Below are 57,671 nucleotides of genomic sequence, written 5' to 3' on the forward strand. Positions count from 1 at the left end.
ATCCCATTTACCTTCTACACTGCGTCCCGTGCTGAGAATAAGACGCAGACTGTAGGCATGAGGATAACCTTCAACTTCCATCCACATGAGATCGCTTTCGGCTTCACAAGCAATCTTTTCCTCATCCATTAATTCAGTCGCAATTTGCTGCATACTGTCTGCTAGCTGAGCGAGTAACCGACAAAAATCATTCAACTCAGCTTCAGTTAATTCAATCGCCCAGTCATCTGTACCAACTAAGCCTTTAAATTCGGGTGCGGTTGGATTCCAGCCAATACGCCAACCCAGTCCACTTTTCAGAACGCGTTGCATCTTTGCTAATGGCTAATGGTTAATGGCTAATGCAATACTGCAAGGGATAAGGAAATTGTAGGTTGGGTTTCGTTCCTCAACCCAACCTACGTGTTTTCGTATTTTTCGGCTTAACTATTTCAGTAGTTGGGCATCGCCTGGTTGGGGCGATCGCGAACGGGTTGGTGCTGATTCTCCTGACTGTGATGAATTATCTGGGGCAGCAGTTGGTGTACTTTGGGTATTTGGACTGAAAATATTTACCAAAGCTTGTACCAAAGTATCCCGTTGACGGCGGCTAAGACGTGCGATCGCAGCCTTATCGCCGTCTATGGGATTTTGCCGCAAAGTGTCATTCCCCGGATATGTTCCTTCATACATCACCTCATTAGCTCCCAAGTAGTCTGCCAAAGTCAGCTTCCAATCCAAGCGAAAATTCGCCGCACGTGTCTTAACATAAAGGTGATACGCTATGAGGCGGCTAACGAGGGTATTATTTTCCGCTTTTTTTCCAGTCTCTTTACTCGTGTACTGGTTTTCCCGTGGAAAGTCGGGCAATTGTTGGTAAACTAACCGCCAAGCATCACCAGCGTTAACTCTTTGAGCAGACACTGGTTGCAAACCCAAGCTTAAACTCAGAAGAATGGCACTCACTAGTGCGATGATCCCAAACCTTTGACGAATCCCAACTGACATCATGTTACACTTCGCCGATAATTTCTGGTTGAGTCAGTTCATCAGACATCTCAATAATTGCCCGAAGTACTGGTTTCATCATGGCATCATCCGCACTGTCAAAGTCCTCATACCGCCGACGCTTAGCGCGATTTGCCACTTGAACTGTAATGCGGTAGCGATTTGAGGCTGCACTGATTAGCTCCTCAGCACGGTACATAATCTGAGATTGAGTTGTCTCAAATTTGGAACGCTTTAGCATAATTACTGTTTTTTTGGAAGTCATTGTCTAAGTCTAGCAGTCGCAATTGAAGTTATTAGCGAAACAATGATAGCTGATTTTTTCGCAACCTCCCCCCCCTTGATAGAGGTTGAGACATTTTTACCGCTCTATAAATAATTTGTAACATAACGCTAATAAATTTAAGTTAACGCGTCTTATGGCTAACCTTGTTGAAACTGCTATTAAAGCTGGAAATTTCAGCACATTGGTAAAAGCTGTTGAAGCGGCTGGACTAGTTGATATTCTTTCTAGTCCCGGACCCTTTACAGTATTTGCGCCTACTGATGAGGCATTTGCCAAGTTACCACAAGGAACTTTGGATTCATTGCTCCAAAATACCCAAAAGCTTAAGAGAATTTTAACTTATCATGTCGCCTCAGGCGACGTAAGGTCTGACGACTTGATTCAAATTGACCATGCAGAAACCTTAGAAGGGTCAATTGTGGGAATCCAGTCTGCTGGTGGTAAAGTCACAGTGAATGACGCCAATGTCGTTAAAACTGACATTCTTACTGAAAATGGAGTGATTCACGTTGTTGATACAGTATTGATTCCTGCATTGGTTGCAAGCGAATTATAAGAAATTCCCAATCTATAAATTATCCATCTTGTGGGACGGGCATCTTGCCCGTTCTTAGTTTATGGACGGGCAAGATGCCCGTTCCACAAGAGATTTTTGGCTATTTTTTTATTTGGAAGTTCCTAAGTAATTCACAATTGAGTTCTTAATTACGAATTACCAAGAATGCAACCGGAACGTGCTGGAAGATTTAAGATAAGCTGCTTGGTTTCGCTTTCTACATTCCACTCAAACTCACCAGTACCATAAACAAGCTTGTTTGGTTGAGTGCTTAAACTGCTGGTATCTACATCGCCTTTTGTTGGCGCAGTACCCGCATTAACCGCAACAATCAATTCCTCAGTTCCTAAAATCCGCGCAAAGATGTAAAGTTCTCCTCGAGCATAAAGAACTCTGTATTCACCAGTACGCAAGCTGGGATAAGAGTGACGTAGTGCTATCAGTTCCCGATGCGTTTGGAGAATTTCTCTGTCCCAATTTGCTTCTAAAGGAAAACCACGGCGAGAGTCTGGATCTATAGCCCCTGGTAAACCAACTTCGTCACCGTAGTAAATACTGGGCGCACCAGGAAAGGTGAGTAAGAGTAAAGTTGCTAATTCAATGCTTGGTTTATCTCCTCCCGCAATGGTTAGCAATCGTGCTGTATCGTGACTGGCTAGTAAATTCAATTGAGTGAGTTCAATTTCCCAAGGGTAAAGTTGCAGGAGGTGCTGCATTTTTTCAGCATACTCTTTGGCAAACAAAGGTGGATGGGGATCGTAAGAACGCCCTTGCACTTGTTCCAACACTACGCGATCGCCTGCCGTAAATGCAATTGTTGGCCCTGCAAACAAATAATTCATCACTCCATCAAATTGAGTCCCATCCAACCATTCACGGGCATCATGCCAGACTTCACCGACAATATAAGCATCGGGATTAATTGTTTTGACGCGATCGCGGAATTCTTGCCAAAAGCCAGGAGTTTTTACCTCAAATGGCACATCTAACCGCCAGCCATCCATACCAAATTTTATCCAATATTCGGCAATTTCCATAATATATTCCCGCACTTCTGGGTTATCATGGTTAAATACTGGCAATGCTCGGTTATCAGCCCAACCCTCATAGTTAGCAGGATATTCGCCATTGTAGGGAGACACGGGCCAATCATGTATTTTGAACCAATCAACCCAAGGGGAATGAGGGCCATTTTCCAAAACATCGTGGAAAAAGAAAAATCCCCGACTGGAGTGATTGAACACCCCATCCAACACAACTTTAATATTGCGCTGATGGGCGGCGTCTAACAATTCCTTAAACGCAGGATTACCTCCCAACATGGGATCTACCTGATAATAATCGTGAGTGTGGTAGCGGTGATTGCTTGCAGATTGAAAGATAGGGGTAAAGTAAATGGCATTAATTCCCAGATCTTGTAAGTAGTCTAACTGTTCCATCACGCCCCATAAATCTCCTCCCTTGTAACCTTGGAGTGTTGGCATAGCTTCCCAATCTTCCCAACTAGCACTCCGTAACAATCGTTTGCGGAGTTGTTTGCTTTTTGCAAAGCGATCTGGAAAGATTTGGTAGAAAACAGCGTGTTTAACCCAATCTGGTGTTTGAATCTGCATAGTTACTCTGTATTCCTTCAACGCAATCGTTACAGATCCCCGGTACTTGTGACTCACACTTTTGATAGAAAATGTTAGTGGTCACTGGTCACTGGTCACTGGTCACTGGTCACTGGTCACTGGTTAGTAATCAAAACGGCTGATACCGTAGAGAAAAGTAAAGCCCCTGATCTTGCAGTGAGTCTCCTTGGTTATCAATATCTATTAAAGGGACTCCATAGTCTAAACGTAAATATAAACTCCGAGTAGGTTGCCAAATTAACCCTAAACCCAAACTAGCAATTGTCTGTGGATCGGGATTCTCTCCTCGATTGTTCCAAGTTGTACCAATATCGAAAAAGGGTGCTAACTGCAATGCAGTGTAGCTAGATATTGGGGGAAAACGAACTTCTAGTGAACCTGTTACACCGTTGTCCGCAACAAGTTGATTCTGACGATATCCTCTCACTGTATCGAATCCACCAATACTTAATTTTTCTAGAGAGAGTAATGAGTCTCCAGTCAATTGTGCGTTCAGCCGTGCTAGTAATAAAGCTCTCGGCGACAGCCTTTGTACCCACTGAAACTGTCCCAACCAGGAAAAGAATTGCCCATCAGTACCCGTATCGTTATTTGTTGCATCAAAAGCGCCTATACCTAGGCTAAACTGAGAACGAGCGGCTAACACTCTCTTGGCGTTACGATTTACCCAATCTTGAGAAAAGCGAATGACTGTTACTTTTGATTTACCATTTTCTGGCCCTTCTGAAAAGGAATAGGGAAAATCATCAAGTATAAAAGTTTGGTTTCGACGCAAGTCTAAGGATAGACCAAGAGCAAATTCGGAGGTTGGAGATCTGTATAAAGGTTGACGAACATTCAGAGAATAGGTCTGTGTCTCACTTTTAATATCTAGTTCTTCAAATGGATCTTCAATAATGCGGCTGTCAGTATTGCTATATCGAAATCCAATAGTACCATTTAGGGAATTAATCGGGATAGTATAGTTAATATCGTATAGATTCAGACCTTCGGTTTTACCATATTCAGCATTGAAGCGATCGCCAAAACCGAGTACATTATCATGGGCAATAAAAACGCCACCTTGTAGGGAACCAATACTGGGGGATTGAGTGTTATCTATAAAGACTCCAGCGTGAAAGGCTGCTGCTTCTTGTATTTGCACTTGTAAGATATTCTTACCGGGGGTGCTACCTGCTGTTAGCTCTGCATTCACCCGACTGATGAGAGGATCGAGTTGTAGAAGTTGTAGTGCTTCTTCCAAACGCTTCTGGTTTAATGGCTTTGAGGTTGCTCTTCGCAAGCGCGATCGCACATACCCTGTTTTTAACCTGTTTAATCCACTTAGTTCAATATTTTCTAACTCTCCCTCAACAACTTGAATTGTTATCACTCCACGGCTAATATCTTGATTGTTTGGCAAAAACGCACCACTTGTAATATATCCTTTGTCTATATAAACTTGAGTAATTGCAGCACGGAGTTGGAGTAATTCTTCAAAAGTTGCTTCTCCCTTCTTTTCCAAAGGTTCGATTAATTCTTGAATGTGGTCTTGCAAAACTGTACTTCCCAGTACCTCTATTTTCTTAATTGGAATGCGAGTCCCTTGCGGAAATGTGACATCAGGTGATTCTTGAGTGGGAGGAGTTTCAAGACTGGGTTTTGGTGGTTGTGCTGGGGGTTCTTGAGGAAGAGGACTCGGTGATTCATTTGGTTGAGGAGTTATGCGCTCAATCGTATCAGGTGTGTCTGGAGGAATCGTCACTCCTGGTGGCGGTGCAGATTGAGCAAATGCAGTGGAAGATAAGCAAACAAAAGTAGAAAGAATTACGGTAACGGATGTTGCCAAACTTATATATTTGCAACAGCCAGTGCTCACAATGTGCTGTTTTCGTCTTTGCATCAGGTGTATAACAATATTATCCAACTGTAGGCTCTCCTGTATTACTAACAACACTCCCTAGCAAAAATAGCTATGCTAAAAGACTAGCGATCGATAACTTGCAAGTTTGCAAGTTTTCTTAAAATGATAATAAATTCCATTGTTTTCAGTATTTAGCATATTTGGAAACTAGTATTTTTACTGATATTTGAAATGCAAAGTATCACATTAGGTTTTCCTTTGCAAGAAATTATGTAACACTTACATAAATGTTTATTTTTAATCAGTATTGTTTTAACTGCTCGTCTCATTATTTAGGATAAGCAAAGCAACTAGATCCTACATTCACTATTTCTGCTAGAGCGATCGCAACTTTAAGAAGAGTTGATTGCAGGAAACTGCAAAGTAAATTTGGTTCCGGATGATAAGGTGTGACGGCTACAGAAGTTTAAAAACATTCCCGACTCAAAACAAGTCGTCCTGAAGGTAATTGGTAGACGCCTTGCGGTTCTACAATTGGATCGCCTTTTTGCCAAGAGCGTGATGAATTATTATCTTGTACTTTACGTACATCACCTGTAGGATAGGAAGAAACTGAAACATCGCCAGGACGGTTGGGCAAACCGCCAGAACCTGTGATGGTGAAGGTACCTTCTTGCTTATTACTACGAGCAATACAACTGTTGGCAATCAGCGCATTGGTGTCAATTGGAGTTTGCGGTAATTCTGTTAAGCTGTTTTGCAGAAAGCTAAAATCAGGCACAGTTATAGTGCCACTCACACCCAACGCGGATGAAGCTGAAATATCTACACGACCATTGCCACGAAATAAATTTAAGCGATCGGGAGTGCGAAAGATATCAGCTAGAAAAACAGGTGAGTCAATTGTGATGTTGCCACCATTACGAAATCCAGCATTAGCGAGGATGTCGCTATCTTCAAGGGCAATGAAGATGTTTGAGTCAATTTTGATATTACCACCACCTCCTAGAGAGCTGGTAATAATGGGGCTATTCTCACGCAAGCGAATATCTTCAGCGCTGATAGTAATATTGCCACCTTGAGCAAGTGGGCTAGTATCAAGAGAAGCAGTGAAAATCCCACTGTTGCCTTGTAAAAAGAGGTTTCTGGCATTAATTCCAATATTGCCACCTATACCATAAGAGATAGTACTAAAATTGCTGTTGTTTAAAAGCTTAATATCTCTAGCATTAATGTTAATGTCACCACTCTCAGCTTGTGTAAAAGCGCTGGTAGCAACTGTAGTCTCGCTAAACTGAATATTACCAGCATTGATATTAATGTCACCACCTCCAGTTTGCTGAGAACCAGTGGCAATTAAGACATTGTTATTTGCCTGTAAAGTATCACGGACATTTATGAAGATGTTTCCTGCCTTACTGTTACTATTACTTTCACTGCTAAGAAGTGCGCCATCAGACAGAGAAAATGAGTTGGTTTGAATAAAAATATTGCTTGCGTTTCCATCGCCATTACTTTGGCTATTTAGAGATGCGAAATCTCGGATTACTAATTTGTCTGTTTCAATTCTCAAATCTTGAGCAGAACCAGCACCGAAGGTTTCAACAAACAAACCACTGCGATATTGGCGATCGCCTGTTGTTCCACTCAGTTCCATAGAGTCGGAGGCGGTTACAGTCAATTTGCCTCCTTGACCCTCGTCAAAAGTACCAGATGATACAAAGGCTCCATCCCGAACACTTAATCGCTCGGTGGCAATAATTAAATCTCCAGCCGCTCCACTTCCAAAAGCATTAGTAATCAATTGGCTGCGTAATTGACTATCTGCTGAAGCTCCAACAATCTCTACAGATTGCGGTGCAGTTACAACCAAATTTCCTCCCCGTCCTTTGCCAGACGTAGAAGTTGATATTCGTGCCCCATGCTGAACAATTAATCTAGGGGTTTCAATACTCAAGTTGCCGGCAGAACCAGCTCCTACAGTCTGAGTCGTCAACCCGGTAGGGAACTGACCATCTGCAGTTGTTCCACTCAGTTCTACAAAGTTGGTTGCCCTCACTGCTAAATTACCACCTTTACCCTGGCTATTACGACCAGTTCCGGCTGTTACCTGTCCCCCATCTCGAATAATTAATCGCCCAGTATCAATCTTTAAGTCTCCTGCATCTCCAGAACCTAAGGTGGTTGTAGATAAGCTACTAGGAGATTGACCGTCAACTGAAGTGCCAATGAGTTCTATAGACTGGGGCGCTTTCACGTCTAAACTTCCACCCTGTCCCCCACCACGAGTAAGTGCTGTTATCTGTGCTCCATTCCGAACAATTAACTTGTCAGTTTCAATCTTAATATCTCCTGCACCTCCATCACCCAGACTAAGAGCTATCAAATTACCTCCAGTCAATTCCACGAAATCAGAAGCTTTCACTGTTAAAGTGCCACCTGATGCTTCGCCAAACAAACTCAGGTTGCCAGTTGATACACTAGCCCGATCTTGGACAATCAATTTGCTGGTTGTTACTGTTAGGTCTCCGCCCGGTTTAGCTCCCAGAGTATCAGCAGATAAGAAACTGCCATTCTTTAACTCCACGGAGTCAGTTGCATTCACTGACAAAGTTCCTCCCATACCCAGGAAATTAGAAACTGAAACTCCTGCTCTATCCCGAATAATCAAACGTTTCGTGTTAATGGTCAATTTGCCCGCATCTCCAGTATCCAGAGAACCAGCAACCAATCCCGTGCTATCAGATCCACCAACTTCTACAAGCTCAGAGGCATTCACAGTCAAATTTCCACCTCGTCCCTCGCCTCCACTGGAAGTTGTCACTTCTGTACCATCCAAAACAGTTAACTTTCCAGTTGTTATTGTTAAGTTACCTGAATTTCCAGGACCTTCACTGCGGCTACTCAAGCTACTTCCAGTCAATTCCACTGACTCTGGAGCATTGATAGTCGCATCCCCGCCTTGACCCGCACCACGAGTTGCGGTTGATAGTTGTGCTCCATTGCTGAGAATCAACCTTTGAGTGGTAATAGTCAAATTTCCAGCATTTCCTGCATTGCGGTTATCCGTAGATTTACTTTCAGCAAACAAGCCACTGGAGTTTTCCCCATCAGTTGTAGTACCAGTTGCCTTAACAAATTCAGTAGCACGAACTGTTAAAGTTCCAGCATTTCCCAGACTACTCGTGTCACTCAACAATTGCCCACCATTACTGAGAGTTAATTGCTTGGTATCAATAGTCAAATCCCCAGCATTGCTCTTACCCACGGTTCTAGTTGAAATTGCCCCAAAATCACCACTGACACTTAATTTCTCTGTTTCGACAGTTATATTACCACCTCTCCCCGTTGCTTGAAATTCAACACCAGCAACAATCAAGGAGTTATTTAGAGTTATGGCATCAGGCGATCGCACCACAACATTCCCGCCATTTTTGGCACCCAGCGTATTCGCAAAAATCAACGAGTCCTGCATATTTAGCTGAGAGGTTTGTACTTGAACTTCTCCACTACCTTCACCACTGGTATTTACAATTGCAAACTGGGAGAGTTGGATCTTCGCAAAGTTTTGTACACCCTCATATTCTAAGTTCCAACTATTGTCTGTCTGTTTTAGGTTAACCAAACCTCCGCCAGCAACACTACCCAGATCGATTCGTCCCCCAGGTGCAGTCAGTACGCCACCCTCCAGTACGACATCTCCACCTACCAATGCTAAATTTTGACCATCAAGAACCTGAAGCCCGTTGATAGAGCGAAATGGAAAACCGTTGAGAGTAGAGCCTATTACTGTAGTGTTGGCAGTAGAGCGGTTGATGATTGCTGGACTGGTAAGAGCGTTGAAAAAGAGGGCAGAGGGACTAACTGTGAGTAGATTGCTCGTTGGTTGAGAGGCACTAAACAGTCCCGTATCTCCCAAACGAATTGCATTGGCAGTTGTTGCCATAAATGAACCACCAACATCTAGACTGGCATTTTTTCCAAAGATAATTCCATTGGGATTAATGAGAAACAAGTTCGGCTGAGATCCGCCAAAAGTGCCAAGAGTACCTAAAATCTCTGAGGGATTGCGACCTGTAACTCGTGCCAGGATATTCTGAATATTAGCGCTAGGGCTTAAAAAATAGGCTCCTCTACCTTGACTGACATTAAATTCTTGGAAACTATGAAATAGATTGGTATCTCGAATTGCTCCACCATCAATGACATCAATAGGAAAGCCAACGCTATCGAAAGGAACAACAAGAGACTTTTCATCATTACCCAACGTACCATCTGGTATGATGTTACTGCTTTGAGCAAAGGCAAATTGTTCTGAGCAGGCGATCGCACTTACAAATCCCAGCCAACCCGCTAGCTTTAGATACCAATATCCATCAAACCAGCTTTTATTAATCACGGTACTTGCTCAAACAATTCAGTAGTTTCTACTACATTTTTTGCCAGTCACGCAGAAAATATAGGTAAGTATTAGAATAAACATAATGTTGTACTCACAACTTAAATCATTAATAATTATTTATCTATATCAATTCTAAAAAATCATTGGTGAAAAGTTAGATGCCAGACTTCTCAAAGAAATCGGGTATCTGGACACCGCAAACACGCGATACGGCTTTAGCGTTGAAATTATTTTGAAATTGTATTGCCATTAAACTATCAAAAATTTGAAGTGGTATACCTAAGCTACCTCCACTGGAGAACATATTAATTTTCAAGATAGGGAAAGCTGCGGAGTAAGACATTCACTGTTTCTGCTTAGTTAAGAGCAATTTTAAGAAGAATCGATTGCCGAAAACTGCACCTTACTCCCTTTCCGCCACAAGATTACCGATCTTCTTCTCTTTCTTCGCGTACTGTGCCTCCAACGTCTGCACGCTATGCGATGCCGTTCGGCGCTGGAGGCGATCGCACTCTGCATTGTCAAGGACAGTAGCCGCCTGATTCAGAAAATAGTTATAATTTATAATGTCATTTTGTGGTTACATAGGATGCAAGTATGGAACGAGAAGCTGTAACTATCCGCATTCCTGCCGATCTACTCGAGCAAGCAAAGCAGTTTCGAGAAGGCAGTGAGTCTTTTAACGAGATGGTTGTCGAAGCGCTCGCCTGCGAGGTGCGACGACGGCGAGCGCTGGCAGCACATCAGCGCATTGTGGCTCGTAGTGCCGAAGTAGAAGCCAAAACAGGAATTCAATCAAGTTCTGTGGACTTGATTCGTCAGCTTAGAGCTGGTGAGGGACGGCGTGACTAAGTGTATTGACACTAGCGTTTGGATTCCTTATCTGGTACCTGAGACACTGCAACCCCAAGCCAGAAACTTGATCGTTCCCTTGCTGACATCGAATGAGCGTTTGGTTGCTCCAGCATTTGCATGGGCTGAAGTTGGCTCAGTATTGCGAAAAAAAGTAAGGTTGGGGGCAATTACCGTAGCACAGGCAGAGGGGTTTTATGATGACTTCTGCCAAATGCCGATTGACTACCTGGATAACAATGCTATCCGTGCAAAAACATGGGCGATCGCCCAACAGTTCTCCTTGGCAACTTTGTATGATGCAGCTTTTCTTGCAGTTGCCTCTCTAGAATCTGCCCAATTCTGGACAGCAGATGAATCTTTGCTCAATACGCTTACACCTTGTCCAGGATATGTCCAAAAACTGGAAGCTTAAATCTTCAAACTGAAGTACGTGAGACTGAGCTAGAGCGCTAGTTAAAACCTGTCCAAACTTAAGCATTAATGTACTTAAGGGGAGGAAAACCAAGAGCGCAGGGTTTTTGACGGATATGAGGAGTCATTAAGACTTGCACGATACCGTATCTTCGCGAAGGAGAGATACTTGTTTGCCGTAGCGAGCCCGTGCATCCGACCGTTAGTCGGAACCTTTTTGTTTGAACCACAAAAGTAAAACTTGTTGCGATTAAAACCGCCAACAGTGTTACTTTTTTTGGCTACCTTTGCCCAAGCGCCCGACCTTAGCATATCCTCTGGCTTTCTAAAGTAGGAACGAACAGACGAGGGTACTTTCTCAGCTCTGCCTTGAGAGCGACGTGCTATGACCAATGCTGCTGCACATCCAGAACTCAAGGCATACATTTTCAGATACTTTGTCACCCCAATAATTGACGTATAGGCGGGGTCAACCAAAATCAACTCCACACCAAATCTCGAGCATCGAGTCTCAATCATTTGATGGAATTGACTGTAAGCCATATTCGAAAGCATCCGTGCATACTTCACACCCAATTCCTTCATGGATGCTTTCTTTTTAGTAAAATCCAAATTTTCAATGACGACTGGAACACCGTGGTGAGATGCAATTCTCACTATCTCGGCGACAGCTTTTCCGATTACGTCCTTCGTCTGTTTAGACCTTTTATCCTGTACATTGATTTTAATGGAACCGTGCCGTTTTAAATTCCCATGTCTGTCGATGACCGTCCAGTCAATGCTACCTGGGTTAAAGTCTACTCCGAAAGCGCCGTTGGCAAGAGAAGACTCTATCTTAGCTGGTTGAACATTAACTGTGGCATTGATATATAAGCTACCATCTTTATCGACTATCTCGTAAGTTACTGGCTGTTCACTTCCATTCCTAGCAATTTCAAACTTTTCCCCATCTTTTCCCTTACGAGTTGACTTGATAACCGTTGGTTTGATGGCATCCGTTAGCCATTGACCCTCTCGGTGAAACTTGATTTCATGTAGGGTAACGCGATCGCCGTACTTGCTTTGTAGACTTGGTGAAACAGTGATGGTTAGTGTCCCCAATTCGGGGTTATATCGTGCTAACTGATTCCCGAAGTGGAAGTTTTTAGAGCCAACGAAAAATGACCGACTACTACGAGATTTCTGCCAATCTTCTAACCAATCTTCATGAGAGCTATATCCGTTGGCTTCCAGATTATACTGAGCTTTGAATAGCTTACTGCTACCAAAGGTCACGGTAAACTTGCCGGAGTCCTTGGATTCTTTAAGTCGTTCTATTTTGGCGAGTAGCTTATTAATATGCTGCTCTTTGAAGTGAATCTGTTTCGTCAGATACTTGGCAGTGAGAGAGTGTCTGATTTCTACAGCTTTTTTAAGTTTCCCTCTCAGCTTACCTATCGACTTTCTAATTCCTTTTATTCGGGCATAATTATCATCAATGTACCTGTCTACTAATTCAGCCTGAGAACTGTACACAGCCGAGGCTTTGTTGTAGGCATTCTTCGCTTCAGAGTTCGACAGTCCGAACTCTGTTTCTAATTCTTTACAAATCAGCTTCTCTAACGAAGATTCCTTTTTTGTGGTCTTACCAATTTGGTTTCTTAATGAAAATCCCTTCCGTATAGCTTGCCCAAATATGGTATGATATTCATCTAAGTATTGGAGTCCTTTGGTATTAACTTCTATTTTGGGAATTGTCGTTTGTATTGTTACTTTAGGCAAGCTTATCACCTCCTCTTCTTAAAATTATCGTAACCTGATTATACATGAAATCATGTACAGTTTCCGCAAACTTTCTCAACCTCTGATTGAATTTTTAGAAAGGAGTGAATAGTGCTTTCACCCAAACTTGTCGAATAGTTATGGGCAAGTTTAGTAGACTTTAGCAAGCTTTGGTAAATTTTGGAAAGCTTTGAACAAGAAAACTGCTACTTAGTAATAGCCGATCGCAGAAGTAGTATGGACAACATAGATGTTGGGTTTCATAAAGTCAACCCAAGCTACAAGATCGGCGATCTCATTAGGGACAATTCATGAATTTCATGAATTGTCCCTACAGGGAATTATTCTTTGCAATTATTTAGTGGGGCTGGTTTAGGGAGACAAATTCAAGCTACACCTTGTGCTAGTGCCAATGCTCGTCTGACCGCCGCATCAGCATTGACAAATCCGCTACCGTATTCCGTATCGTATCCAGATGCGCCCAGATCGTAAGCTGTTTGTGAAAGAATTTGTTTGACTTGAGTTCCACTAAGATTGGGATTGGCGCTCCAGACTAAGGAAGCAACACCTGTGATATTTGGAGTGGCTGCAGAGGTTCCACTAAAGCGATCGCCACTACCAATGTAATAGTCAAACTGCACTGCACCTGTTGAATAGAAAATACCTCTGGTGGTGACAACTTCTGATGGTCCCATCTCGGTAATCTCATGGCGGGAAGGAAGTAATAGTACGCAATGCCTTATTTACCGTCCCAAAAATATTCAGTTAACCGTACTTACAATTGTCATAATTTTCCAGACGGTAATCATCAATTATTGGGTGATTAAAACCGAAGACCCGTAGATTTTATGAGCCATATTATAGGAATTGAAAGTAAACAAGACTGAATCACATAAATCACTTGTCCTAACTATGGCACTAATTCGTTACAATCCTTGGCAAGAACTAAACGACCTACAACGTCAAATGAATCGTTTGTTTGAGGAGACCAGAGTACCATCTACAGCCTTTGAAAGAGACTTTGTCAAAGTTCCTGCTGCTGAAATCACCCAAACAGATGATGCGATTCACTTAAAATTGGAAGTTCCAGGAGTAGAAGCGAAAGATTTGGATATACAAGTCACAGAAAATACTGTTTCTATCAGTGGCGATCGCAAGTCTGAAAATAAGACTGAAGAAAAAGGTATGACTCGGACTGAATTCCACTATGGTAAGTTTCAACGCGTCATTCCTTTACCAGCTAAGATTGAAAACACTAACGTTGTGGCAGAATACAAGGATGGTATCCTGAACCTAACGCTTCCTAAGACTTTACAGGAGAAAAACAAAGTCGTCAAAGTTAATCTAGAGCAGGCTAGTACATAATTTAGCCCAGACCATAAACGCAATCGAGTTGTAATCACCTAACTGTTGGAAAGCCCAGTCTCGATCAATTGTGACTGGGCTTTGCCATACAAGCGAATGAAGGGATTCGTTAACTTAACGGTGAAAAAGATTATTAAAATTTTTGAATTTTGTCCCGAAGGCAGTAAATAACCGTGGTTATACGTAACATAGCAATCCTAAATCATTTGTAAAATTGTCTTTTCTCTCTTGTCTTGGCGCTCTTGGCGTCTTGGCAGTTGATAATTTTTACCGATTAAATAGGGCGGCTATACCCATTTTAATTAAATTTTATCAGAATACAAATTTACACGGGCTGCTATGAACAAGTTTTTGCCAATTCAATTGAGATTTAAGACCTATATCTTGTTAAGTTTAATAACGCTAGCACTGCTACCGCTTCTTCTTGGAGTTTCTACTCAGGCAAATGCTGAATCTGTGACAGAAGAAGTTGAAGTTCTATCGATTCCACCACAAGAAGCATATTATATAGAAGATAATATGCAAGAAACTTTTAGTAGCGATAAGCCTACTCCATATCCGGAGGAAAACTTGGATGATACCAATACGCCAACATATACGCCCGATGATTCAGAAAATATGGATAATTCTTTTGTAAATACCGATGAATTCAATTGAGCGAGTTTGACTGGAAAATATAACGTTGTTTTTAGCTTGGAAAGATCTCATTAGTCGCTTTTGGTTCCTTATTGGTCGATGTTCGTACCTGGTGAGAGGACTTCCACAATCAGTTCTGGCGCTCCTGTTAAATGTCCGGCATCGTCAAGTAAGATAGAGAGGCGTTCCTTGCTCACCCAGACTACATCAGGAATGACATTATCTGCATCAGTAAAAATGAGTCCTGGAGTGGGTACAGCCTCGCCCAAACCCGTTGACAACTACCAGACTACGCTGACTGGACTTAACCTTGGGGAGATTCAAGCGTTGTTTTTGCCCAAGCCTGCTCACTTATTAGCCGATTTAGGCTGGACTCAGGCGTTTGAGGCAGCCTTGCTCAAGCTTTTAGCTGCTCTACCCTCTGCCAATCGTCAGCAGGCGGAAGCAGTCAGTCAACGCATCCATCTCGATCCAACGGGCTGGCATCGGTGGGAAGAGGAAATGTCAGCGTTTCCAATTCTTCAAACAGCAATTTGGCAGGAGCGGCAACTATACCTTAGCTATGAGCGCAGCGATGGCAAACTATTAGAGCGGTTGGTCAATCCGTTGGGGTTAGTTGCTAAGGGCAGTGTCTGGTATTTAGTAGCTGCTGTGGAAGAGGACGTGCGTCAATATCGAATCTCACGGGTGCGCCATGCTGCGATCGCGTCTCACCCTTGTATTCGTCCGGCTAAGTTCAATTTAGCCGAGTATTGGCAACACTCGATGGCTGAGTTCCAAGCTAATCTACCCCAATATAAAGTTAAGGTACGTGTTGACCCAGAAGTCATGCCTCGATTGCGGTATGCTGGGTACTTTGCACGCATAGAGCAGATCGAGCCACTCGATGCTGATGGCTGGATTCCCGTCTCGATTCGCTTTGACTTGGAAGCAGAGGCTTGCGCCTATGTGTTGGGGTTTGGCACGCAAATGGAAGTGATTGAACCACCCCAATTGCGCGTTCGGATCTTGGAACTTGCATATGCTGCGATCGCCTTCCACACTGAATGCTTAGAAAAAATTAAGTAACATAGGAATATAATGTACACAGGAAATAAGAATATGCAAATTACAATCGAACTCCCCGACGAACTTGCCAATCAGCTCGAAGCCAGCCTCGGCGATCTGAATCGCCGTGCGCTAGAATCGTTCATTGTCGAAGCATATCGTCTCAAAATTCTTAGTGCTGCTGAAGTTCAACGTATTCTAAAGCTCCCCTCCCACCTAGCTACCGATGCTTTTCTCAAACAACATGGCGCATATCTTCACTATACTGAAGCTGACTTAGTACAAGACTTAGACAACCTCGAACGTGTGCTTAGCGAACGATGATTGTCATTTGCGACACCTCTCCTCTGTGCTACTTGTTATTAATTGGACAAGTTGGTATCTTACCGCAACTTTTTGGACGCATCATCATCCCTAATGCTGTTCGGGAAGAACTTTTAAATGAAAATGCTGATGCGATCGTCCAAAACTGGATTGCTCAACCTCCGAATTGGTTGGAAATTCACAAAGTTGAACATTTACTCTCAGATTTACCAAGCAAACTTGGTTCTGGCGAGTGCGAAGCCATTTCGTTAGCAGTCGCGTTAAAAGCAAATCTTCTCATCATGGATGATTGGGAAGCACGACAAGCAGCGAGTAATCGTGGATTCACAGTCACTGGACTGTTAGGTATCCTCTATCGTGCGGGAATGAGCGATCTACTTGATTTTCCCAATGCCATCTTTCAACTTCAATCTACAACTTTTCGAGCTTCGCCTTCTTTAATTGAGAGTTTCTTGAGCCGCTACAGACAGGAAAAACGTTAGTAGAAATTTTAGTGGAATATAAGCTTATATGAAAACTAACAATTTCCCGCATATGTTACCTAGACTTTCTGATCCCTGGCAGATAAGTAGTTATACACAGCGTCGCCATAAAATTCAAACACTAAATTACGGTTACAATGAGATTCAAGAAGCTCTCAATGCTTTAGAGCAATGCTTAGAAACTATTTCACTACTTACGCTTCCCCCTATAGAATCTATTCCAGAATCTATAAGGGAGTCTTGGGATTTTTCAACTGAAGAATTAGCAGAAAGGATGCCAACATTAGATGACTTCAAATTTAATCAAGTCACAGAATTTTTAAAAGAAGAAGCAGCTGAATCTATTTCTAGACAAATGATTGAGGATGTCGCATCATGGTGGATTTGGTCAGTAATACAAGATATTATTCAAGTAATTTTAAGATGGCTAGAAGACTCTTTGAGGAAGATAAATAATGATGTTTTAGTTTCACGTTTTATTAAGATTGCTCAACATTATTGGCTGCGTATTGAACCACGTTTAGCAGAATCTCTCTTAAGCCGTAGTGCTATCATAGGTGGGGAAAAAGCTTTACCTCTTCTTGAATCTGTAGAAACTAACACGCAAGCTTTGTCAAAAGTAAAAGCTACAGCACAAGATTATAAAGAATTGATATTAGGAGTTGGTCATAAAAATTCAAGTTGTGGTTAGGTAGGAACAGACCTACTTATCCGCGTAACAGATTGTAATCGGGAAGGTCAATTGTCAATGCAACAATGATACTATCTTTGTCCAAGAGTAGTTTGAACAGAGTGATCTATTTAAACACAATCGGCTGTAAGAGGTTAGCAATCAACTGCCGATCTGATTTTGAGGAGACTTTTATGGCTCAGTGTTGGCAGCGACAGAACTGGAAATTATTACTAGCAAGTACTCTTGTGCTTTTTGGAGTCAGTCCCAACTCTAGAAATTGTGTTCTAGCCCAGCTGACTCCAGATACCACTCTGGGTGCTGAAAGGTCTGTTGTTACTTCCAATGTTCCAATCGACAATCGGTTCATTGACCGGATTGACAGTGGAGCGATTCGAGGCATAAACTTATTCCATAGTTTTGATGAATTTAATGTTGGGAACCAACAAGGTGTATATTTTACCAATCCTGTTGGAATTCAAAACATTTTGAGTCGTGTGACGGGGAACAATCCCTCCAATATTCAAGGGACGCTCGGTGTATTGGGTAATGCCAATCTATTTTTAATAAACCCGAATGGAATTATCTTTGGGCAAAATGCCAGTCTGAATGTAAATGGTTCGTTTGTGGCGACAACAGCAAATGGGATTCAGTTTGGCAATTTAGGGATTTTTAGTGCTACAAATCCAGAAGTACCTTCATCGTTGCTGAGTGTTAATCCTTCAGCGTTGTTTTTTAATCAGATTAATCAAACAGCATCTATTCAAAATAATTCAATTGCAGATGCAGGAAAAGACCCTGCAGGTTTTGATGTATTTGGTTTGCGTGTTCCAGATGGCAAGAGTTTACTGCTTGTTGGTAGTAATATCAGCATGGATGGAGGAGAATTGAATGCTTATGGTGGGCGAATCGAGTTAGGAGGATTAGCAGCCCCTGGTAACGTAGCACTCTTGCTAGATGGTAATAATTTCAGGTTAAGCTTTCCTGAAAATGTTCCGCGAACGGATATATCCCTGACTAATGGAGTTGGGGTATATGTAGAAGCTGCTGGTGGTGGGAGTATTGCGGTTAATACCCGAAATTTAGAGATTTTGGAAGGGAGTCAAATTGTTGGAGGTATTGGACGAGGTTTAGGGACAACAGGAACTCAAGCAGGAAACATCACTGTCAATACCACAGGGCAAATAAAACTTGCAGGGACAAATAGTTTAATTTTCAACTCAGTTCAAGCAGAAGCAGTAGGTAATGCTGGAAATATAGACATCACGACAGGTTCACTATCAGTAAAAAATGGCGCTCAAATAAATAGCTTTACTCGCGGACGCGGGAATGCAGGAAATATCACGATTCATGCCAAGGATATAGTTACTTTTGATGGGAAAGATAGTAATGGAAATTCCAGTGCTTCATCAAGTAATGTTCTATCTGGTGGAGTGGGTAATGGTGGTAGTATAAATATTGCTGCAGGATCGCTGTCTCTGCTGAATGGTGGGGGATTACAGGTTGTTGTTAACGGAGCCTCTAATACGCGCCCAGGTGGGCAAGGTATTGGTGGGACTGTAAATATTAATGTTCGCGATGCATTTACAATTGGGAAAGACAGTGGTGTATTTGCCAATCTTGGCGGTGGTGCAATTGGACGCGGTGGGGATGTCAACATTCAAGCTGGAAACCTGTTTATTAGAGATGGTGGGCAAATAAGCTCCAGCACTTTTGGCAGAGGAGACTCGGGGAAAGTTTCTATTACGGCTGGTGACAAAATTTCTCTAGACAACGGAAGTATTTATAGTAACGTAGCGCAAAGTAGTGCTGTTGGTGACAGTGGTGGCATAAACATGACTACAGGTTCGCTTTCTGTCATCAATGGCGCTCAAATAAGTAGCTTTACTCGTGGACGAGGAAATGCCGGAAATATAACGATTCAAGCCAGAGATGCAGTTACTTTTGATGGGGTTAATAGCAATAGGAATTATAGCGGTGTATATAGCAATGCACAACCTGGGGCTATAGGAAATGGTGGCAGCATAGATATTACTGCGGGATCATTATCTCTAACGAACGGTGGGCGAATGCAGGTTGGTGTAAACGGAGCTTCTAACACACGTCCAGGTGAGCAAGGTATTGGGGGTACCGTAAATATTAACGTTCGCGATGCATTGACTATTGGGAAAGACAGTGGTGTCTTTGCTACTCTTGGCGCTGGTGCAATTAGACGTAGTGGGGATATCAAAGTTCAAGCTGGAAATATTTTTGTAAAAGATGGTGGGGATATAAGTTCTAGCACTTCTGGTAAAGGTGACTCAGGTAATATTTCCGTCACAGCTCGTGATGCCATTTTTCTAGATGCTGCATCATCATATATTTCCAATAATGTTCAGAGCAGCGCGGTAGGAAATGCTGGAAATATAGACATCACGACAGGTTCACTTTCGGTAAAAAATGGCGCTCAAATAAATAGCTTTACTCGCGGACAAGGAAATGCGGGAAATATCACGATTCAAGCTAGGGATGCAGTCACTTTTGATGGGAAAGATAGTAACGGAAATTCCAGTGCTTCATTGAGTAATGTTTTAGCTGGTGGAGTGGGTAATGGTGGCAGTATAAATATTACTGCGGGATCGCTGTCTTTGATGAATAGTGGGCGATTACAGGTTGGTGTGAACGGAGCCTCTAACACAAGTCCAGGTGGGCAAGGGAATGGCGGTACTCTAAATGTCAACGTGCGTGATGCGTTTACTATTTCAGGAACAGGTAGTGGTATAAGCAGTAGTGTCGTCGCTAATCTTGGCGCTGGTGCAATTGGACGCGGTGGGAATATTAACATTTCTACTGGTATATTAAGGATTACGGGTAGAGCAGGAATTTTTACCAGCACTTCTGGACAAGGAAATGGAGGAAATATTACAGTTGAAGCTAAAGATTTAGTAGAAATATTGAGTGATGGTAATTTAGAGTCTGACGTTGGACAAAACGCTAGAGGTAATTCTGGAAATATCACTATCAAAACAGGAAGGTTAATTGTTAGAGACTCACAAATTGGATCTGGTGTATTTGGTGAGGGAAATGCAGGTGATTTTAAAATCATTGCTACTGACTCTGTAGAATTAGCCGGACAACTCCGTAAACGTGAAGGTGATACTAGTAATACGGGTTCAGTTGGTTATCCTGGTGGTTTATTCGCTCAAATAGATTTACTTGGTAAAGGGAGAGGCGGTAACTTAACTGTCGAAACTAGGCGCTTGAGTGTGAGTGATGGGAGCAAGATTCAAGCAGCAACCTTTGGTGATGGTGATGCTGGTAATGTTTATATTCGTGCTGATAAAATAGATTTATTTGAAACAGAGAAACCTAACTTTTACAATACAGGTATCTTTGCAGGTGTTCAAACGGATGGAAGAGTCGAAGCAGGTATTATAGACCCTCGAAACGGCAAACCACCTGTAGGAAAAGGTGGGAATTTGACGATTGAAACTAGAACATTAAATGTAAGAGATGGTGCAGAAGTTTTTGTTCAAACCACAGGAGAAGGTGACGCAGGAAAAATCTTCATCCGCGCTAGTGAATCTGTAAATGTCACAGGTGTATCCACAGGTACATTGGAAAAACAAAGAACTAGCAAAATCACTGCTGCTGTGTCAGAAAGAAGTACAGGTAATGGTGGAAGTTTGACAATTGAAACTCCATTGTTGAACGTCGCCAATGGCGGATTTATCAGCAGTAGCAGCCAGGGAAAAGGTACAGCAGGCGATATTAATATTACTGCTAACGTTATCCGCCTTAGTAACGGTAAAGTTATTGCCCAAACAGCTTCTACTGATGGAGGGAATATCAATTTAAACCTTGAACAATACTTATTTCTACGCAATGGCAGCCAAATTTCCACTACCGCAGGAACAGCCCAAGCAGGTGGCAATGGTGGCAACATCACAATTAATACACCCTTCCTCATTGCAGTTCCCAATGAAAACAGCGACATCACAGCCAATGCCTTCAAAGGTACAGGTGGTAATGTTAACATCAATGCTCGGGGAATTTTTGGTATTGAAGCTCGTCCCCAACCATCAAACCAAACAAATGATATGACTGCAAGTTCAAACCTTGGCTTACCGGGAACTATTAATGTTAATTCTCCTGATAACAGTTCCATTCAAAACAGCCTCACCGAACTCCCTACAAACGCGATCGATACCAACACACTTATCGCCAATAGTTGCATAGTCCGTAGTCAGAAAAAACAGGGCAGTTTCACCATCACGGGTACAGGTGGTTTACCCCATCGTCCCGGTGAAGCGTCGATGTCAAATTATTCTACCGGTGATGTACGTGATGTCATAAATGAAAATACATCTCGTCTTTGGAAAAAAGGCGACCCTATTATCGAACCGCTTGGGGTTTATCGACTCTCAAATGGTCAATTGGTGATGAGTCGAGAGTGTAGGTAATCACAGGGAATAATCATAGCGATACCTTTCCTGCGGAACGCTCGCGAACGGTGAGCTTCGCTAACGCACATAGCTAATAAACGTATTGTAAGTGAATAAAGCGGTTAGATTTCATCTGGATTGATGCCCAATTGACGCAAGCGTTCTGCTAATTGTTCTACTCTTCTTTTTGCTTCAGTTGCTTCTTGTTGAGCTTGTTGTGTTTCTTGTTTTGCAGCAATTGCTTCTTCGGAGGGTACAGGTATCAATTCACCTATCTGAGTGAACCATCGTAACCATAATCGGGGAATCCCGCGAAAAGACCCCTGCCATAATCCCAAACTTAAACCTATTTCTGGCATCAGCAAGCGTCCATCCGTCAAATTCATGGATTGATACTCACCATCTACCAACTGAAATCCTTGAAGTTCATTCGTGTATCGACTAAAAATCACATAGTAAGGAACTTGCAAAATCCGCTCGTACACGTACCACTTGCTAGGAGGTTTATCGGGTTCACTTTGGGTTTCTCCCAAATCTTCGTCTTCTGTACCGGGAGATAATAACTCAACGACAACAATCGGATTAACTTTTTCTTGCCAAGTCACGTAACTTAAACGTAAGTCTTGTCCTTGATATAACCTTGGGACGCCCACGACACCAAACCAATCGGGACGTTTATACCATTGAGTATGCTGCACATCATAGTAGAGATTCAGGTCTGCCGCACTATAAACCAGTTCTGAACTCCAATCAGGTGGCACAAAAGTTAACAGTAGTAGCAATGGCTGGAAGAAGTGAAATTCGTCTGGCAAACCGGAGTCCTCTGGATTGTCACTTGGTAAATCATACATTGTCGGCAGCGTTTCCTCTGTAGGAACTGGCGGTTGAGATTGAGGAATAAAGCGAGTTGGAGATGTCATAATGTGATGAGAGCGCTAGTAATGAAGAAAATCTGACAAGATGCTACTCGCGATACAGAGCAGATAACTTCATTATGACTAATGACTTGCCTAACGACACTGGTCTCTCAAAAGCTACTGCTCTGGAAGGAATTGATGACACCCTGCGGTTCCACGCACCTTTCTGCCAAAATAAAACAGCAATTGATACCAGACCACGAACATGACTTCAACATCAAACGGACAATCGGCGATCGTTCGTACAGAGCGTGGGTTGACGATCGCAGGCACAAGGGTAACCCTGTATGATTTGATGGACTATATCCATGCTGGCTATCCACATTCGTTGATCCGCAATAAATTCCATATTACTGACGAACAATTTAGTAATGCCATGTCATACATAAAGTCAAATTATGCTGAAGTAGAGGCAGAGTATCAGATTGTTCTACAACAGGCAGAAGAAATTCGGCAGTATTGGGAAGAGCGCAATCGCGAACGAATTGCCCAAATTGCCAACATACCACCGAAACCAGATCAGGAGGCAGCTTGGGCAAAACTTCAGGCACGAAAAGTCAAACGTGCTGAGTCAGATTTATGATTTTTCTTATTGACCATAATATTGAAGGACAAGCCCTTGTTCTTCTTGGAAGCATCACTACTGGAGGTTGGCTCGACTTACTACCAATTCGCTTCGTCACCTTTGAAGAAGTTCAGTTGCCAATTAATAGCAATGACCGAATGGTTTGGCGATTTGCTCAACAGAATCGAATGATTCTGCTAACAGCTAATCGTAGTATGAAAGGAAAGGACTCATTAGAGCAAGTCATTCGTGAGGAAAGTTCATCAACTTCTCTGCCTGTAGTTAGGGCTTGCTGAATACAATCGGAAGGTAGGACAGATAAGAGTTTCAAGGTGATATAATATAGTATTGGTATATAATAGGCAATAAAGGGATGAAAGTATGCAAGTTGAGCTTTCCTCAGCAGATGCAAGTTATATTAGCGAATTAGTTAAAAACGGTTACTTTCAGAACGAGGAGGAAGCCGTTGCAGCCGTTATTAGGCATGACAGGCAGCAATATGAAGCTAAAATTAACCGACTGAATACTGCGTTACAAAAGGGCATAGATGATGTAAAGGCAGGCAGAGTCACCCCTTACACGTTAGAGCTATTAGATGAGCTATTTGAGGAGGCGTTGGCGGAAGAGGAAAGAGGCGAACCATTAGAGATTGATGCCGATGTTATCCCTTGAATTGACTGAAAGTGCCAAAAAAGATTTAAAGAGTATCACGCGATACACTAAGCGGGAATGGGGTAAAGAGCAGGCAGTTGCCTATAAAGCTATGCTGGATAAGCAGTTTGATTTGCTCAGACAAAATCCCCGCATGGGACATCAAAAGTCCGAAGTAAGAGAGGGTATTTTGTGTGTGGCAGCAAGACAACATCTTATTTTTTACCAGCTAGAAGATACCACCATTTATGTCTTGCGTATCTTACATAGCAGTATGGATTACGCACGGCAGTTGCAATAGGGTGTAATGAACGGCTGTAACTTTTCGTTCCAGCCGTTTGCTGTATTGGAGTCAAGACGTTTCATGAACTTTCTTGCCTATACTGAAAAGGGCTAATAGCTATCGCATACTGGAACTTGCAGCGATCGCCATTTGAGCCTTTTCGGAACGCTGCATCTGAAGATGAAATCGGAGATTGCATTTTTAAATTGTGGCAGATAAAAGCTGAACTAAGACGAGAAGCTAAACGAGATAACACTTCTCGTCAGGAGTCAGATATACCAAAATTATGGGTACTCACTCCAACTGCGTCTTCAAAAGTATTATCTAGCTTTGGTGCTACTCAAAAAAAAGGTTGGTTACCTGGAGTACATTTCACCGACAATGCTTTACGAACAGCAATTGTTGCAATTCATCAACTTCCTGATATCTCAGAAACATTATGGCTAAGGATTCTTGGACGAGGAAGCATACAAGAAAAAGCAATATTAGAATTACAATCATTATCAATACATCATCCATTCCGTCAAGCTACGCTAGAATTAGTTTACAATTTGCAGAAAAATTTAAGAGTTAATCAACCTTTGGAGCCAGATGATAGGGAGTTAATTATGCGGTTAGAACCACTTTACCAACAAGACCGAGAGCTTGCTAAGCTTGAAGAAAGACGACAAATTATTGAAAATATGCTTGAAGTCCGCTTTGGCTCACTAGATAGCGAACTGATAACTCTCGTATCAACAATATCAACTTTACCAGCAAAAGAATTTACCCCCTTACTTATGCAACTATCTAGAGAAGAATTAATTGCAAGATTTGGTACTTAATCTTCATAAATTCTTGGAGAATATAGATGAACAACGGATATTTGTTAACCAAGTTCCACTCATAATCTTAGGATCGGAGTGAATAATTTGTCGCTCCCGTAAATGCGATTGAATGTCCATCTTTGCCATACTAGCCAGAAATCGAACATAAAAAAAGTTATGTAACCGCAGCCTGTAGCAGACGAACGCAGATAAATCTGTACTTTATTCAAGTGAGAACCGCTATAGTCATGTATTTTCTTACCTATATCCTGTAGCATCGGAAGGTTTACTAACCTCTTGCACCTCCTGAATATAACGAAAAGCATCAGGTTGAGAGCCGTCGAGATCGCTAAAGTTATAGATTTGTGCCAGTTGACCGCTTGAAAGGGACTGACCGTTCCATTGAGCAACTTCCAAATCGCTAGCTAGATGAGCGACAGCTCGTCCGATGTAATGCGGCGTTTCGGAGATGACGAAGTGCGGTTCTTTTGCAATCGCATCCCGCCAATTTGCTTCACTCACTCCAAAATGCTCCAGCATAATCTCCGATCGCATCCAGCCTGGAGTCAGAGCCACAGCGGTGCAGTTATACGGCTGAAGCTCTTGCGCTAGCGACCATGCCATACGTATGACAGAAGTTTTGGCAAGGTCATAAAACAGTGAGAGTCGGTAGTGGGTGTCGTTGTATTCAGCCGTACCATCGGTGACTTCCACCACTAGCGAGCCTGGATTTTTGATTAAAAGCGGTAGTGCAAAGTGGTTAGTAATAATGTGAGTGTCGATCGCTAACCTTAACATCCGAAGTCCTTTGTCGAGAGAGTGTTTCCACACGGGAGTATTCCACTCTGCTAGGTATTCAGCCCCCCAAATATCGTTAACTAACACATCCAAACGACCTTGCTCGTCTTCGATACGAGCTATCAGTGCTTGCACTTGCAGGGGATCTAAATGATCGACTTGAATGGCAATTCCCTGTCCGCCTGCCTGACTTAGTACAAGACTTAGACAACCTCGAACGTGTGCTTAGCGAACGATGATTGTCATTTGCGACACCTCTCCTCTGTGCTACTTGTTATTAATTGGACAAGTTGGTATCTTACCGCAACTTTTTGGACGCATCATCATCCCTAATGCTGTTCGGGAAGAACTTTTAAATGAAAATGCTGATGCGATCGTCCAAAACTGGATTGCTCAACCTCCGAATTGGTTGGAAATTCACAAAGTTGAACATTTACTCTCAGATTTACCAAGCAAACTTGGTTCTGGCGAGTGCGAAGCCATTTCGTTAGCAGTCGCGTTAAAAGCAAATCTTCTCATCATGGATGATTGGGAAGCACGACAAGCAGCGAGTAATCGTGGATTCACAGTCACTGGACTGTTAGGTATCCTCTATCGTGCGGGAATGAGCGATCTACTTGATTTTCCCAATGCCATCTTTCAACTTCAATCTACAACTTTTCGAGCTTCGCCTTCTTTAATTGAGAGTTTCTTGAGCCGCTACAGACAGGAAAAACGTTAGTAGAAATTTTAGTGGAATATAAGCTTATATGAAAACTAACAATTTCCCGCATATGTTACCTAGACTTTCTGATCCCTGGCAGATAAGTAGTTATACACAGCGTCGCCATAAAATTCAAACACTAAATTACGGTTACAATGAGATTCAAGAAGCTCTCAATGCTTTAGAGCAATGCTTAGAAACTATTTCACTACTTACGCTTCCCCCTATAGAATCTATTCCAGAATCTATAAGGGAGTCTTGGGATTTTTCAACTGAAGAATTAGCAGAAAGGATGCCAACATTAGATGACTTCAAATTTAATCAAGTCACAGAATTTTTAAAAGAAGAAGCAGCTGAATCTATTTCTAGACAAATGATTGAGGATGTCGCATCATGGTGAATTTGGTCAGTAATACAAGATATTATTCAAGTAATTTTAAGATGGCTAGAAGACTCTTTGAGGAAGATAAATAATGATGTTTTAGTTTCACGTTTTATTAAGATTGCTCAACATTATTGGCTGCGTATTGAACCACGTTTAGCAGAATCTCTCTTAAGCCGTAGTGCTATCATAGGTGGGGAAAAAGCTTTACCTCTTCTTGAATCTGTAGAAACTAACACGCAAGCTTTGTCAAAAGTAAAAGCTACAGCACAAGATTATAAAGAATTGATATTAGGAGTTGGTCATAAAAATTCAAGCTTTGGTTAGGTAGGAACAAACAAAAATATTTCAGATGTTGAATTAGGGGAAGCTGGCTCAAAATGCAGTACCATAAATTGGTCTGGACGTAAACCAACTGACTCATAAGTACGCCCACTGCGTTCGTCCGAAGGACGCGACGAAGCCGTTCGCGCTCACTGAACTTCAAATGCATTACCACCAGCCAATACTTCCACTACTGTACCTACCTGTCCGCATAACAGATTGTAATCGGGAAGGTCAATGGTTTTAAAGACAACGTTACTGTTTGCAAATTTTAGAGTTACTAAATATGTAGATGTGCTTTATTCATTAGTGGTTTGCATCACTAGTGTTGTCACTGAAATATTTGAGGGAGTGCAATGCCCATTGCTTGCCTTCGAGACAGCTTGTCTTGAGTCGCGAATGTTCTTAATAATCATCGGTTAGTGTCGCGATTCGGCTAAAGCCGAAAAGCTCCGCTTATCGCGTCCTGATTATTCAAGTTTCATTAAATAGTTCAATATTCTAAATGATGAAAACGAGCCAATGACATTTTATTTCTAAATCTGCATAGGTAGAAAAATGTATTCTTTGTTGCAGGTCTAGGCAATTCAATTTTCAAAAAAAAGGTGGTATCGTCAAGAAGAGGTAGTTTAAACAGTATGGCCTATTTAAACGCAATCGGCTGTGAGAGATTAGCAATCAATCGCTGATATGATTTTGGGGGACTTTTATGGCTCAGTGTTCGCAGCGACAGAACTGGAAATTATTGCTGGTCATTACATTGGTGTTTTGTGGAGTCAGCACCAACTCTAGAAATTGTGCTCTAGCCCAGCTCGCACCTGATACTACTCTGGGTGCTGAAAGGTCTGTTGTTACTCCCAATATTCTTATCAACAATCAGCTTAGCGATCGCATTGATAGCGGAGCGATTCGAGGAGCAAACCTATTCCATAGTTTTAGTGAATTTAATGTTGGTAATCAACGGGGTGTGTACTTCACCAATCCTGTTGGAATTCAGAACATTTTGAGTCGCGTGACGGGGAATAATCCCTCCAATATTCAAGGGACGCTCGGTGTATTGGGTAATGCCAATCTGTTTCTAATTAACCCAAATGGAATCATTTTTGGGCAAAATGCCAGTTTGGATGTGAATGGTTCGTTTGTGGCGACGACAGCGAACGGGATTCAGTTTGGAAACTTAGGGACTTTTAGTGCGACAAATCCAGAAGCACCTTCATCGTTACTGACTATTAATCCTTCAGCGTTGTTTTTTAATCAGATTAATCAAACTGCATCGATTCAGAATAATTCAATTGCAGATGCAGGAAAAGACCCTGCAGGTATTGGCACCATTGGTTTGCGGGTTCCAGATGGTAAGAGTTTGCTGCTTGTTGGTGGTAATGTCAGCATGGACGGGGGAGAATTGAATGCTTATGGTGGGCGAATCGAGTTGGGAGGATTGGCTGCTCCTGGTAATATAGCACTTTTGTCAGATGGTAATAATTTCAGGTTAACCTTTCCTGAAAATGTTCCGCGAGCAGATATATCTCTGACCAATGGAGTTGGGGTATATGTGGAAGCTGCTGGTGGTGGAAGTATTGCTATCAATTCCCGCAATTTAGAGATTTTAGACGGTAGTGAAATTGTTGGAGGGATCGGACCAGGTTTAGGGACAACAGGAACTCAGGCAGGAAGTATCACAATTGATGCTACAGGGCAAATAAAACTTGCAGGGACAAATAGCGTAATTGCCAACGCAGTTCGAGAAGAAGCAGTAGGTAATGCTGGTAATATCACGATTAAAACTGGCTCTCTTTCTGTGACTGATAGTACTCAAATTAGTTCGTTCACCCGAGGACAAGGAAATGCTGGAAATATAACGATTCAAGCAAGAGATGCAGTCACTTTTGATGGAGGACTTTTATCAAGCGGAGTTGATAGCAGTGCAGTGGGGAATGCTGGAAAAATTGACATCACTACTGGTTCGCTTTCTCTAACAAATGGCGCTCAAATAATTTCCTTAACTAGAGGACAAGGGAATGCGGGCAATATAACCATTCAGGCAAAGGATGCAGTTACTTTTGACGGCTTTAAATTTTTGAACGATAAAAGTAGTTTTTTTACAGTCTTACTGAGTAATGTGGAGGCTGGTGCAGTAGGCAATGGTGGTAATATCGATATCACTGCCGGTTCATTATCTCTAACTAATGGTGGACAATTATTGGCTGGAGTGAATGGAAAAACTAATACGCTTCCCGGTGGGGAAGGTACTGCTGGTAATGTAAAGATCAACGTGCGTGACTCCTTTACAATCTCTGGGACAGATAGCAGAATTTCTGGACGTTTGGATACTGGAGCCGTAGGACGAGGTGGAGATATCAACGTTCAAGCTGGAAATGTTTTTGTAAAAGATGGTGGGGAAATCGCTGCTTTTACTGACGGGAAAGGGGATGCAGGTAACATTTCCATTGGATCTCGTAATGTAATTTCTCTAGATAGAAGTGCCGTTGCAAACTTAGTTCTTAGTCGTGAAGCTATTGGTAATGCAGGAAAAATTGACATTACTACTGGTTCACTTTCTCTAACAAATGGCGCTCAAGTAAGTTCTTCCACTCGTGGACAAGGAAATGCGGGAAGTATCACCATTCAGGCAAAGAATGGGGTTACTTTTGACGGATTCCAATTCTTTGACAATAAAAGTAGTATTTCTTACACGGCAATACTTAGTGAGGTGGACGCTGGTGCAGTAGGTAATGGTGGTAATATCAATATCACTGCTGGCTCATTATCCTTGACAAATGGCGGAACATTACAGACTGGTATTCGTGAAAAATCTGAGACTCTTCCTGGTGGTCGAGGTATCGGTGGTACAGTAGATATTAACGTGCGTGATACACTGACAATTTCTGGCGCAGATAGTAGCATCCTTGGAAGTTTAGGTACTGGTGCAATTGGGCGTTCTGGGGATATCAAAGTTCAAGCTGGAAATGTTTTCGTAAAAGAGGGTGGGCAAATAATTTCTAGCACTTTTGGTAAAGGTAATGCAGGTAATATTTCCATCACAGCTAGTAATGCCATATCTCTAAATACATCATATATTATTAACAATGTCCAGGATCGTCAAGCAGAAGGCAATGCTGGAAAAATTGACATCATAACTGGTTCGCTGACTGCAACTAATGGCGCTCAAATCAATTCCTTTACTCGCGGACAAGGAAATGCAGGCAATATCACGATTCAAGCTAGGAATACAGTCATTTTTGATGGGAAAGATGATGATGGACTTCCCAGTGCTTCTTTTAGTGATGTGCAAGCTGGTGCGGTGGGTAATGGTGGCAGTATAAATATTACGGCTAGCAACTTGTTTCTAACAAACGGTGGCGACTTAGGTGTTGGCGTCTTCGGAACCTCTGGCAATCTTCCACCTGGAGAAGGTAATGGTGGCATCATAAATATAAACGTGCGGGATACACTTACCGTTTCAGGGACGGATAGTATTATACGATCGGGTTTAGGTATTGAAACTTTAGGGCGTAGTGGCGATATTGAAATTGAAAGTGGGAAAGTTGAAATCATAGACGGTGGAATTATCACTAGTCGTAGCAGAGGAAGAGGTGCAGCAGGCAAGATTGATATCAAAGCTAACTCTGTCCGCCTCAATAAAGGTCAAATCATTGCCCAAACAGCTTCTAGTGATGGAGGGAATATCAATTTAAACCTTGGACAATACTTATTTCTACGCAATGGAAGCCAAATTTCCACCACTGCAGGCACAGCCCAAGCAGGTGGCAATGGTGGCAACATCACAATTAATACACCCTTCCTCATCGCAGTTCCTGATGAAAACAGCGACATTACAGCCAATGCCTTCAGGGGTACAGGTGGTAATGTTAACATCAATGCACGTGGAATTTTTGGTATTGAAGCCCGTCCCCAACCATCAAACCGAACAAATGATATTACTGCAAGTTCAGACCTTGGTTTATCGGGAACTATTAATGTTAATTCTCCTGATAACAGTTCCATTCAAAATAGTCTCACCGAACTCCCCACAAACGCGATCGATACCAACACACTTATCGCTAATAGTTGCATAGTCCGCAGTCAAAAAAAACAACAGGGTAGTTTCACCATTACGGGTACAGGTGGTTTACCTCATCGTCCCGGTGAAATGTCGGGGTCAAGTTATTCTACAGGTGATGTCCGTAATGTCACGATTGAAAATACATCACGTCTTTGGAAGAAAGGCGACCCTATTATTGAACCACAAGGAGTTTATCGACTCTCAAATGGTCAATTGGTGATGAGTCGAGAGTGTCAGTAGTTACTGTCAAAAGTCCTTTGTCATTGGTCATTAGTAAGAGTTTCAAACTTGTTTATGTTTCGTAACATAGTTTAGTTTATTTCAACCGACTTACTTATTGGGTAAGAATATAATTAGAGTGTATGCCAAAAAAAATCAGAGAATTAAAAAGCCTGTTACTACAAGCAGGATTTACATATAAACCTGGGAAAGGTAGTCATACTAACTGGTTTAATCCTTTACTGTTAGGTAGAGTTACTTTATCGGGCAAAGATGGAGATGATGCTAGATCTTATCAGGAAAAAGACGTAAAAAATGCAATTTGATTGGGTAGAAACAATTAGAAGAGAGCAGCAGGAGGAAGAACAAAAAAGAACAAGAACTCACCCAAGCAGTCCTGAATGATTCAAGATGGGCGATCGACCTAAATTCATCTTAGAATAAGATATCGATTAAAAAACACGACTACCATGAGTGCTCATCCCCTCCTCAAAATTGAAATTTCTCAACTTAGTATCGCTGAGCGCATCCAACTTGCTGAAGATCTTTGGGACAGCATCCTAGAGCAGCAAGACGAAGTTCTTTTTACCGACGCACAGCAGCAAGAACTCGATCTCCGCCTAGAAAGATATCACCAAGAACCTACCTCTGGCTCGACATGGGAGGAAGTCAAGCAAAGATTAGGCTTTTCCCAATGAGCTATAAACTTATCATTCGTCCAGAAGCAGAATTGGATATTCAAGACGCTTTTGAGTGGTACGAAGCATAAACTTTAGGATTAGGCTCTGAGTTTGTCCGAGCAGTCGATACTTGTTTATCAGGGATTGGACGTAACCCCCTCATCTATTCAATGACTTACAAACAAGCACGACGAGCATTAGTTCGACGTTTTCCCTACGCAATCCTTTACGTGTTTGAGCAAGACATCGTTTCTATCATTGCTTGCTTTCACAGCAAACGTAATCCTAAATCATGGCAAGATAGGCTTTAAAGAGGGAGCATCCCAATTTGGAAAAAACACCTGGCGATGTTCGTAATCGCGGCTATACAAGCTAAGTCCGCCTGCGCGGACTAATACGAAGTCCACGTAGGTGGACTTTGTTTGTATAGCCCCAGAATTCCATTCTTGCAGGCTTTTGCCAAAACGGGATGCTCCCTTTAAAGACTAAGCAAAACCATCTACCCGTCTGATTACACGATCGCCATTTCAGAAGTAGAATTAGGGGAAGCAGGCTCAAAAGGCAGTACCATAAATTGGTCTGGACGTAAACCAATTGACTCATAAGTACGCCCAGTGCCCTCAGTCATACCTATCCATTCATTGCTCTAGTTTGTATAGGCAGAAAAATGCACTTTTTGTGGCAGTTCTATGCGATTATATTTCCAATTTAGGTAAATACATCGGCGGGAAAGGTGAATGTTTTCTCTACCTATCTTCAGTATTGTATGAATCATACAAACAAAACAGCAAAACGAACCGCCAAGAACAAAGATAAATCTTACAACTTTTTAAGGTTTGCTAGATATCTTTTATTAACGATTAAATATTTGCATGATTTCAGGAGCTTTGAACTAATGATTGCGATCGTGAAATCCGATACCCCAATTGCAGAAATTGAGCGAATTAGTGAAGCCGTTCTTCGTTGGAACGTAAAACCAGAAAAATCTGTTGGCAAACATAAAGTAGTCATCGGTTTAGTAGGTGACACTTCAGAGATCGACCCATGTCAAATTCAAAATCTCAGCCCTTATATCGAGCAAGTTATACGGGTAAAAAAACCTTTTAAACGGGCTTCTCTAGATTTTCGTGGAGAATATAGTGAAATTGTTGTACCCACACCTAATGGCTCTGTCAGTTTTGGTCAAAACCATCCTGTCGTTATAGTTGCTGGACCTTGTGCTGTAGAAAATGAAGACATGATTGTTGAAACAGCACAGGTTGTAAAAGCAGCAGGAGCGCAATTTCTGAGAGGAGGAGCTTACAAACCACGAACTTCACCCTATGCTTTCCAAGGTCATGGCGAAAGTGCTTTAAATTTGTTAGCTAAAGCTCGTGAAGCAACAGGTTTGGGGATTATTACGGAAGTGATGGATACGGCTGATGTGGAAAAGGTCACCGAGATAGCAGATATCGTGCAAATTGGTGCTCGCAATATGCAGAATTTTTCCCTATTAAAGAAAGTTGGTGCTCAAGGTAAACCAGTTTTATTGAAGCGCGGACTAGCGGCAACAATTGAAGATTGGTTGATGGCTGCTGAATATATTCTGGCAGAGGGCAATCCTAATGTAATTTTGTGCGAGCGAGGGATTCGCACTTTAGACCGACAGTATACTCGCAACACTCTTGATATATCTGCAATTCCAGTCTTACGATCGCTAACCCACTTACCAATTATGGTTGACCCCAGCCATGCAACAGGCAGATCGGAGTTGGTTCCAACGATGGCAATGGCTGCAATTGCATCAGGAGCAGATTCCCTCATGATTGAAGTTCACCCCAATCCAGCCAAAGCACTTTCAGATGGACCTCAGTCTCTCACACTAGAAGGATTCGAGCAACTCATGCAAGAGTTGGCTTCTTTAGGTAAATTCTTTGGTCGTTGGACAAAAAACAACACTGTGACGGGAGCAGCAAATTTGACAAAAGGATTGTTAGTGGTTAGTGGTTAGTAGGGGTGCAACGCCTTGCGCCCGTACAGTGGTTCTACAAATCATGCGATCGCAATTCACTACAAGCAATTCTCATTATTCACAAAATAGAGGTAAATCTTTGATGAATACAACAACATCCTTATCTTTAGCTAAAAACACAACTTCTCATTTTTCATCACCCTGGGTTGAAAAAAAAGACAAAACCGTAGTTGTTGGCAATCACAACCTGACAATAGAAGAAGTTGTTAGTGTAGCACGTCATGGTGTCCAAGTCCGCTTAACCGATAATCATGAGGTGATGCGGGGTGTCCTAGCATCGTGTGACTACATTCAGAATGCTGTTGAATCCGGTCAGCCAATTTACGGCGTGACGAGTGGTTTTGGTGGTATGGCAAATGTTGTGATTTCCCGTGAATGTACAGCACTGCTTCAAAACAATCTGATTTGGTACCACAAAACAGGAGCCGGAAAAAGATTGCCAATCGCTGATGTCCGCGCTGCTATGCTTTTGCGTGCAAACTCTCATTTGTATGGTGCTTCTGGTATTCGTTTGGAACTTATCCGTCGCATGGAGACATTTCTCAATGCAGGTGTGACACCCCATGTCTATGAATTTGGCTCTATTGGTGCGAGTGGAGATTTGGTTCCATTGTCCTACATCACTGGAGCATTAATTGGTTTAGATTCAAGCTACACTGTTGACTTTAATGGCGAAGAAATGGATGCACCAACAGTTCTTAGCAAACTGAGTTTAAAGCCACTGCAACTTCTTCCTAAAGAAGGGTTGGCGATGATGAATGGTACCTCAGTCATGACGGGTATTGCTACCAATTGCTTGTACGACACTCAAGTTTTACTAGCGCTAACAATGGGTGTACACGCCTTGGCTATTCAAGGTTTGAACGGTAGCAATCAATCATTTCACCCATTCATCCATACCCTGAAACCTCATCCCGGACAAAAATGGGCTGCGACTCAAATGCTCAACTTGCTAGCAGGTTCGCGCTTAATTCGTGAAGAGTTAGATGGTTCCCATGATTATCGCGGCGAACATCCAATTCAAGATCGTTATTCATTGCGTTGTTTACCACAGTACATAGGTCCTATTGCTGATGGTATTGAGCAGATTAAAAGACAAATTGAGGTAGAAATTAACTCTGTGACTGATAACCCGCTCATTGATGTTGAGAATCAAGCTAGTTATCATGGCGGTAATTTCTTGGGACAGTACGTCGGCGTAGGAATGGATCAACTGCGCTACTACATTGGGTTGTTAGCTAAACATTTAGACGTGCAAATTGCTTACCTTGTAGCACCAGAATTTAATAATGGATTGCCACCTTCTTTAGTAGGTAACCGAGAACGTATTGTCAATATGGGGCTGAAAGGTCTGCAAATAGCTGGAAATTCTATTATGCCCCTACTAACTTTCTATGGAAATTCTATTGCCGATAGATTTCCGACTCATGCAGAACAATATAACCAGAATATTAACAGTCAAGGCTTTGCTTCTGCAAATTTAGCCCGTCGTTCAGTAGAAATTTTTCAAGAGTATATTGCGATCGCTCTTATCTTTGGAGTACAAGCAGTTGATTTACGAACCTACATTGTTGCTGACCATTATGACGCTCGTGCAACTCTATCACCTGCAACTAGAGATTTATATATAGCAGTGCGAAATGTCGTTGGAGTACCACCATTCTCGGATCGTCCTTACATTTGGAATGACCACGAACAACCCCTCGACGAACATATTGCCCAAATTGCAGCCGATATTGCCTCTGGTGGAGAAATTGTCAATGCACTCAAAGCGCTTTGCACGGGAAAGTAATTATGAACATTGCACATCATATAGAACGAGGTCATTTATTATTCCCTGAGAAAATTGCACTGATTTTTGAGGAGCGGTCTTTTACCTACAAAGAACTGGATTTACTAGCAGGACGAGTAGCAAATAGTTTACGGGGATTGGGAATACAAAGAGGCGATCGCGTAGCCCTATTTTTGCCAAATATTCCAGAATTTATCATTTCTTATCTTGGCATTCTGAAAATTGGTGCTGTTGCTGTCTCACTTAATGTGATGCTCAAAACTTCTGAAGTTAGATACATTCTTAATGATTGCGCTGCTAAGGTAGTTATTACCACAGAGTCAGAGAGCGAGCAAGTACCAGTTGCCGATTTACCCGAACTGCAGCACATTTTGATTGCAGAAGGTAAAACCGATCGAGGCATAAGTTTAGCACAACTGATAGAAAAAGCTTCCCCAGAGGCTCGTGCTCTTGAAATGGATCGCCACGCTCCTGCTAGTATTGTATATACATCAGGAACAACAGGTTTCCCCAAAGGAGCTACCCTTTCTCACGGCAACATTATTTCCAATATGTACTCCCACAACCGTTGTTGTGGAATGCAACCAAAAGACCGATTACTACTTTACGTCCCACTCTTCCATTGCTTTGGTCAAAACGCGATTCTCAACGCTGGACTTAACATTTGTGCCACTATCATTCTGCAACGTCGTTTTGATGTCGAGCAAGTGTTAGAAACCATCGCCAGTCAAAAGATCACCATGTTCTTCGGGGTTCCAACAGTATTCATTAAAATGCTGAATACAGATACCTCAAAATATAATCTCAAAAGCGTGCGTTATTACTTTTCAGCAGCAGCACCTATGCCAATTGAAATTGCCCAGGCTTGGTACAATAAATATGGGCTAATTATTCATGAAGGTTATGGCTTAACAGAAACATCACCCTGTGCTTGTTATAACCACGACTTAAAATACAAGCTTGGTTCAATTGGTTCGCCAATAGAGAATGTAGAAATCAAGATAGTCAATAGTGATGGACATCAGCTACAACCTGGTGAATTAGGAGAGATAGTGATTCGGGGACCAAACGTCATGCTTGGTTATTGGAATCGCCCATTTGAAACAGCCCAAGTCATTAAAAATGGTTGGTTCCATACTGGAGATATCGGTCGAATTGACGAAGACGGTTTCTTCTATATTGTTGACCGTTTAAAAGATATGATTAACGTATCTGGATTCAAAGTCTATCCCACAGAAGTTGAAAACGTCATTTATCAACATCCAGCAGTTGCTGAAGTCGCTGTCTATGGAGTGCCAGAAGCAGTAAAAGGTGAAATAGTCAACGCAAATATCGTACTTAAAACGGGTCAGACAATCACAGAAAAGCAAATCATTGATTTTTGTTCTGAAAGGATGGCTGCTTACAAAATTCCCCGTGCAATTCACTTCGTTAATTCACTCCCCAAAAACTCAACAGGTAAAATCTTAAAGCGAGTTTTGCGAAACCAATCATTCTCTCATTCCGCTAGAGTTTCCCCTTAGTTAATCCTTTTCCGCCATAAGATTACCGATCTTCTTCTCCTCTTTCTTCGTGCTCTTTGCGTCTTTGCGGTTCATTTAATTAAGTAATCTTCAAGCGGGATAGGAGTAATCCAGAAATATTTCTTCTCAGCCCTCTCTGTACCTCTAGGGTTCATTCATTAATATCCTCCACAAGCAAAAGTTAACAACTATGAACATTCAATCTATCCAAAAAACCCTCCCTCTCAAACCGCAACAAATCTTCCTCGAACATGCAACAGGCTCTTCTATTTTCTCTCCACCATCCCAACCTATCTCCCCAAACTCAACCCAATTAACCATAGGAGAGGCTTTAGTCAAAACACTCGAAGATATGGGAGTCCGCTATGCATTTGGTGTATCTGGAGGTGGTATCGGACCACTTTGGGCAACACTGAACCGCAGCAATATCGAATTGCTTCACTTTCGTCATGAATCAGGAGCAGCTTTTGCAGCTTGCGAGGCATTCTTTGCCAGCGATCGCCCCGTCGTAGTCTTCACCACCACAGGTCCCGGTATCACCAATGCACTCACTGGGCTGTTTGCAGCACGAGGGGAAGGAGCAAAAGTCATTCTCTTGTCGGCGGCGACTCCTACAGGTAATCGGGGTCGGTGGGCTTGTCAAGAAACAAGTGCTTACACAATGCCCATGTCAGGAATTTTTACCTCAGGTCCGATTTTCAATTACGCTACTACTTTAGAGTCTGAAGATGAACTTCCCGAAATCTCTCGCCGACTTGCCCTAGGATTATCACAACCAGGAGGTTTCGTTGCTCATATTAGCATCCCAACTTCGCTTCAAACAATGCCACTCAAATTGCGGTTACCAGAGCAAGTCTTTTCTTATTCTGTACCAACTGCTAGTGAAGAAGCGATCGCAGAATGTGTTAAATTGCTTTCACAAGAAACATTTGCCATTTGGGCAGGCTTTGGTGCTAAAAATGCTGCTCGCGAAATTTGCCTGTTAGCTGAAAAAACAGGAGCAGCCGTGATGACCTCACCCCGTGGTAAAGGCATTTTCCCAGAGGATCATCCGCAGTATGTCGGCGTGACAGGCTTTAGCGGTCATATGTCGGTTCTAAAATATATGCAGGAACAATGCCCACAGCGCATACTCGTACTGGGAACGCGCTTGGGTGAACCGACTTCCTTCTGGCATCCGGCGATGGTTCCTGCTGGTGGGTTTATACACGTGGATATTGACTCTCAAGTTCCTGGAGTTGCTTATCCATTGGTAGAAACTCTTTCCATACAGTCGGAAGTCAAGGTGTTCTTGCAAGCACTCTTGAAACAGTTTCCTTCCTCTCTCGATTTTCCCGTTTTCATGTTCTCTCGTCCCGAACGTACCGTAAGTCCTCGCCGTCCAGAGGGTTTAGTACAACCCGATGTGCTTATGGATGCTATTCAAAAAGTCATCGTTGGGGGGAGTCATGTGATCGTTATGGCTGAGGCGGGTAACTCTTTTGCTTGGGCAACTCACTTGCTGCGTTTTACTGAACCAGGTCGTTACCGTATAAGTACTGGTGTTGGGGCTATGGGTCATGCTGTGACTGGAGTTTTAGGTGCAGCATTGGGGCGTAATAGCAAAGCTGTTGCTATTGTTGGGGATGGAGCGATGCTGATGAATAGTGAAGTCAGCACTGCTGTAAAATTCCAAATTCCTTGTGTATGGATTGTACTGAATGATGGACGTTACAATATGTGCGCTCAAGGGATGGCTTTGCAAGGGTTTAAAGGTGTGGATACGGAGATACCGTGTACGGATTTTGTCATGCTTGCTAAAGCTATGGGTGCGGATGGTATCTGTGTTAAGCGAGAGTCTGACATAGAAATAGCGTTGGAGACAGCACTTTTGTCATCTATTCCATTTGTTGTTGATGTGAGGATTGATGCAACTCAACTTGCACCCATTGGGGGTCGTATTCGGAGTTTGATTGAGCAAGGTGCGAAGGAATAGGTTATGGAACCGCAGATGAACGCTGATGTACGGGGATGAAATCCAAAATCTAAAATCCAAAATCTAAAATCTTTAAGAGGTGAAATAAATATGAAATTAGATCCGGTGGGTATTTGTGCGATCGCTGTTAATTTTCCTAGTATAGTTCGCACGAATGATTACTACAGAGAGAATTACCCGGAATTGATTGCTGAGGCTGAGAAAAAAACTTTGTCTAGAGTGTTTTCAATGACTGATTCTACTTTTAGTAATGAGTTTGAGCGCGAGATGACACCTTATTTGTCCGATCCTTTTCGCGGTACTGTTGAGAGACGAGTGCTTGGTGCTGATGAAACGTCGCTGACTCTATCTTATAAGGCGGCTCGGGATGCTCTCAGTGCAGCAAAGCTATCTCCTAAAGAGATTGATTTAATGCTGGTTGCTACAATCTTTCCCGAGCACATTGTACCGGGTAATGCTGCTTTTCTTGCCGATAAACTGGGATTACAGGGTGCTGCTTGGAATATTGATTCTACTTGCTCAAATGCTATAGTTGCACTTCAGAGTGCTTGTGCGTTAGTACGGGCGGGAGAGTATCGCAATGTATTAGTTGTTATCTGTACGAACTACTCATATTTTACTGATGAAAATGATACCCTCTCGTTTTTATCAGGTGATGGAGCAGGAGCGTTTGTTGTTAGTTCACTCAAGCCTAACCAGGGAGTTCTTGGTACAAAGATTATTAACACTGCTTCGACTTGTGGGACTTTCTTTAATGAATTGACAACAGATGCTCAAGGAAAACCACGGATGTTTATTCGAGCAGGTAAAGGTGCAGGAAAAGTGTTGGGTGATACGGCTGTTCAACTTCTCCAGCAATGTTGTTTCGGAGCTTTAGACGCTGCTGGCGTGACCATTGATGAGATTAACTTTTTTGCATTCAACACACCGACTGCTTGGTATGCAAAACTCTGCACCCACGCACTTGGGGTGGATTTCCAACGCACAATTGACCTTCACGATCGCTATGCCAATATTGGGCCAATGTTTCCTCTTGCAAATCTCTACCATGCAGCAGAATCAGGCAAGATTCGAGAAAACGATTTAGTTTTAGTTTACACCATTGGTTCAGTCTCTAATGCTGGTGCTAGTGTCATGCGCTGGGGTGATGTTGCTTTGGGACCGTTTACACCAGGTGACAGATAGCGAGATGACAGAAAGTCTAGGTAAGAGTTTTTCAATCCAAAATCTAAAATCCAAAATCTAAAATCCGATCGCGAGGAGTTCTTTTATGAAGATGACTGAAGAAATGGCAAAAGTGCTACCTAATTCAAGCTCTCTGCTCAACAATTCTACTTTTGTTCAAGCTTTTTTAGCTATAGCGGCAGATCCGAACGATCCCGAACTGGCATGGTACTTTAAGCTAGAAGAGGTCATGAGGCATCTTGACGAAGTACAAGCTTCTGACCACATTGAGCAGTTGCGACTTGACCCAGACATGGCAGAGATGATTTCACAACGTTATTTCGGACCTCAACTTAAATTAGAAGACCTTAAAAAAGATTGCGCTCCAGGGACTTTGGGTAATGCTTACTACTATCATATGACCAACAACGGTATTCCCGCCTATGACTATACTGCTTTTGAGTCGCCTGATGACGTGAGCTATGTAAAGCTACGTAAAATGCAAACCCATGACATCTGGCACGTGCTGACTGGTTATAATACCAATGCTTTAGGAGAATTAGCGCTTCAAGGTTTTTGTCACGGTCAAGGACCAACGGTCTACCAAACATTATTAATGACAGCGCTGGTTCTACATTTTGCTACTGTTCAAACAACACAGTTGGGTCTAGCTTTGGAAGCACTTTTTGAAGGCTGGCAACGCGGACGTGCGGCTCATCCTCTTTGGGCTGTTCGTTGGGAAGAGATGTGGGATCGTCCGCTAGCAGATATTCAAGCAGAGTATAATATACTACCTGGTCACGTGTTAGTTAGCGATCGCTTATCCACTGATACAACTTTCAACCTTAGAGTATAACAAATTTTATCTTGTGGGATGGGTATCTGACATCTTACACCTTCTCAATAAGACTTTGGTGAGCAGTGACCACCTAGCCCTGTCAAGGTGATGTTTGAAAAACAAGTATTCTCTTCGCGCTCTTTGCGTCTTCGCGGTTCAAAAACATTTTTTAACCGCAAAGACGCAAAGGACACAAAGGAAAAATACCGAGAATTGAGCAGAATTTGCCTAGTTTTTTAATCCACCTTGACAGGGCTAGCACTGCCCACCCTACGAAATAATACTCTTTTTAGGCTACCACTCTCTCGTTCTTAGTTAGACGCTGGGAACGAGGTCAAAGCAAGTAAAAAACAACATGGGAGATGTTTAGAATGAAATCGCAACGAGTGACTGTCATTGGTGGAGGTGGTAAAATGGGTCGTTTCTTCACGCAGTGGCTAACCGCATTAGGACACCATATTAGTATTCTGGAACAGAATGACTGGGAACGCGCTGAGCATTTACTAGCTGATGCAGATTTAGTCTTAATTTGTGTTCCCATTGAATGCTCGCTAGAGGTTATTCGTAAAGTGACTCAGTACCTTTCTCCAACTACCGCCTTAGCAGACATCACAAGTATTAAAGCTCCTGCAGTTAGAGCTATGTTGAAACACCACACCGGACCTGTTATGGGTTTACATCCAATGTTTGGTCCAAGTATTCAATCTTTGGTGTCTCAAATAGTGGTAGTTTGTCCGGGTCGTGGAGATGAATCTTTCCAATGGTTGTTGAATCTTATTGAAGGTGAAGGTGGCAAAGTGATGTTTTCTACACCTGAAGAACACGACCAAATGATGGTTGTTATTCAAGCGATTCGGCACTTTGCAACTCTCAGTTTTGGTATTTTCTTATCAGAAGAAAAGATCGATATCCGCCGGAGTTTGGATTTTTCTAGCCCTGTCTACCGTCAACAAATTGATATAGTCAATCGATTACTCACACAATCTGCATCTTTAGTAGTAGATATTATGCTAGCTACGCAAGAACGTCGTGAAGCGATCGTTAGACTAGCAAACACTTACAGCAGATTGGCTCAATTGGTGATGCAAGGCGATCGCGAAGCTCTCCTTCTTGAGTTGAAAGCAGTGAATAGCTTTTTTGCTGAAGAGATTGCTTGTAACTTCAGAGAAAGTACTTGTTTTATTAACAATCTTATCCCGTTGAAGGAATCTTTAATTAAGAACCGCAGAGTCGCAGAGAACACAGAGGGTATATTTCATGAATACAGTTTATAAACGCTCTCGCGCTCGATCGCAATGGGTATTGTCAGTCACAACGATTCTGATTTTAATAGGTACGGTCAGTTTGGGTGCGATCGGTTGGTCTCGGCGACAGACTACCTCCAAACCGAATCTAACTCACTTAACAGTATCAGTCCAAACTAAAGCACTAACTATTCGAGTCGAAGCAAGCGGAAGGGTACAGCCCATCAAAACTGTTAATATCGGCTCAGAGGTTTCTGGAAGATTGGTAGCTCGTTATGTAGATCGAGGCGATCGGGTAAAAGCCGGTCAGATTTTAGCCCGTATGCGAACTGCTGAAAAAGAAGCAACACTAGCTCAGTCAAAAGGTCAATTGGCTGAAGCTGAAGCGGAGTATAATAAAGTTCGTAACGGTAACCGCAAGGAAGAAATTAGCCGAGCTAAAGCTCAAGTAGCATCAGCCCAAGCACAACTTAACTTCAGTACAAAGAAGCTAGAGCGGTATCGTTGGTTAGCACGAGAGGGCGCGATCTCCCAAATGAACTTGGATGAATTTATCAAAGAAGAGCAGAGTGCTCGTGCTAGTTTGCAAGAAGCTCTACAACGATTACAAGAACTCACTAGTGGCTCCCGTCCAGAAGACATTCAACAAGCAGCCGCGAAAGTGACAGCAGCTCGTGCCAAGATTAAGGAGATTCAAGCTCAATTAGATGCATCTGTGATTCGAGCGCCTTTTGATGGTATCGTGACTCAAATATACGCTGATGTTGGAGCAATTGTGACCCCTAACGCGATCTCCTCAACAACCACCTCAGCAACGTCAAGCTCGATTTTAGAACTTGCTTCAGGTTTAGAGGTTTTAGTAGATGTACCAGAAGCGAATATCTCTCAGATTAAAGTTGGACAAAAAGTCAAACTTATCGCCGATTCTTATCCAAACCGCACCTTTGAAGGTCGATTGCTCAAAATTGCTCCAAAAGCAGAAGTGGAAGATAACGTAACCACATTTCAGGTACGCGTACAACTTGTGACCGGACAATCATACTTGCGTTCTGGGATGAATGTTGATGCCATTTTCATCAGCCAATCTACACCGAATGCTCTGATGGTACCAACAGTAGCAATTACGACTCGCGACAACCACATGGGCGTGTTAGTAGCCGATCGACAAGGGGAAACAAGATTCCAACCTATCAAAGTCGGTGTCACTCAGGATGGTCAAACACAAATCATCAAAGGGTTAAAACAAGGAGAGCGAGTTTTTGTTGACTTCCCAGAGGGTAAAACTCCTCAAACTTCAGTTAACTAATGAGGCTCGTCATTAGTCATTTGTCATTCGTCATTGGTAAAAATTCTAGGTGTATTGACAATTTGTAATATAGTTTGGTTTATTTGCGCTTAGCTACTTAGCTTAAATCAAATCTAGACATGACTTTTTCAATCCAAAATCCAAAATTTAAAATCCAAAATGGTATTGACTTCTTCAATCCAAAATCCAAAATCCAAAATCCAAAATCCAAAATCCAAAATCCAGAATGATGAGTATAGACTTTGCAGAAAACCTGAATATGGCAGTGCGAACGTTAAGCGCTAACAAATTGCGTAGCAGCCTAACGATGCTAGGAATGATTATTGGTAACGCGTCAGTCATTGCCATCATTTCAGTAGGACAAGGAGCACAGCAATTTGTCAGTCAACAGTTTGAATCCCTGGGAAGTAATATGCTGTTTGTGATTCCAGGTGTTGCTCAAGATGGTCCCTTATCATCAGCCGCGTCTTCCAAAAGTTTAGTTCTAGCAGATGCTATTGCGATCGCTCGCGAAGTTCCGGCGGTGGCTGGTGTCGCTCCAGAAACAACCGAGAACTTTCGAGTCACTTGGACAGATCGGGACACTCAAGTGAATGTCACTGGGACAACTCCCCAGTACCCTAATGTCCGAAATGCTAACGTTTCCATAGGTCGCTTTTTCAGCGATTTAGAGTTAGACCAAAATCATCGAGTGGCTGTCCTCGGTGGCGAAACTGCTCGTTCGCTATTTGGTACCTTAGATCCTCTTGGCAAAAAAATTCGCATTCGCAACCTGAGCTTTCGCACGATTGGTGTGATGGCAAAAAAGGGAGCTGCAATGGGAGCCAATCAGGATGAAGTGGTTTTTATACCAATTTCAGTTATGGTAAACCAACTGACAGGGCAAGAAAATTCTCGCACAAGTCCAACTGTACAATCTATCGCTGTCTCAGCTCGAAATTCAAAAAGCATGAGTGCTGCTCAGTATCAAATTACCAATTTGTTACGCTTGCGCCATAACATTAAAGGCGAAAATGACTTTACAGTACGCAGTCAGCAAGATTTGTTAAAGACTGTTAATAGTATTACAGGGATGTTGGTGATTCTCCTTGCAGCAACAGCAGGAATTTCCCTGTTAGTCGGAGGTATAGGCATTATGAACATTATGTTGGTGTCTGTCACCGAGCGAACCCATGAGATTGGCTTGCGTAAAGCTATCGGAGCAACCAGTACTGATGTTCTGATTCAGTTCGCGGTTGAAGCTGTCATTCTCTCTTTGGTTGGCGGGAGTTTCGGAATTTTATTAGGATTGGTTGGCACAGTCATTTTAGCGACCTTAACTCCTTTAGAAGCGGTCATTAGTCCCATCGCCATCATTCTAGCAGTTGGTGTATCTGGAGTCATTGGTTTGGGATTTGGTGTAGTTCCTGCTCGCAATGCTGCTCGTCTTGAGCCGATTGTAGCGTTAAGGAGTTAAGGATAATGTCAGCGTTTGAGTTATCAACAACGACTGAAATCATCCGTTTGGAGCACATCGAAAAACGTTATGGTGATGGCGAATTAGAAGTCTTGGTTCTTCAAAACGTTAATCTGACTATTTATAAAGGAGAGTATTGTGCCATCATGGGTCCCTCAGGTTCGGGTAAATCCACCACTATGCATATCATTGGGTGTTTGGATCGACCGAGTCGTGGATACTATTATCTGGCAGGAGAGGCAATATCTCAAATTAATGACGATGAGTTAGCTTATATTCGGAACCGCAAAATCGGTTTTGTTTTCCAGCAGTTTCACTTATTACCTCAATTAAGCGCTCTGGAAAATGTAATGCTACCGATGACTTATGCTGGTATTTCTCGTAATGAGCGCCGAGAGAGATCTGCATTTGCTTTAAGCCGTGTTGGGCTAGAGCAACGAATGCACAATCGTCCCAATCAACTTTCTGGAGGTCAGCAGCAAAGGGTTGCGATCGCCCGCGCTATTGTCAACCAACCTATTTTGCTCCTAGCAGATGAACCCACTGGGGCGCTAGATTCCCGCACTAGCCGAGAAATTTTAGAAATTTTCCAGAATTTAAACGATGAAGGGATGACCATTGTGATGGTTACTCATGACCCTAGCATCGCCCGATTGTGTCAACGCATTATTTGGTTTCAAGATGGCAAAATTACTGATGCCAATCGGACTTTAACAGAGTTTGAAGAATGGCGATCGCCCCACTATCTTTGAATTTTAAGGAGAATAATCATGAACTTACCAAGTGGTCCCAAAACTTCTCAATGGTTACAGCAAGTGCAATGGGTAACCGATCCAATAGGTTATATGGAAACTGCACAAAAATGTTATGGCGATATTTTTACTACATCTGTTATTATTCCCAAACCTGTTGTCCTGATTAGCAATCCACAAGCACTCAAACAAGTATTGAACGATACTAAATATTTTACAGCCCCTGGTGAGTTAAGCGAAGCCATACTCCCGTTGTTTGGAAATTCCTCCGTGCTCATTCTCAATGGTGAGAAACATATGCGTCAACGCAGACTTTTAATGCCTCCATTTCACGGTGCGAGGATGCAAGCCTACGGACAGTTAATCTGTAATATTGCCGAGCAAGCCATGAAACAACAGGTTACGGGTAAAACTTTTTCTATCCGCTCTGTTATGCAAGACATTTCTTTACAAGTTATTATAGAAGCTGTTTTTGGTTTGCATGACAAAGAACGTGGAGAGCGATTTCGACAAGTCATACTTTCCCTGTTTAGTGATTTTCGAGCACCCTTAGCTGCTATCGCCTTGGTTTTCCCCTCCATGCAACAAGATTTAGGTTGGTGGAGTCCGTGGAGACAGTTTCGTCGTGTCCGTCAAAAAATTGATGAACTGCTTTATGCTGAAATCAACGAACGTCGTCAGCATCCAGATCCAGAGCGCAAAGATATTCTGAGCTTACTGATATCAGCTCGCGATGAAGATGGTCAAGCAATGACAGACGAAGAGTTATGCGATCAATTGACAACTTTGTTATTTGCCGGTCATGATACCACAGCAACTGCAATAGCTTGGGCATTTTACGAGATTCATAAACATCCCGAAATTCGTGACAAACTGATCCAAGAATTGAATAGTCTTGATGATTCACAAGACGCAATGAGCATTTTCCGATTACCCTATTTAACTGCTGTCTGCAATGAAACTTTACGAATGTACCCGGTGAATATGTTAACGACAGGAAGGATGGTTAAATCACCAGTAAATCTCATGGGTTATGAGTTGAACCCAGGGACTGTGTTATTTGGTTCTATTTACCTGACGCATCATCGCGAGGATATTTATCCAGATCCCAAACAATTTAAGCCAGAGCGTTTTTTAGAAAAGCAGTTCTCTCCCCATGAATTTTTGCCTTTTGGTAGTGGAACTCGACGCTGTATTGGTGAAGCTTTAGCACAAATGGAAATGAAGTTAGTGTTAGCAACTGTCTTGTCTCGCTATCATCTTGTACTAGCTAACGAGCAACCAGAGCAACCTCAGCGTCGAGGGATAACTCTAGCTCCTGGTAATGGGGTGAAAATGGTGATTCAGAGCGAGAGATGTCAAGAACAACTTCTTGCAACTACTGTTCGATAAGCGTCTAGGAAGAAACGTATAACATATAAAAGAGGTTCACAATGAAATTACCTAATAGTCCGAAAACTCCCCATTTCTTACAACAATTTCAATGGTTTACTAATCCTGTTGGTTATGTGGAAGCTGCACAGAAGAGTTATGGCGATATTTTTACGACATCAGTAGTACTTCCTAGACCGATTGTACTTGTTAGTCACCCAGAAGCACTTAAACAAGTGTTAAATGATACACATAACTTGACTGCTCCTGGTGAGTTAAGTGAAGCTATACGTCCATTATTCGGGAATGACTCAGTAGTTATTCTGGATGGTGAGAAACATATGCGTCAGCGCAAACTCTTAATGCCTCCATTTCATGGTGCAAGAATGCGAAGTTACGGACAGTTAATCTGTGATATTACTGAGAACGTAATGAAGCAACAAATTGCGGGCAAAACTTTTTCAATTCGCTCTGCTATGCAAGATATCTCTTTACAAGTCATCATAGAGGCTGTTTTTGGATTCCGTGACAAAGAGCGTGGAGAGCAATTTCGACAACTGTTTCTTTCTTTATTTAGCGATTTTCGAGCACCTTTAGCTGCGATCGCTTTCGTTGTTCCTTTCTTACAACGCGATTTAGGATGGTGGAGTCCATGGAGACATTTGCTTCGTGTCCGTCAGAAAATTGACGAACTGTTTGACGCTGAAATAGAAGAGCGCCGCAAGTACCCAGATAGCGATCGCGTAGATGTTCTAAACCTACTGATATCAGCCCGTGATGAAGACGATCGACCAATGACCAACCAGGAGTTGAGCGATCAGTTGACAACTCTTTTATTTACTGGTCAAGATAATACAGCAACTGCAATAGCATGGGCATTGTACTGGATTCACAAACAACCCGGAGTGCGCGACAAACTTCTCCAAGAATTGGATAGTCTTGGTGAAACAAAAGATCCCATGAGTGTTTTTAGATTGCCCTATTTGACTGCTGTTTGCAACGAAACTTTACGGATGTATCCTGTTACAATGTTAACCAGTGGAAGGATGGTAAAATTACCAGTCAATATCATGGGTCATCAACTTGAGCCAGGGACACCACTGTTTGGTTGTATTTATCTAACTCATCATCGCGAAGATATTTATCCAGATCCCAAACAATTTAAGCCAGAGCGCTTTTTGGAAAAACAATTCTCTCCCTATGAATTTTTACCCTTTGGTGGTGGAGTCCGGCGTTGTATCGGTGAAGCGCTAGCACAGATGGAAATGAAGTTAGTATTAGCGACAATCTTATCACGCTACCAACTTGTACTAGCTGATAAGCAACCAGAAAAACCTCAAAGTCGAGGATTAACCCTTGTCCCTGCAAATGGGGTAAGGATGGTAATTCAAGGTCAGCGTGGACATTAAGATCAAATTCTGACCACCGCTGTTTGACAAGCAAACCCAACCAAACGGGTGCTTGTTTAAACCAAGCGATCGCACTAATATCATGTTCGGTTAAACGTTTATAATTTTTGTAGGTTGGGTTGAGGAACGAAACCCAACATGAGTGCAGAGTTTGTTGGGTTTCGCACGCGCCTCAACCCAACGAGGGTTGATAAATTTTATGATAAGTCATCACCCGAATTTGATATAATATACAAGCGATTTAATTCCAGAAAACAAAAACATTTCTCTTATTTTTAAATGAAGTTATAAGTGAGCGATTACGGCTATACTGCCGAATCGCTCTCAAATTCTTACTCCACTTCATCTAAATCTATGCCCAACTGACGCAAGCGTTCTGTTAATTTTTCTGCTCTTCTTTTTGCTTCATCTGCTTCTTGTTGGGCTTGTTGTATTTCTTGTTTGGCTTGTTGTATTTCTTGTTTGGCTTGTTGTGTTTCTTGTTTAGCTTGTTGTGTTTCTTGTTTAGCTTGTTGTGTTTCTTGTTTAGCTTGTTGTGCTTCTTGTTTAGCAGCAATTGCTTCTTCGGAAGGATGGGGGATTAATTCACCATTCAAAGTCAGCCATCGCAACCATAATCGTGATATCCCGCGAAATGACCCCTCCCACAATCCCAAACTTAAACCGATCTCTGGTATCAGCAAGCGTCCATCCGTCAAATTCATCGCTTGATACTCACCATCTACCAAGCGAAATCCTTGTAGTTTATTCGTATAACGACTAAAGATTACATAATAAGGAACCTGTAAAATCTTCTCATACACGAACCACTTGGTAGGAGGTTCATCTGGCTCACTTTCAGTTTCTCCCAAATCTTCGTGTTCCGTACCGGGAGATAACAACTCAACTACAACAGTGGGATTGACTTTTTCTTGCCAAGTCACATAACTTAAACGTAAATCTTGCCCTTGGTATAACCTTTGAACTCCCACGACACCAAACCAATCGGAACGTTTATACCACAGAGTATGCTCCACATCGTAGTAGAGATTCAGGTCAATCGCACTGTAAACTAGTTCTGGGTTCCAACCAGGTGGTAGAAAAGTTAGCATTAGTAGCAATGGCTGAAAGAAGTGAAATTCGTCTGGCAAACCGGGTTCCTCGGGATTGTCACTTGGTAGATCGTACATTGTCGGTAGTGTTTCGTCTACAGGAATTGGCAGTTGAGATTGAGGAGTCAAGTGAGTTGGAAATGTCATATTGTCGTCCTAATATCATGTTCGGTTAAACGTTTATAATTTTTGTAGGTTGGGTTGAGGAACGAAACCCAACATGAATGCAGAGTTTGTTGGGTTTCGCACGCGCCTCAACCCAACGAGAGTTGATAAATTTTATGATAAGTCATCACCCGAATTTGATATAATATACAAGCGATTTAATTCCAGAAAAGAAAAACATTTCTCTTATTTTTAAATGAAGTTATAAGTGAGCGATTACGAATATATTGCCGAATCGCTCTCAAATTCTTACTCCACTTTATCTAAATCTATGCCCAACTGACGCAAGCGTTCTGTTAATTTTTCTGCTCTTCTTTTTGCTTCATCTGCTTCTTGTTTAGCTTGTTGTGTTTCTTGTTTAGCTTGTTGTGTTTCTTGTTTAGCTTGTTGTGCTTCTTGTTTAGCAGCAATTGCTTCTTCGGAAGGATGGGGGATTAATTCACCATTCAAAGTCAGCCATCGCAACCATAATCGTGGTATCCCGCGAAATGACCCCTCCCACAATCCCAAACTTAAACCCAGCTCTGGTATCAGCAAGCGTCCATCCGTCAAATTCATGACTTGATACTCACCATCTACCAAGCGAAATCCTTGTAGTTTATTCGTATAACGACTAAAGATTACATAATAAGGAACCTGTAAAATCTTCTCATACACGAACCACTTGGTAGGAGGTTCATCTGGCTCACTTTCAGTTTCTCCCAAATCTTCGTCTTCCGTACCGGGAGATAACAACTCAACTACAACAGTGGGATTGACTTTTTCTTGCCAAGTCACATAACTTAAACGTAAATCTTGCCCTTGATATAACCTTTGAACTCCCACCACACCAAACCAATCGGGACGTTTATACCACAGAGTATGCTCCACATCGTAGTAGAGATTCAGGTCAATCGCACTGTAAACTAGTTCTGGGTTCCAACCATCTGGTAGAAAAGTTAACATTAATAGCAATGGCTGAAATAAGTGAAATTCGTCTGGCAAACCGGGTTCCTCTGGATTGTCACTTGGTAGATCGTACATTGTCGGTAGTGTTTCGTCTACAGGAACTGGCAGTTGAGATTGAGGAATAAAGCGAGTTGGAGATGTCATGATGTAATCAGAGCGCTACTAGTCAAGAAAACCTTCTGCTCGCTATGTAGAGCAGATACGTTCATTATGACTAATAGTTTGCCTAACAACACTTTTTACTGCTTTACAAACCGATTTCAGCGAATCGCACTAGCCCTTATGCTCTGCTTATCGCGCCAAGGGTAGTCCTTGTCAGATGAAAGAGCATTGATGTCGTTCTTAGTTTGTGGCAATTGTGTGAGACTTTTAAGTTCTTAATAATTATTTAGGGCTTGCTGAAAAAGAAAAAAAGGAGACAGTCTCTAAATTCTCAGACTATAGAAGTATATTCAGGTGCAAGAGAGGAGGGTAGAATAGCCAAAAATGCTTGCATCACTGCGATCGGCAGCATCAAGTATGCTGTTAGTAACCATGTACCGAAAACAGGGACAAACTTCAATCCCAACTGAAAACTTTGAACTCCCGTTCGAGGGCAAGTTATCAGAAGATAATCGTTGGGTAATGATGGCTGCTTTCATTCCTTGGACAGAATTTGAAGAAGAATATTCTTCATTTTTCTCAGTAGAGATGGGAGCACCTGCCAAATCTTTTCGGATGGCATTAGGGGCATTAATAATCAAAGAAAAGTTGGGGATAAGCGATAGAGAAACAGTAGAGCAAATTAAAGAAAATCCTTATCTACAGTACTTTATAGGAATGTCATATTATAGTAATGAAGCTCCATTTGATGCATCAATGTTGGTACATTTTCGGGAAAGAATTAGTGTGGAGCTTGTTAACAAAGTGAATCAAGAAATGGTGAAGAAGATGCTAGAAGCAACATCTTCTAAACTATCTGAAAAAAAAACAGAATCACCAGAAGAAGAAGGTGAGACACCCAAAAATCGGGGAAAATTAATAATAGATGCAACTTGTGCTCCGGGTGATATCAGCTATCCGACAGATTTAGAGCTACTCAATCAAGCAAGAAAACAGACAGAGAAAATTATAGACTTACTTTACGAACAGACTTTGGGTCAATTAGAGAAAAAACCAAGAACCTATAGAGAGAGGGCTAGAAAGGATTATCTAGCAGTCGCTAAAAAACGTCGCGTTTCCCAAAAAGACAGGAGAAAAGCAATTAGAAAACAACTTCAATATATCAAAAGAAACTTATCTCATATTGAACAGCTAATTATTTCAGGAGCCTCTCTGGAAGATTTAAGTCACAGACAATATAAGATGTTGCTTGTAGTTGCAGAAGTCTACCGTCAACAACTCTGGTTGTATGAAAATAAAAAACAGAGTATTGACGACCGCATTGTCAGTTTAACCCAACCACATATCCGTCCAATTGTCCGAGGGAAAGCTGGTAAATCGGTAGAATTTGGGGCAAAATTGTCTGCTAGTTGCTTTGAAGGATATATATTTTTAGACCATATAAGTTGGGATAATTTTAATGAATCAGGAGACTTAAAAGCTCAAGTAGAAGCCTTTAAAAATTACACAGGGTACTATCCAGAATCTGTTCATGTTGATAAAATTTATCGCACAAGAGAGAACCGAGCTTGGTGTAAAGAAAGAGGTATTATAATGAGCGGACCTCCTTTAGGAAGACCCCCAGCTAATGTTAGTAAAGAAAAAAAGAAACAAGATTTAGAATCTGAGAGAATTCGTAATTGTATTGAGGGAAAATTTGGACAGGGGAAAAGAAGATTTAGCCTCAATCGCGTGATGACGAAACTTGCTCATACTTCTGAAACTGCAATTGCTATTACTTTTTTAGTGATGAATCTTTCTACTCAGCTCTCGCGGCTATTTTATGCTTTTTTATGTCTATTTTTTAAAACTACACCTTTTTCCCCATTTACTATTATTGAAAATAATCAGTCCTTAAATCATAGATAGCATCTGCTTATATTAGACCCTTGTTGAGTAACTAATCAATTCTTATCTTGCTGTTTTCTGACTTTTTCAGCAAGCCCTATTTACAATAGCGTTGTTGTCAGGTGCAATGAGATTAACAGCACCTGCAACGCCTAAGTCAGAACTGGCTGTAATATCACTTTTCTCAGTTCGCCTTGGACGTGACTCGATTCCAAAGATACCTTGAGAATTTATTTGGACGTTACCACCTCTACCTTGAAAAGCATTAGCGGTGATATTGCTATCTTCTTCTGGAATAGCGATGATATACTTCGAGTTGATGCTGATGTTACCGCCATCACCACCCAGCCGTGCAGTTCCTGCAGTCGTAGAGATTTGACTTCCACGGCGTAGAAGCAGTAAGTCTCTGACTTGTAGTGTGATATTGCCGCCGTTACCTGATGCAGATTCAGCAATGAACGTCGCGCTATTGTCTAAACGAATTTGGGGTGCGGTAACTTCAATGTCGCCTGCTGCTCCTGAACTTAGAGAACGAACAAACAAGCCACTGACAGCTTCAGGATTTGCGATCGCACTGAAGCCAGAAACATTGACATAATCTGTGGCGTTGATTTGAATTTTTCCTGCATCTCCTTTTCCAGAGGTACTGGCAGTTAGTTGAGCGCCATCAGTTAAAGAAACTGAGCCAGATGTAATGTTAATGTTTCCCCCTTTACCAATTGCCCCACTTCCCAAGGTGCTGACAATACCACTAGCTCCATTCTTCCTCCCAGCAATCGTCACCGCGCCTGTGACATTCACGTTGACATTCCCCGCCTGACCTTGTCCGGCACTCTGATTGAAAGATGCTTGACGAACAAAGGTTCCTAGTTCAGCACCATCTTTGAGGGATAGTGTTGCAGCACTGATGTTGATGTCGCCACCTTTGCCCACACCTTGTGATTCCACACTGGTGAAGATGTAACTGTTACTAGCAGCAGACACAGAATCCTTTGCTTGCACCAACACACTGCCTGCATCCCCTTTTCCAGAGGTGCTGGCACTCAATTGAGCATCATCAGTTAAAGAAACTGAGCCAGATGTGACATTAATGTTTCCCCCTTTACCAATCGCCCCACTTCCCAAATAGCTGAAAATACCACTAGCTCCATTGTTCTCCCCAGCAATCGTCACCGCTCCTGTGACATTGACGTTGACATTCCCCGCCTGACCTTGTCCGGCAATCCGGTTGAAAGATGCTTCACGAACACTGGTTGACAGTTGAGCGCCATCCTTGAGGGACAGTGTTGCCGCACTAATGTTGACGTCGCCACCTTTGCCCACACCTTGTGATTCCACATTGCTGAAGATATAACTGTTACCAGCAACAGACACAGAATCCTTTGCTTGCACCAACACACTGCCTGCATCCCCTTTTCCAAAGGTGCTGGCAATTAGTCGAGCACCATCAGTTAAAGAAACTGAGCCAGATGTGACATTAATGTTTCCTCCTTGACCAATCGCCCCACTTCCCAAGGTGCTGAAAATACCACTGCGATCCCCATTCTTAACCCCAGCAATCGTCACCGCTCCTGTGACATTGACGTTGACATTCCCCGCTTGACCTTGTCCGGCACTTTGGTTGGAAGATGCCCCACTAACCCTGGTTGACAGTTGAGCGTCATTCTTGAGGAACAGTGTTGCTCCATTGATGTTGATGTCGCCACCTTTACCCACACCCTGTGATGCCACATTGCTGAAGATGTTACTGTCAGCAACAAACACAGAATCCTTTGCTTGCACCGATATACTACCTGCATCCCCTTGTCCAGAGGTACTGGCAATTAGTACAGCGCCATCAGTTAAGGAAACTGAGCCAGATGTGAGATTAATGTTTCCCCCTTTACCAATCGCCCCACTTCCCAAAAAGGTAGAAATACCACTAGGGAGTCTTTCCTTCACTCCAGCAATCGTCACCGCGCCTGTGACATTGACGTTGACATTCCCTGCCTGACCTTGTTTGGGTGACGGGTTGGAAGATGCTCCAAGAACACTGGTTGACAGTTGAGCGCCATCCTTGAGGGACAGTGTTGCCCCATTGATGTTGATGTCGCCACCTTTGCCCACACCCTGTGATGCCACATTGCTGAAGATGTTACTGTCAGCAGCAGACACAGAATCCTTTGCTTGCACCAACACACTGCCTGCATCCCCTTTTCCAGAAGTGATGGTACTCAAATAAGCACCATCAGTTAAAGAAACTGAGCCAGATGTGACATTAATGTTTCCCCCTTTACCAATCGCCCCACTTCCCAAATTGCTGAAAATACCACTAGCTCCATTCTTCCTCCCAGCAATCGTCACCACTCCTGTGACATTGACGTTGACATTCCCCGCCTGACCTTGTCCGGCACTCTGGTTGGAAGATGCTCCACGAACACTGGTTGACACTTGAGCACCATCGTTGAGGGACAGTGTTGCTGCACTAATATTCACGTCGCCACCTTTGCCCACTGCTCCATTTCCCACATTGCTAAAGATGTAACTGTTATTAACGACAGAAACAGAATCCTTTGCTTGCACCGATATACTACCTGCATCCCCTTTTCCAGAAGTGCTGGCAGTTAGTCGAGCGCCATCAGTTAAGGAAACTGAGCCAGATGTGACATTAATGTTTCCCCCTTTACCACTTGCCCCACTTCCCAAATCGCTGGAAATACCACTAGGGAGTCCGTCTTTAACCCCAGCAATCGTCACCGATCCTGTGACATTCACGTTGACATTTCCCGCCTGAGCTTGTCTGAGTGACGGGTTGGAAGATGATCCAAGAACACTGGTTGACAGTTGAGCGCCACCCTTAAGGAATAGTGTTGCCGCACTGATGTTGATATCGCCACCTTTGCCCACAGCCTGCGATCCCACATTGCTGAAGATGGTACTGTCAGCGACAAACACAGAATCCTTTGCTTGCACCAACACACTGCCTGCATCCCCTTGTCCAGAGGTGCTGGCATTTAGTCGAGCGCCATCAGTTAAGGAAACTGAGCCAGATGTCACATTAATGTTTCCCCCTTTACCAATCGCCCCACTTCCCAAATAGCTGAAAATACCACTAGCTCTGTTCTTCCCTCCAGCAATCGTCACCGCGCCTGTGACATTCACGTTGGCATTCCCCGCCTGACCTTGTCCGGCACTCTGGTTGGAAGATGCTTCACGAACAAAGGTTCCTAGTTGAGCGCCATCCTTAAGGGACAGTGTTGCTCCATTGATGTTGACATCGCCACCTTTGCCTACTGCTCCATTTCCCACAATGCTAAAGATGATACTGTTACCACCAACAGATACAGAATCCTTTGCTTGCACCAATATACTGCCTGCATCTCCTTGCCCAGAGGTGCTGGCACTCAATTGAGCGCCATCAGTTAAAGAAACTGAGCCGGATGTCACATTAATGTTTCCCCCTTTACCAATTGCCCCACTTCCCAATCTGCTGAAGATATAACTGTTACCAGCAACAGACACAGAATCCTTTGCTTGCACCAACACACTGCCTGCATCCCCTTTTCCAAAGGTGCTGGCACTCAATTGAGCACCATCAGTTAAGGAAACTGAGCCAGATGTCACATTAATGTTTCCCCCTTTACCAATTGCCCCAGTTCCCAAATAGCTGAAAATACCACTAGCTCCATTCTTCCTCCCAGCAATCGTCACCGCTCCTGTGACATTGACGTTGACATTCCCCGCTTGACCTTGTCCGCCAGTCTGGTTGGAAGATGCTCCACGAACAAAGGTTCCTAGTTGAGCGCCATCCTTGAGGGACAGTGTTGCCGCACTGATGTTGACGTCGCCACCTTTGCCCACTGCTCCATTTTCCACAGTGCTGGAGATGGTACTGTCAGCAGCAGACACAGAATCCTTTGCTTGCACCAACACACTACCTGCATCCCCTTGTCCAGAAGTGCTGGCACTCAATCGAGCACCATCAGTTAAGGAAACTGAGTCAGATGTGACATTAATATTTCCCCCTTTACCAATCGCCCCACTTCCCAAAAAGCTGAAAATGCCACTACTGAAACCGTTCTTCCTCCCAGCAATCGTCACCGATCCTGTGACATTGACGTTGACATTTCCTGCCTGAGCTTCTCTGGGTGGTTGGTTAGAAGATGCTGCACGAACACTGGTTGACAGTTGAGCGCCATCCTTAAGGGACAGTGTTGCTGCACGGATGTTGATATCGCCACCTTTGCCCACACCCTGTGATTCCACATCGCTGAAGATGGAACTGTTACCAGCAACAGACACAGAATCCTTTGCTTGCACCAACACACTGCCTGCATCCCCTTTTCCAAAAGTGCTGGCAATTAGTACAGCGCCATCAGTTAAGGAAACTGAGTCAGATGTGACATTAATATTTCCCCCTTTACCAATCGCCCCACTTCCCAAAAAGCTGAAAATACCACTGCTGGAACCGTTCTTCCTCCCAGCAATCGTCACCTCTCCTGTGACATTCACGTTGACATTTCCTGCCTGACCTTGTCCGGCAGTCTGGTTGGAAGATGCTTCACGAACACTGGTTGACAGTTG

At 42.7% G+C, this 57,671-nt stretch carries 48 protein-coding genes and 4 pseudogenes (2 of these 52 running past the window's edge); 36 read left to right on the forward strand and 16 right to left on the reverse strand.

All coding sequences use genetic code 11. From position 1 onward, the window contains the following. From WA1_RS05330 to WA1_RS05340, 3 genes are all read right to left on the reverse strand, one after another. A protein-coding gene (locus WA1_RS05330; protein ID WP_017743079.1) for a DUF1818 family protein crosses the window boundary here: on the reverse strand, window positions 1-312 show its 5' portion. It extends 54 nt beyond the left edge of the window; only the first 312 of its 366 coding nucleotides appear in the window; its start codon is at window positions 310-312; its stop codon lies beyond the left edge, outside the window. Window positions 313-426: 114 nt separating this feature from the next. Next, complete coding sequence (locus WA1_RS05335) at window positions 427-987, reverse strand: hypothetical protein (protein ID WP_017743078.1); 561 nt, start codon at window positions 985-987, stop codon at window positions 427-429. A 4-nt stretch (window positions 988-991) separates the two neighbouring features. Next, on the reverse strand, window positions 992-1,228 hold the full coding sequence (locus tag WA1_RS05340; protein WP_026134604.1) for a DNA-directed RNA polymerase subunit omega: 237 nt from the start codon (window positions 1,226-1,228) through the stop codon (window positions 992-994). A gap of 178 nt (window positions 1,229-1,406) precedes the next feature. On the opposite strand from WA1_RS05340, the gene WA1_RS05345 reads away from it, so the two are divergent. Further along, on the forward strand, window positions 1,407-1,829 hold the full coding sequence (locus tag WA1_RS05345) for a fasciclin domain-containing protein (protein WP_017743076.1): 423 nt from the start codon (window positions 1,407-1,409) through the stop codon (window positions 1,827-1,829). Window positions 1,830-1,978: 149 nt separating this feature from the next. Here WA1_RS05345 and WA1_RS05350 read toward each other — a convergent pair whose 3' ends face one another. The 4 genes from WA1_RS05350 to WA1_RS05365 form a co-directional block, all read right to left on the reverse strand. Further along, window positions 1,979-3,442, reverse strand: a complete 1,464-nt coding sequence (locus tag WA1_RS05350; RefSeq protein ID WP_017743075.1) for a glycoside hydrolase family 13 protein — start codon at window positions 3,440-3,442, stop codon at window positions 1,979-1,981. Between the two features lie 130 nt (window positions 3,443-3,572). Next, a complete protein-coding gene (locus WA1_RS05355; protein ID WP_017743074.1) occupies window positions 3,573-5,345 on the reverse strand; it encodes a ShlB/FhaC/HecB family hemolysin secretion/activation protein in 1,773 nt (590 codons plus the stop codon). Between the two features lie 427 nt (window positions 5,346-5,772). After that, entirely contained in the window at window positions 5,773-9,705 is a 3,933-nt protein-coding gene (locus WA1_RS05360; RefSeq protein ID WP_017743073.1) for a two-partner secretion domain-containing protein, read from the reverse strand. Window positions 9,706-9,862: 157 nt separating this feature from the next. After that, window positions 9,863-10,051: a hypothetical protein gene (locus tag WA1_RS05365; RefSeq protein ID WP_017743072.1), complete on the reverse strand. Its 189-nt coding sequence runs from the start codon at window positions 10,049-10,051 to the stop codon at window positions 9,863-9,865. A 254-nt stretch (window positions 10,052-10,305) separates the two neighbouring features. Between WA1_RS05365 and WA1_RS05370 the strand changes: the two genes are divergently transcribed. Together WA1_RS05370 and WA1_RS05375 are read left to right on the forward strand one after the other, a co-directional pair. Beyond that, window positions 10,306-10,560: a YlcI/YnfO family protein gene (locus tag WA1_RS05370; protein ID WP_017743071.1), complete on the forward strand. Its 255-nt coding sequence runs from the start codon at window positions 10,306-10,308 to the stop codon at window positions 10,558-10,560. Further along, window positions 10,553-10,975: a type II toxin-antitoxin system VapC family toxin gene (locus WA1_RS05375; RefSeq protein WP_017743070.1), complete on the forward strand. Its 423-nt coding sequence runs from the start codon at window positions 10,553-10,555 to the stop codon at window positions 10,973-10,975. The genes WA1_RS05370 and WA1_RS05375 overlap by 8 nt, the downstream gene beginning before the upstream one ends. A gap of 74 nt (window positions 10,976-11,049) precedes the next feature. Here WA1_RS05375 and WA1_RS05380 read toward each other — a convergent pair whose 3' ends face one another. Then, on the reverse strand, window positions 11,050-12,735 hold the full coding sequence (locus WA1_RS05380) for an IS200/IS605 family accessory protein TnpB-related protein (RefSeq protein ID WP_017743069.1): 1,686 nt from the start codon (window positions 12,733-12,735) through the stop codon (window positions 11,050-11,052). Between the two features lie 386 nt (window positions 12,736-13,121). Continuing rightward, on the reverse strand, window positions 13,122-13,430 hold the full coding sequence (locus WA1_RS05385; protein ID WP_017743068.1) for a S8 family serine peptidase: 309 nt from the start codon (window positions 13,428-13,430) through the stop codon (window positions 13,122-13,124). Window positions 13,431-13,647: 217 nt separating this feature from the next. On the opposite strand from WA1_RS05385, the gene WA1_RS05390 reads away from it, so the two are divergent. Both WA1_RS05390 and WA1_RS05395 read left to right on the forward strand, forming a co-directional pair. After that, entirely contained in the window at window positions 13,648-14,100 is a 453-nt protein-coding gene (locus WA1_RS05390; protein WP_017743067.1) for an Hsp20/alpha crystallin family protein, read from the forward strand. A 339-nt stretch (window positions 14,101-14,439) separates the two neighbouring features. Then, complete coding sequence (locus WA1_RS05395) at window positions 14,440-14,757, forward strand: hypothetical protein (RefSeq protein ID WP_017743066.1); 318 nt, start codon at window positions 14,440-14,442, stop codon at window positions 14,755-14,757. Between the two features lie 86 nt (window positions 14,758-14,843). On the opposite strand, the pseudogene WA1_RS52265 reads toward WA1_RS05395, so the two are convergent. Further along, window positions 14,844-15,014 (reverse strand): annotated as a pseudogene (locus WA1_RS52265) (Uma2 family endonuclease); the annotation flags it as partial. Between the two features lie 55 nt (window positions 15,015-15,069). On the opposite strand from WA1_RS52265, the gene WA1_RS05400 reads away from it, so the two are divergent. From WA1_RS05400 to WA1_RS05420, 5 genes are all read left to right on the forward strand, one after another. Continuing rightward, a complete protein-coding gene (locus WA1_RS05400) occupies window positions 15,070-15,804 on the forward strand; it encodes a helix-turn-helix transcriptional regulator (protein WP_272819076.1) in 735 nt (244 codons plus the stop codon). A gap of 33 nt (window positions 15,805-15,837) precedes the next feature. Then, window positions 15,838-16,107 carry a UPF0175 family protein gene (locus WA1_RS05405; protein ID WP_066612732.1) on the forward strand — a complete coding sequence of 90 codons (270 nt, stop codon included), beginning with the start codon at window positions 15,838-15,840 and terminating at the stop codon, window positions 16,105-16,107. Beyond that, window positions 16,104-16,589 (forward strand): PIN domain-containing protein, encoded by a 486-nt coding sequence (locus WA1_RS05410; protein WP_017750209.1) that lies wholly within the window; start codon window positions 16,104-16,106, stop codon window positions 16,587-16,589. The genes WA1_RS05405 and WA1_RS05410 overlap by 4 nt, the downstream gene beginning before the upstream one ends. Before the next feature lie 28 nt (window positions 16,590-16,617). Then, window positions 16,618-17,280 carry a hypothetical protein gene (locus tag WA1_RS05415; protein ID WP_148662621.1) on the forward strand — a complete coding sequence of 221 codons (663 nt, stop codon included), beginning with the start codon at window positions 16,618-16,620 and terminating at the stop codon, window positions 17,278-17,280. Between the two features lie 173 nt (window positions 17,281-17,453). Then, complete coding sequence (locus WA1_RS05420; protein ID WP_017743063.1) at window positions 17,454-21,701, forward strand: two-partner secretion domain-containing protein; 4,248 nt, start codon at window positions 17,454-17,456, stop codon at window positions 21,699-21,701. A gap of 104 nt (window positions 21,702-21,805) precedes the next feature. Here the strand turns inward: WA1_RS05420 and WA1_RS05425 are convergent, their stop codons facing one another. After that, entirely contained in the window at window positions 21,806-22,603 is a 798-nt protein-coding gene (locus tag WA1_RS05425) for a Uma2 family endonuclease (RefSeq protein WP_017743062.1), read from the reverse strand. Between the two features lie 74 nt (window positions 22,604-22,677). On the opposite strand from WA1_RS05425, the gene WA1_RS59420 reads away from it, so the two are divergent. The 6 genes from WA1_RS59420 to WA1_RS05450 all read left to right on the forward strand — a co-directional run bounded on the left by WA1_RS59420 (window position 22,678) and on the right by WA1_RS05450 (window position 24,923). Continuing rightward, on the forward strand, window positions 22,678-22,809 hold the full coding sequence (locus WA1_RS59420; RefSeq protein WP_017743061.1) for a hypothetical protein: 132 nt from the start codon (window positions 22,678-22,680) through the stop codon (window positions 22,807-22,809). Beyond that, window positions 22,806-23,183: a DUF433 domain-containing protein gene (locus WA1_RS05430; protein WP_017743060.1), complete on the forward strand. Its 378-nt coding sequence runs from the start codon at window positions 22,806-22,808 to the stop codon at window positions 23,181-23,183. Before WA1_RS59420 ends, WA1_RS05430 begins: the two co-directional genes overlap by 4 nt. Then, complete coding sequence (locus tag WA1_RS05435; RefSeq protein ID WP_017743059.1) at window positions 23,180-23,461, forward strand: hypothetical protein; 282 nt, start codon at window positions 23,180-23,182, stop codon at window positions 23,459-23,461. Before WA1_RS05430 ends, WA1_RS05435 begins: the two co-directional genes overlap by 4 nt. 85 nt (window positions 23,462-23,546) lie before the next feature. Next, the gene (locus tag WA1_RS05440; RefSeq protein WP_017743058.1) at window positions 23,547-23,837 is read left to right on the forward strand and encodes a hypothetical protein; all 291 of its coding nucleotides are present in this window, start codon (window positions 23,547-23,549) and stop codon (window positions 23,835-23,837) included. Next, window positions 23,824-24,117 carry a type II toxin-antitoxin system RelE/ParE family toxin gene (locus WA1_RS05445; RefSeq protein ID WP_017743057.1) on the forward strand — a complete coding sequence of 98 codons (294 nt, stop codon included), beginning with the start codon at window positions 23,824-23,826 and terminating at the stop codon, window positions 24,115-24,117. Before WA1_RS05440 ends, WA1_RS05445 begins: the two co-directional genes overlap by 14 nt. Before the next feature lie 116 nt (window positions 24,118-24,233). Next, window positions 24,234-24,923 carry a hypothetical protein gene (locus tag WA1_RS05450; protein ID WP_017743056.1) on the forward strand — a complete coding sequence of 230 codons (690 nt, stop codon included), beginning with the start codon at window positions 24,234-24,236 and terminating at the stop codon, window positions 24,921-24,923. A gap of 240 nt (window positions 24,924-25,163) precedes the next feature. Here WA1_RS05450 and WA1_RS05455 read toward each other — a convergent pair. Then, window positions 25,164-25,886 (reverse strand): annotated as a pseudogene (locus WA1_RS05455) (SDR family oxidoreductase); the annotation flags it as partial. A 52-nt stretch (window positions 25,887-25,938) separates the two neighbouring features. On the opposite strand from WA1_RS05455, the gene WA1_RS05460 reads away from it, so the two are divergent. Genes WA1_RS05460 through WA1_RS05470 form a run of 3 tightly spaced genes read left to right on the forward strand, consistent with a single transcriptional unit; the run spans window position 25,939 to window position 27,115 of the window. Next, window positions 25,939-26,424, forward strand: coding sequence for a PIN domain-containing protein (locus tag WA1_RS05460; protein WP_017750209.1), 486 nt, complete (start codon window positions 25,939-25,941; stop codon window positions 26,422-26,424). A 28-nt stretch (window positions 26,425-26,452) separates the two neighbouring features. Next, window positions 26,453-26,806, forward strand: coding sequence for a hypothetical protein (locus tag WA1_RS05465; protein ID WP_148662622.1), 354 nt, complete (start codon window positions 26,453-26,455; stop codon window positions 26,804-26,806). A 57-nt stretch (window positions 26,807-26,863) separates the two neighbouring features. Then, complete coding sequence (locus WA1_RS05470; RefSeq protein ID WP_066612738.1) at window positions 26,864-27,115, forward strand: hypothetical protein; 252 nt, start codon at window positions 26,864-26,866, stop codon at window positions 27,113-27,115. Between the two features lie 146 nt (window positions 27,116-27,261). On the opposite strand, the pseudogene WA1_RS61285 reads toward WA1_RS05470, so the two are convergent. Further along, window positions 27,262-27,354, reverse strand: a pseudogene (locus tag WA1_RS61285) (DUF4926 domain-containing protein); the annotation flags it as partial. A gap of 467 nt (window positions 27,355-27,821) precedes the next feature. Between WA1_RS61285 and WA1_RS05475 the strand changes: the two are divergent. The 16 genes and pseudogenes from WA1_RS05475 to WA1_RS05545 all read left to right on the forward strand — a co-directional run bounded on the left by WA1_RS05475 (window position 27,822) and on the right by WA1_RS05545 (window position 48,915). Continuing rightward, entirely contained in the window at window positions 27,822-31,415 is a 3,594-nt protein-coding gene (locus tag WA1_RS05475) for a two-partner secretion domain-containing protein (protein WP_017743054.1), read from the forward strand. 122 nt (window positions 31,416-31,537) lie between these two features. Beyond that, a complete protein-coding gene (locus WA1_RS05480; protein ID WP_017743053.1) occupies window positions 31,538-31,720 on the forward strand; it encodes a type II toxin-antitoxin system HicA family toxin in 183 nt (60 codons plus the stop codon). A gap of 144 nt (window positions 31,721-31,864) precedes the next feature. Next, on the forward strand, window positions 31,865-32,092 hold the full coding sequence (locus WA1_RS05485) for an addiction module protein (protein ID WP_017743051.1): 228 nt from the start codon (window positions 31,865-31,867) through the stop codon (window positions 32,090-32,092). Then, window positions 32,089-32,385 (forward strand): annotated as a pseudogene (locus WA1_RS52275) (type II toxin-antitoxin system RelE/ParE family toxin). Before WA1_RS05485 ends, WA1_RS52275 begins: the two are co-directional and overlap by 4 nt. Before the next feature lie 584 nt (window positions 32,386-32,969). Beyond that, window positions 32,970-34,064 (forward strand): 3-deoxy-7-phosphoheptulonate synthase, encoded by a 1,095-nt coding sequence (gene aroF / locus WA1_RS05490; protein ID WP_026134603.1) that lies wholly within the window; start codon window positions 32,970-32,972, stop codon window positions 34,062-34,064. A 103-nt stretch (window positions 34,065-34,167) separates the two neighbouring features. After that, on the forward strand, window positions 34,168-35,877 hold the full coding sequence (locus WA1_RS05495) for an HAL/PAL/TAL family ammonia-lyase (protein WP_017743049.1): 1,710 nt from the start codon (window positions 34,168-34,170) through the stop codon (window positions 35,875-35,877). A 2-nt stretch (window positions 35,878-35,879) separates the two neighbouring features. Beyond that, window positions 35,880-37,400, forward strand: a complete 1,521-nt coding sequence (locus WA1_RS05500) for a class I adenylate-forming enzyme family protein (protein ID WP_017743048.1) — start codon at window positions 35,880-35,882, stop codon at window positions 37,398-37,400. A 190-nt stretch (window positions 37,401-37,590) separates the two neighbouring features. Continuing rightward, entirely contained in the window at window positions 37,591-39,375 is a 1,785-nt protein-coding gene (locus WA1_RS05505) for a ScyA-related TPP-binding enzyme (RefSeq protein ID WP_017743047.1), read from the forward strand. A 90-nt stretch (window positions 39,376-39,465) separates the two neighbouring features. Continuing rightward, window positions 39,466-40,560, forward strand: coding sequence for a 3-oxoacyl-ACP synthase III family protein (locus tag WA1_RS05510; RefSeq protein WP_017743046.1), 1,095 nt, complete (start codon window positions 39,466-39,468; stop codon window positions 40,558-40,560). Window positions 40,561-40,645: 85 nt separating this feature from the next. Further along, the gene (locus tag WA1_RS05515) at window positions 40,646-41,395 is read left to right on the forward strand and encodes a Coq4 family protein (RefSeq protein ID WP_017743045.1); all 750 of its coding nucleotides are present in this window, start codon (window positions 40,646-40,648) and stop codon (window positions 41,393-41,395) included. A 353-nt stretch (window positions 41,396-41,748) separates the two neighbouring features. Further along, window positions 41,749-42,651: a bifunctional chorismate mutase/prephenate dehydrogenase gene (gene tyrA / locus WA1_RS05520; RefSeq protein ID WP_017743044.1), complete on the forward strand. Its 903-nt coding sequence runs from the start codon at window positions 41,749-41,751 to the stop codon at window positions 42,649-42,651. Further along, entirely contained in the window at window positions 42,635-43,927 is a 1,293-nt protein-coding gene (locus WA1_RS05525; protein ID WP_017743043.1) for an efflux RND transporter periplasmic adaptor subunit, read from the forward strand. Before tyrA ends, WA1_RS05525 begins: the two co-directional genes overlap by 17 nt. Window positions 43,928-44,162: 235 nt before the next feature. Then, window positions 44,163-45,383 carry an ABC transporter permease gene (locus WA1_RS05530; RefSeq protein WP_026134602.1) on the forward strand — a complete coding sequence of 407 codons (1,221 nt, stop codon included), beginning with the start codon at window positions 44,163-44,165 and terminating at the stop codon, window positions 45,381-45,383. 5 nt (window positions 45,384-45,388) lie between these two features. Then, on the forward strand, window positions 45,389-46,135 hold the full coding sequence (locus WA1_RS05535; protein WP_017743040.1) for an ABC transporter ATP-binding protein: 747 nt from the start codon (window positions 45,389-45,391) through the stop codon (window positions 46,133-46,135). Between the two features lie 18 nt (window positions 46,136-46,153). After that, window positions 46,154-47,527, forward strand: coding sequence for a cytochrome P450 (locus WA1_RS05540; protein ID WP_017743039.1), 1,374 nt, complete (start codon window positions 46,154-46,156; stop codon window positions 47,525-47,527). Window positions 47,528-47,568: 41 nt separating this feature from the next. Further along, on the forward strand, window positions 47,569-48,915 hold the full coding sequence (locus WA1_RS05545; RefSeq protein WP_017743038.1) for a cytochrome P450: 1,347 nt from the start codon (window positions 47,569-47,571) through the stop codon (window positions 48,913-48,915). Window positions 48,916-49,247: 332 nt separating this feature from the next. Here WA1_RS05545 and WA1_RS05550 read toward each other — a convergent pair whose 3' ends face one another. Next, window positions 49,248-50,153, reverse strand: a complete 906-nt coding sequence (locus WA1_RS05550) for a Uma2 family endonuclease (RefSeq protein ID WP_066612744.1) — start codon at window positions 50,151-50,153, stop codon at window positions 49,248-49,250. A gap of 267 nt (window positions 50,154-50,420) precedes the next feature. Next, the gene (locus WA1_RS05555; protein WP_017743036.1) at window positions 50,421-51,263 is read right to left on the reverse strand and encodes a Uma2 family endonuclease; all 843 of its coding nucleotides are present in this window, start codon (window positions 51,261-51,263) and stop codon (window positions 50,421-50,423) included. A gap of 390 nt (window positions 51,264-51,653) precedes the next feature. Between WA1_RS05555 and WA1_RS05560 the strand changes: the two genes are divergently transcribed. Next, window positions 51,654-53,129 carry an IS5 family transposase gene (locus WA1_RS05560; protein ID WP_026135401.1) on the forward strand — a complete coding sequence of 492 codons (1,476 nt, stop codon included), beginning with the start codon at window positions 51,654-51,656 and terminating at the stop codon, window positions 53,127-53,129. Window positions 53,130-53,195: 66 nt separating this feature from the next. On the opposite strand, the gene WA1_RS05565 is transcribed toward WA1_RS05560, so the two are convergent. Next, the coding region annotated (locus WA1_RS05565; protein ID WP_201789068.1) for a beta strand repeat-containing protein crosses the window boundary (this coding region is incomplete at its 5' end): on the reverse strand, window positions 53,196-57,671 show 4,476 of its 5,502 nt. Its footprint extends 1,026 nt past the window's final position.

Source organism: Scytonema hofmannii PCC 7110, from assembly GCF_000346485.2.
Classification (GTDB): domain Bacteria; phylum Cyanobacteriota; class Cyanobacteriia; order Cyanobacteriales; family Nostocaceae; genus Scytonema; species Scytonema hofmannii.

Bases quoted from the DNA above. Each gene is read 5' to 3' on its own strand.
- WA1_RS05335 (WP_017743078.1), bottom strand. From the start codon at position 987: ATGTCAGTTGGGATTCGTCAAAGGTTTGGGATCATCGCACTAGTGAGT.
- WA1_RS05340 (WP_026134604.1), bottom strand. From the start codon at position 1,228: ATGCTAAAGCGTTCCAAATTTGAGACAACTCAATCTCAGATTATGTAC.
- WA1_RS05345 (WP_017743076.1), top strand. From the start codon at position 1,407: ATGGCTAACCTTGTTGAAACTGCTATTAAAGCTGGAAATTTCAGCACA.
- WA1_RS05350 (WP_017743075.1), bottom strand. From the start codon at position 3,442: ATGCAGATTCAAACACCAGATTGGGTTAAACACGCTGTTTTCTACCAA.
- WA1_RS05355 (WP_017743074.1), bottom strand. From the start codon at position 5,345: ATGCAAAGACGAAAACAGCACATTGTGAGCACTGGCTGTTGCAAATAT.
- WA1_RS05365 (WP_017743072.1), bottom strand. From the start codon at position 10,051: ATGTCTTACTCCGCAGCTTTCCCTATCTTGAAAATTAATATGTTCTCC.
- WA1_RS05370 (WP_017743071.1), top strand. From the start codon at position 10,306: ATGGAACGAGAAGCTGTAACTATCCGCATTCCTGCCGATCTACTCGAG.
- WA1_RS05385 (WP_017743068.1), bottom strand. From the start codon at position 13,430: ATGGGACCATCAGAAGTTGTCACCACCAGAGGTATTTTCTATTCAACA.
- WA1_RS05390 (WP_017743067.1), top strand. From the start codon at position 13,648: ATGGCACTAATTCGTTACAATCCTTGGCAAGAACTAAACGACCTACAA.
- WA1_RS05395 (WP_017743066.1), top strand. From the start codon at position 14,440: ATGAACAAGTTTTTGCCAATTCAATTGAGATTTAAGACCTATATCTTG.
- WA1_RS05405 (WP_066612732.1), top strand. From the start codon at position 15,838: ATGCAAATTACAATCGAACTCCCCGACGAACTTGCCAATCAGCTCGAA.
- WA1_RS05410 (WP_017750209.1), top strand. From the start codon at position 16,104: ATGATTGTCATTTGCGACACCTCTCCTCTGTGCTACTTGTTATTAATT.
- WA1_RS05415 (WP_148662621.1), top strand. From the start codon at position 16,618: ATGAAAACTAACAATTTCCCGCATATGTTACCTAGACTTTCTGATCCC.
- WA1_RS05420 (WP_017743063.1), top strand. From the start codon at position 17,454: ATGGCTCAGTGTTGGCAGCGACAGAACTGGAAATTATTACTAGCAAGT.
- WA1_RS05425 (WP_017743062.1), bottom strand. From the start codon at position 22,603: ATGACATCTCCAACTCGCTTTATTCCTCAATCTCAACCGCCAGTTCCT.
- WA1_RS59420 (WP_017743061.1), top strand. From the start codon at position 22,678: ATGACTAATGACTTGCCTAACGACACTGGTCTCTCAAAAGCTACTGCT.
- WA1_RS05430 (WP_017743060.1), top strand. From the start codon at position 22,806: ATGACTTCAACATCAAACGGACAATCGGCGATCGTTCGTACAGAGCGT.
- WA1_RS05435 (WP_017743059.1), top strand. From the start codon at position 23,180: ATGATTTTTCTTATTGACCATAATATTGAAGGACAAGCCCTTGTTCTT.
- WA1_RS05440 (WP_017743058.1), top strand. From the start codon at position 23,547: ATGCAAGTTGAGCTTTCCTCAGCAGATGCAAGTTATATTAGCGAATTA.
- WA1_RS05445 (WP_017743057.1), top strand. From the start codon at position 23,824: ATGTTATCCCTTGAATTGACTGAAAGTGCCAAAAAAGATTTAAAGAGT.
- WA1_RS05460 (WP_017750209.1), top strand. From the start codon at position 25,939: ATGATTGTCATTTGCGACACCTCTCCTCTGTGCTACTTGTTATTAATT.
- WA1_RS05465 (WP_148662622.1), top strand. From the start codon at position 26,453: ATGAAAACTAACAATTTCCCGCATATGTTACCTAGACTTTCTGATCCC.
- WA1_RS05475 (WP_017743054.1), top strand. From the start codon at position 27,822: ATGGCTCAGTGTTCGCAGCGACAGAACTGGAAATTATTGCTGGTCATT.
- WA1_RS05480 (WP_017743053.1), top strand. From the start codon at position 31,538: ATGCCAAAAAAAATCAGAGAATTAAAAAGCCTGTTACTACAAGCAGGA.
- WA1_RS05485 (WP_017743051.1), top strand. From the start codon at position 31,865: ATGAGTGCTCATCCCCTCCTCAAAATTGAAATTTCTCAACTTAGTATC.
- aroF (WP_026134603.1), top strand. From the start codon at position 32,970: ATGATTGCGATCGTGAAATCCGATACCCCAATTGCAGAAATTGAGCGA.
- WA1_RS05495 (WP_017743049.1), top strand. From the start codon at position 34,168: ATGAATACAACAACATCCTTATCTTTAGCTAAAAACACAACTTCTCAT.
- WA1_RS05500 (WP_017743048.1), top strand. From the start codon at position 35,880: ATGAACATTGCACATCATATAGAACGAGGTCATTTATTATTCCCTGAG.
- WA1_RS05505 (WP_017743047.1), top strand. From the start codon at position 37,591: ATGAACATTCAATCTATCCAAAAAACCCTCCCTCTCAAACCGCAACAA.
- WA1_RS05510 (WP_017743046.1), top strand. From the start codon at position 39,466: ATGAAATTAGATCCGGTGGGTATTTGTGCGATCGCTGTTAATTTTCCT.
- WA1_RS05515 (WP_017743045.1), top strand. From the start codon at position 40,646: ATGAAGATGACTGAAGAAATGGCAAAAGTGCTACCTAATTCAAGCTCT.
- tyrA (WP_017743044.1), top strand. From the start codon at position 41,749: ATGAAATCGCAACGAGTGACTGTCATTGGTGGAGGTGGTAAAATGGGT.
- WA1_RS05525 (WP_017743043.1), top strand. From the start codon at position 42,635: ATGAATACAGTTTATAAACGCTCTCGCGCTCGATCGCAATGGGTATTG.
- WA1_RS05535 (WP_017743040.1), top strand. From the start codon at position 45,389: ATGTCAGCGTTTGAGTTATCAACAACGACTGAAATCATCCGTTTGGAG.
- WA1_RS05540 (WP_017743039.1), top strand. From the start codon at position 46,154: ATGAACTTACCAAGTGGTCCCAAAACTTCTCAATGGTTACAGCAAGTG.
- WA1_RS05545 (WP_017743038.1), top strand. From the start codon at position 47,569: ATGAAATTACCTAATAGTCCGAAAACTCCCCATTTCTTACAACAATTT.
- WA1_RS05550 (WP_066612744.1), bottom strand. From the start codon at position 50,153: ATGACATTTCCAACTCACTTGACTCCTCAATCTCAACTGCCAATTCCT.
- WA1_RS05555 (WP_017743036.1), bottom strand. From the start codon at position 51,263: ATGACATCTCCAACTCGCTTTATTCCTCAATCTCAACTGCCAGTTCCT.
- WA1_RS05560 (WP_026135401.1), top strand. From the start codon at position 51,654: ATGTACCGAAAACAGGGACAAACTTCAATCCCAACTGAAAACTTTGAA.